Genomic DNA, 57671 nt, shown 5'->3' with positions numbered 1-57671 from the left:
GAGAAATTATCATAATAATGTGCACTCTGGTTTGTAGTCTTCGCAGATAGAGGTGCTGGTACAGATACATCGGAAATAGTTGATTTTTTATCGTTAGGGAATAAATTATTAACCCCGATAACCATTGTGATAATGAATATAAAAAAACTTGGTATCAATGCAGTCAAAAAAGACCTTACACCACCATGCCCTATATTACGGCATCTCTTTGCGATTTTCTTATAGACAAATACTGAAATGGCAATGCAAATAATAATAACAATTAAACCTAACATATAGATCCCTTTGAATTATTCATTCTTTAATTTAAAAGCCGCATTCAACATTCGTTACCAATTTTTGGTGTATAACAATTATCATCACCTGAGAATCTTATATTCTTCCAAAAATTACGACATGAACTAACATAGTAACTTTATCAACAGTAGTTATGACAAGCAGATAAAATAAGTTACATACCCATAATTATTTCGTAGTACTGTAACGTTCAGGCCAGATTTCCTTTACCGATACACCTATGTAATCGGCAATAATCTGTTCCCCTTTAGGCCATTTTCGCTCTAATGCATTGTATAGAGTTCGTTCGTGTAAACCATTTTCCCGCGATAACTGTGAAAGTGTTCCTCCCTTCTTCTTAATTGCCGCAATGATGTCAGCCCTATGCCAGTTGCTGGGGCTGGTAATTGATTCCTTTTTTTGAGATCCTAGCTGATTATGATTACTCATAATGACCACTCGTTACTTAAGTTGGGGATATGATTGATCATTATAAGGAACTTGTCAAATATGATAAGGAACACCCGTTCCTTAAAATGAACGAGATCGAGTTACATAAATGATTGAGAAAAAAGAAAGTACTAAACAATTCAGTGAAAGGCTAAAAACTCTGGTTCCATCTGGTTCTGGAAGAGATTTCGCTAAGAGGGCTGGGATTGGGTACAGTACTGTACATAACTATCTTCAAGGTATCTCAAGTCCAACGCTTGAGAATCTCGTACTGCTTGCGAGAGCTGGCAATGTGTCGGTGGAATGGTTAGCTACGGGCAAGGCTTCACTGGTTTCATATGCACAAGAACATGCTCTTGATGTTCCTTTTATTGATAACCCAACTAAGAAACTGATAGTTGATTCTGAACTTCTCAGTACTCCAGATGCAGCTTCACTTGTAGCATTGAGTGTTGTTAACGATACAATGTACCCAACGCTTAACTATGGTTCGGTACTGGTGATTGATACAAAAGATAAGGAACTCAAAGATAATAAGCTTGTAGTACTGTTTCAAAGTAGTAACTACTTAATCAAACGAGTACAAGTGAAACTTGATGGGGTGTACCTATTAAGTGATAATAATGTTTACCCATCTATATTTGTAGACAGAAATGCTTCTGTGGAAATGAATATCATTGGTACTGTACAATTAATTATTAATAAAAATTATTTAAAGTAACTTAGTGATATGTGATTGAGTGTGCTACATAGAGATTTAATCCGTTGGATATCTATAAAGCCTAAATGCTATTAATTTAATAGGTTGTTGTGTTGATTGCCTTACTTCGTAAGTCAAGAATTTTCATTCGTTCTAAATTCACTGCGTTCATTTAGCTCTCATTCAATTCAAAAGATTTTAATTAGTTGTTTTTTAATTATCTTATAGTTTAAACAACACTTATTGACGGGATTTCTTAGATACAATTCTATCCCCCGCAAGGGAGGAAGAAATTTAAGAAATACAATTATCTTGAACTTCTTAAAGTGTTTGACGCTGATACTTGTCAACATTTCATGTATAGAATTCTGGACGGATCTATTTTATATAAATCAGAACAAGCGGAAGCGGGTTGCCCGGTTTCTTCCTATCTAAGTTCTTATGCAACGGTCGTAGCTCATCACTACTCAACTTATAGAAACTACATGAACAATTTCTATAAGTGTCTAAGTATTTGAAATCATCAATTTCTGGACGGATCTATATTATACATTCTTGTACTGGCTTTTTATATTAAGTACTTTATACAGTACTTAATACCAGTAGCGGATTGTATCAATCCGTAGCCCAGATCATCTATTCAAACAATAGACTCCCTTATACCATTTGGTAAGCATTGGCTTATATGTCTATCGAGGAACCTACGGGGTATTATCCGGTTCTTTATAGTGCCGCATTGCCGTTCGTTAACTTTTTGACGGGTCTAATTTGCACTTCGTTCTGTCTGGACAACTCATCTGCCATCTACATTTTCGATAGGATCAGGTTCTATTTTATCAGTCTTTCACGAATGAAAGACCGCCAATCAGGATTGTAATTTCTATACATATAGTATAGCACATAAGTACTTTTTGTTTCAGCTTAGTTTCTGCATCAAATATATTTGAACTTAGTACACAATCTAACTTGTTTTATTTCAGAAAAAATTCATTCCTCCTATAAACACCTCCCAATATTTATAGTATTTGGAAACCACTTTAGTTATCTTTCGACTTATTGAATATTTTAAAGTTAGTGCCTGTAAGTAAAAAACTTAGACAAAAGCCAATCAATTATAATTAAAAAAACAAACAAGCATGCGAACAAAGTTGGCTGTTATTAAGTACTGAGTTAGAACTATTGCATCATAAGTAAAAGGATATCCCTTTTGTACCTAAAATTGCATGTACGGGCTGGAAGTACGTGCTGTAGGGTATGCTCCATACAGCTATATGAAGAACAGTGAGAGATGTTTTTAGATGGTTTGACCTAACTAAATGATGTTCAGCACCTAGAAGATGAATTTTGTGATCAGGTTTAACTACCTTTCTAAGTTTCACGATATCTAGTACTTGATGGATGTTGTAGGATGGAGAAATAATCAATACATGAGGCTGTACAATCATGGGACATTACCCAATCACTACGAATATTACAGAACATAATAACGAGAGTGCAAAAAAGCTATTTGAAATTTTAAGTGAAAAGATAAGGGATCGTACTTTAGTACGTATCTTGAACATTGATCTAAGTTTCATTGATTATCGTGCTACATCATCTGATTATATCGTTATACAAGGTGTAGAATATTTATATGATAATACATATTGTATTCATTACACTATAGATTACAGCATTAATAATGGTTGCAAAGATATGTATATCGAAGATGAGCATGAAACATCAATGAACTTTGATGTTTATGATGTTCATCTTGATTTTGATTTGATTGAAAACGTAAGAAATACAGTAGATGAATTCTAAGGGTAGTGTATGGATAAGGTATTGAAGGTTATTAATATTCTACTGTTGAGCATCGTAGGGATGTTATTGCTTATCGGTGTGATGATGCTTGTTCAGGGTAGTAGAATAGACCTGGGTAAGGTTGCTGATTGGTGGGCTGGGTTAAGTGCTGTAGCAACTGCTGGTACTTTTGCTATTGCGTTAATCGCTTTGAAGAAAGCCCCTAATTGGTTCAAACAAAAAAGAAATGAAACTGGTTTTAATCATACACTTTCATTAATGTCAGAATATGACGAGGTGGAACATGATATACAGCGTTTATTTTTTGATATTATTAATGCTCGGAGAGATGCCCCTCATTTTAACCCTCTTAGGGATGAGATTATAACTATTGTATATAGAATAATAGCTTTGCAATCTAAGTTACAATCTTGTAAAAGATGGAAAATAGAGGCGTCACCAGAAGTAGAAAATGCTTTTAGCCGCTTAAAAGAATTTTGTAATCTTTCGCTAAAGGTTTTTGCAGATGAAAGAGGTAGGGATATTGATGCGTTACATGAATCTCAGCAAGCTTTAACTGCCCTTAAAAGTACTATTGCTGAGGATTCTAAATCGTTTAAAACAGAGATTGAGGAAATATTCAAATTTCCAAAGTGAATGCCTGTTAGGATTAGTACTGACAGATTTGAATTATAGTTTTAAATAACCATTAAAGTACTATTGATAGGATGAACTGTGAATAAAATTAATAGCATTCTTAAAGGTTCAGTAATTGCACTGTGTGTTGTTGGTACTATGCTCTTGCTGAAAGCCGTGTTTAATGGTGCAGAATTCGGTAGTGTTAGTGATTGGGTAAGTTCGATAAGCACATTCGGTACTCTTACTATTGCTATAGCAGCATACAGAAAAGCACCAGATTGGATTAATCAGAAAAAACATGAAGATGGTTACGAGTTAGCAAAGAAGTTAATAGTTTATGAATATCCTGAAATTATGACTACTATATCAAAGTATTATAATCATCTTCATTTAATAAAAAGAAAAAGTGAAGGAGATGAGGTTATAATATCTCTTCTTAAAGGTCATATCACAGTTGATGATTGTGATTTTTTGCTTGACTGTTTCAAAAATGAAAAAATAACACCGCTCACAATTCAAGCTACAATTAAACAACTATCCCGTTTTAATTGGTTTCTAAAAAAAGATTTAATAACTTCAGCCCAAAACATTCGCTCTGATTATGAATCTATACAAATAAGAAGCTACGTTTTATGGAGTGCGATCAAACTTCCCTTGCAAAATAGTAGTGGTTATATCATTGATGACAACCTCAAAAAGGCTGTGGACAATATTAGAAATGATGTTGAGGAATTGCAAAAAACTTTAAAAAAATTCGAAGAATTTGATGTTGATTTTGAAATGTACTTTGATAAGACCAGTGCTAAAAATAAAGGGGCTTAATGCCCCCATCTCTTTAAATCATCCTGCTATTTAAAATACTACTTTTAGTCTTTATTTTGAGTGCGTTCCTAGAGGTTTTTAAATTAAATACCTCTTTTTTGTATTCACACTATTTTATTAAAAACTGAAACCAGAAACTTATGGGGCTTTCAAAGCTATAACAAGTGATAGTATCGATGCAATTGCTGCTGCAAAAGCTACAATTAAGCTTACTATAGGAATATATAACCCCGAGTATCGTTTAAACTTCTCATTTGGATTCAAGTACTGAATCCAATACATTCTTATCTTCAGCCATCTTACAACTAAATTATCGGCTAAAGTACTCTGATGCAAAACTCCCGTATAGCGGTGATAATGTATAAATGCTTTCACGCATTTTTCTATTCTTTTAGGTGTAATGGTTCTTGCATTATAGGTATAGTGAAGAATGATATGAGTATGCTTAGCCAAACTGTCTTCTGATTTAGAAGGTAGTATCATTATGTTTATAGAGCCCGTTGCATTATAAGTAATTGCAAGAACCCCCCCCTTCTGGGTATGAAGATTATTTAGTTTATCCTCAGCTTCGGCTATGCGAACATTTCCTGTAAACGAATTGCTAAATTGTAAATTCAAACCATCAAAGCCTATAACTTTCCCATCATCAGAATAATCATGAGTAAAAGTATCGATTCCATTTTTATTTAATTTTTCAGATAATATATCTAATGTTTCTTTAATTGACGGTTTTAAATAATTCCAATTTAAGCGAGAGTATGAAATCCTTAATTTATCATTTTCAAAATCCTTGCTAAATTTTTTAATCCATTTCATTCGTTTTGTCCTTTTACAGAAGGATGATTTTCATTGATGTCGAGCTGAATTTTTCTCCTAATTGTACAATGTAATACTGAATAAAAGCAAATAGCTGCGATTTTCTGAACATTTTTAAAATGGGACAAATGATTGGTTCGGGTTGCATTTGTCCTGCTCCAGAAAATCACCACTATTAAGGGATTGTATTGGATGGGGTTAAATTTGATTCATTTGTACTATCTTACATTATCAGAATCATCATTATGCTACTTAGTGGTAACTAAATAGAAAGCCCCGTTCGGGGCTTTTTTTATTATTCCCAGAAAATAGTAGATTCGCTACCGCGATTAGTGACTTCTGTTCTTTTAATCCTGGCTACTACTTTATCAGAATGTTTATCTACAACATCATATGTGATTTCTTCAATTGAATCCTGAAAACCACCTTCTTTAATATGTACGCGATTCAATTCAAAATCTTTTGTTGGATATTTTTTATAGAATTCTGATTCAGTCATGATTGTCTCCACGTGTAAAATGTTACTACTCACATTTCCAAATTGTATTTTGTACACCTGTCCCTGCGGGTAGATTCGGGTTCACTATGTGTATATGTTGCTTTAGATTTACCATACTGATTACATGCATTATTAGCTGTTTTCTGTAAACCATCTAAACCATACCAAGCGTCAGATTGAATACTCACAGTTTTTCCATCATTGTACTGACTGAACCATTGCACAACCTGTCAAAGCTAATGCAATTAACATCACCCAAAGGTTTTTCATTATTCCCCCTAAATACCAGTACTTAAATTCTACGGGTATAGATTATGGGTGACTTAAGTTTGCTTGTATACCTAACTATTAAATATTTGGTGGCACATAATAGTTTTTGAATATATCGAAATCATAATGATTTCTCTTGATATAACTTAAAAATCTCTTAAATGTTTCAGAGAAGTTCTCGATCAAGTTTTCAATTTTAGTTACAATAAAGTTATGTTCTTCAGGTTTCCCTATATACTTTAAATGAAAGAGGCGTGGTATGTTTTGGTCATACTTGAACTCAAAATTTGGTATTCTATAATGGTTGATTTTTTCTATATATTCTAAGAAGATCTCTACATATTCATTAAGTTTGGGATCATAAAAGATACCATCTGGTATAGTCTGTTGAAATGTACTTAAACATTCTAAGGAAGAGTATGCTGGAGTTTCGTTTATTCTTGCTTTCGATATATGGTAGGGTATATCAACAAACGAAGACTCTATGAAGCGAGCTAACATAAATAGAGACTTTGTATCTCGTATTTGAGGGGAATCCTCTTCATTAAGAAACATTGAAAAATATTTATTTACAATGTTTTTGTGCCTTAATGAATCATTAAAAAAATCACTGTAATAGTGAATTTGAAAATCAAAACTAAAATTGTTAGTTAGTTTTTCAAGATTATTAGCTATGTCATCTTGTAGTTTTGTGCTCTTTTTGCTGGAAGTTACAAAATGGAATACATCAAATTTAATATTTAAATTCTTTGTTTTTTCAATATCTGCTAATATATCACTTAGTTTTAATTCTTTAGCATTCCAGTTTTTACATTGTATAACATGAACCTTGCTGTTGTAACTGGGTGAATAATGTAAGCCATCAATACCATACTGATTTTGTCCTGCTGAGCCATATGTGGCGAATACAGTTGAATACTGTATGGAGAAATAATCACAAACATATGACTCAAATTCTTTTGAATCTGAAAATGGTATCTCTACAAATCGTGGCATATAGTTTCCTTATAGTATGAAAGTACTAACGCATTTAATTCTGCTTGCTATGTGAGGTTGTTCAATTGATATGTTAATATCTAACTTATCTGCTTTGAGGTGATACCCTACATTCTTAATTTTCGCGGCGATTTGTCGGTGCAGTATCAATCTTAAAACAATTACTTGCGTCTATGCCACTCCCACATTAGAACTTTCTGATTATCTATCAATGGTCTCGATTAGAAAAGCTTCAAACCTTCATCACATAAACATAAAAAACCATTATTTACAAGCACTTATTGGTGGCATTAAATAGTCAGCATTACTGTACTATAAAAATAAATATTACTTTATTTTAGCTGTACTAAGAACCATCAGCTCAATAAGTGTGAATCCTTGTTGTTTGTTCATATGCCGCTCCTGGTTGAGATAGCGGCACTTTGCGTCGTTTAAATTCTTCAGGCGAGTGCGAGTGTAAATATCAGGAAGCTCTATTCCAGGATATTTTTGTTATTTGCAAAGACGGCAATAAAAATGCGAGCGGTAACGTAACGGGAAGATATAAGCAGATGAGTTTTGCTCATCTGCCTGGCAGAAATTAGCGGAAACGCATGGAGAGATCGAGCGCGCGGACATGTTTAGTCAGTGCGCCAACAGAGATAAAGTCGACACCCGTTTCAGCAAATTCACGGATAGTTTCTTTAGTTACGTTTCCTGAAACTTCCAGACGTGCTTTACCACTGGTGATAGCGACAGCTTTACGCATGTCTTCAACGTTGAAGTTATCGAGCATGATAATGTCAGCCCCGGCATGCAGTGCCTGTTCCAGTTCATCAAGAGATTCGACTTCAACCTCAACAGGCACATCTGGATGGAACCAGAAGGCTTTTTCTATCGCCTGGCGAATGGAACCTGAGGAGATGATGTGGTTCTCTTTAATCAAAAATGCGTCGGACAGACCTAAACGGTGGTTGCTACCACCGCCACACAGTACTGCGTATTTCAACGCGGTACGAAGGCCCGGCAGAGTTTTACGGGTATCGAGCAATTGCGTGTTTGTGCCTGCAAGCAAATCAACATAGGTGCGCACTTCGCTTGCCACACCAGACAGAGTTTGCACAAAGTTAAGCGCGGTGCGCTCGCCAGTTAATAGCACGCGTGATAATCCAGTTAATTCGAAAAGTGGCTGGTCAGCGGCAACGAGATCGCCATCTTCAACATGCCAGGTCACTTTGACATCCCCGCCAAGCTGGATGAAAACCTCTTCGACCCAACGTTTACCACAGAACACGCCATCTTCACGGGTGATGATTACGGCATGTGAACGGTGATCTGCATCCAGGAGCTGCGCAGTGATATCGTTATTGGGGTTGACGTCACCACCAAGATCTTCACGCAAAGCCTGAGAAACAGCTGCTGGAATATCAAGGTTAATACGGTCGAGAAGCTCGTCACGTCGGCGGTCTGGGTTATAACGGCGAGGAGGCATGATAAAACTCCGAAATGGCTTAGTTAATGTCGAAACATGCTACATTGATGCGACCTCAAGTACCACTCTAAGGAGACCGTGGATGCAGCTAAAAGACGGCTGGCTGGTGGGTGTTAAACATGTCCCATCCCCACATTTCGATTGCCGACCAGAGGATGAAACACCTTCCTTATTGGTGGTGCACAACATCAGTTTACCGCCAGGCGAATTTGGTGGGCCATGGATTGATGCGTTGTTTACCGGAACACTTGATTCGCAAGCTCATCCGTACTTCGCGGGTATCGCACATTTACGAGTTTCAGCACATTGTCTTATTCGTCGTGATGGCGAAATCGTTCAATATGTTGCTTTTGATAAACGCGCCTGGCATGCAGGGGTTTCTTTGTATCAGGGCCGTGAACGCTGTAACGATTTTTCGATTGGTATTGAGTTGGAGGGGACAGATACGCTGCCCTATACTGATGAGCAATATCAACAGCTTGCCGCGATTACAGATCTACTGGTGAAGGTTTATCCGGCAATTGCTGACCATATGACGGGACATTGCGATATTGCACCGGAGCGTAAAACCGACCCTGGTCCTGCATTCGACTGGTCGCGTTTTCGCCACTCGGTAGAGGTAACGCCGAATAAGGAGATGGAATGACGCTGTTTACATTACTGCTGGTGATGATTTGGGAACGGTTATTTAAGCTGGGCGAACACTGGCAGCTAGATCACCGCCTTGAAGCGCTTTTCCGGCGAGTAAAAAACTTTTCGTTATTACGTACTATTCTGATGACTGCCCTATGTATGTTGGTGGTTTTCCTCTGTATTCGCGCGTTACAAGGTTTGTTCTTCAACGTGCCACTGCTCGTTTTCTGGATTGCACTCGGCGTGTTGTGTATTGGCGCAGGCCAGGTTCGACTGCATTACCATGCGTATTTGCAGGCTGTGAGCCATGGCGATAGTCACGCGCGCGATGCGATGGCGAGTGAACTGACGCTGATTCACGGTGTTCCACCTGATTGTGATGAGCGTGAGTATCTGAAAGAGCTGCAAAATGCGCTGCTGTGGATTAACTTTCGTTTTTATCTCGCACCACTTTTCTGGTTTATCGTCGGCGGTGTGTGGGGGCCGGTAACGCTTGCGGGTTATGCATTCTTGCGCGCGTGGCAGACGTGGCTTGCGCGCCATCATTCTCCGCAAGAGCGTTTGCATTCCGGTATTGATACCATTTTACATGTGCTGGACTGGGTGCCAGTGCGTCTGTTTGGTGTGGCATATGCACTACTGGGACATGGAGAAAGGGCGCTTCCTGCGTGGTTTGCATCGTTAGCCGATCGCCATACTTCGCAATATCAGGTATTGACCAGGCTGGCTCAGTATTCGCTAGCCCGAGAGCCGCATCTCGATAAAATCAAAACGCCGAAGGCGGCGGTTTCGATGGCGAAGAAAACGTCGTTGGTGATTTTGGTGGTGGTGGCGTTGCTGACTATTTACGGCACTCTGGTTTAATGCTCTCTATTGAAGGTTCTTTATTTAAAGGGATTCCCGGCAAGCGTTGCGCCACCGGGTTTCTCAATCTTAAACCTCGATAGTAAAGTGTGAATAAAAACCCACTCCTGGTTGTGCTACTGCCTGGTGTGAGGCGGCGAAAATCCCCACTTTTGCGCCAACCCATTTACCTTTTCCTGCAGCAAAACAAGGCGTGACACTTTGCCAGTCAGTGCCATTTTCGCTAAAACTGAAATGACAAATTCCGCCAGGTTTTACATCCACCTTTAGCCAAAGTGGCGTGTTTTGCAGCCAGTCGGCAATATCTCGTTGTTGCTGATGAAGTACCCCGGTATCGCTCATCCAGGCGGATATAAACGTAATTTTGCGCTTTCCTTCATACTGCTCAAGCGCCAGCGCTGCGTAGCGTTCGCCGTAAATTATCAGGCCACTGAGTTCGCCCGGTTGAACGAACGCCGCCTCTAGTCTGGTGGTTGCGCTGAACTCACGTGCAGGAAATTTTTGCAATAGCAGATTTGGTTGAGCGTACAACGCCTGCTCGCCCTGGTATTCCGGCATTATCTGGCAGGTTAGTGCCAGCGTATTTGTGGCGGATTGTAGCCATTTTTGCTGGGGATGAGCCTGCCATTGCCACTGTAAACCTGGGCGGCCTTCGGCAAAGCTATCGCTGGTTTGCGGCGTTTCATTACCCTGCGGATCTTTTGCGATTGAAGGGAGGCGATGTTCAGTTACGGGCTGTCCAATTCCTTCAGCCGTTTGGTTTTCGCCAATGATCGGCCAACCATTTTCCAGCCAGCGCATGGGTTGTAGATGCACAATACGTCCATAAAGGTCGGCATCCTGGAAATGCACAAACAAACATTCGCCGTTATCGAGTTCAACAAAACCGCCCTGATGCGGGCCGTTAATCTGAGTTTCTCCTTGTTGTAAAACCACTCTGGCTTCCCATGGGCCTTGCAGATTTTTGGCGCGCAATACTGATTGCCAGCCGGTTTCAACCCCTCCAGCAGGCGCGAAGATGTAATACCAGCCGTTGCATTTGTAGAACTTTGGCCCTTCGATCGTCGGCTGATCCAGCGCTCCGTCGTAAATAACTCGCCCTTCGTTCAGGATCGAACGGCCATCCGGCGACATCTCAAGTAACTGCAACTGATGTTTTCTGCCGCTACGACTGTGGGCAAAAGCATGAACCAGCCAGGCTCGCCCGTCTTCATCCCAAAGCGGGCAGGGGTCAATCCAGCCTTTTGCGGCTTTCACGCAGTGTGGCGCGCTCCATTCTCCATAAGGATCTTCCGTAAACGACATGAAAATGCCTTCATCTGGCGTGCTGAAAAATACCCAGAACTTTCCATCGTGATAGCGAACCGACGGTGCCCAGACACCTTTTCCCGGCTGCATGGTGTCGTAAGTATTGTTATCAAAGTGAGAGAATACGTGGTTGATGATTTTCCAGTTTACTAAGTCTTTCGAATGCAGAATGGGCAGCGCGGGAAAATGGTTAAAGCTCGATGAAACCATATAAAAATCATCGCCTTTGCGCACAATATCTGGATCTGAATAATCTGCATGGATAATTGGGTTTTTGTAATATCCAGGGCGATTTGTGATATTAACCATGATTATTAGCACCTTTGGAAATTAAAGCTGGTGTAACTGCTGGGGTGTTAATTTCTTCAACTTGTTCACGATGAGCGAGATCGCGCTGAATTTGGTTCATCATTTTGTCATCAAGAATATAGAAACGGCTTAACCAGTAGAGTACCAGATAGGAAATAGACGGGCCGATGGTTAATAAACCAATAATGCCATTGGTAGCAAGCGTTGTTTGCGTTGGATTACCCGCCTGATAACCGAACCATCCAAGTGAGAAACCGACAAATGCCCCAGCAACGGCCATGCCCATTTTTAATGCAAATAGGTTTCCGGAGAACGATAGCCCTGTAATTCGGCGACCAAATTTCCATTCGCCGTAATCTGCCGCGTTAGCCATCATATTCCATTTGAAAGGTTGATACATTTGGTGGAAGAAGCCGACGAGGAAATAAAGTGGGAATACAACAGCAAGCCAGGTTGGTGGAACAAAGAACATCACCACACCGATAACAACCAGCAATAAGTTAATATTTTTAAATAATGATACAGCACGATAGCGTTGTGCCAAATAGCCTGCGGCGATGCTGCCGATAATGGTGCCAACCACACTTGTGGAAACAAATGCGGATTTCATCGCGGTTCCAGCAGCACTTTCGATGCCGCCGAGCATCAAGTAAGTAGCGTAGTACAATGTTGCTGCACTGCGCATTACGCCTGCCATACTTGAGAAAAAGGTGATCACTGCCACGATACGCCACTGGTCATTCGCCAATAAAATTCGCAGGTCATCCATCATACTACTGTTAGTTTCGACTTTTGGGCGAACACGTTCAGAGGTGCTAAAGAAGCAGAAAAATAGCATGATGACGGCGAGTGTTCCCATAATCGCCATGGTTGCCTGAAAGCCGAATTGTTTATTTTCTTTACCCAGCCAGTCAACTAAAAATAATGTTGCGACAGAAACAACTAATCCGGCGAGTGACGAAATAGTGAAGCGATAAGATTGGGCAGATAAACGATCTTTTTCATCGGTGGTAATCACGCCACCCAGTGCGCAATACGGAATGTTAATAAATGTGTAGCAAAGCATTAATAATGTATAGGTAATATAAGCGTAAAGCAGCTTTCCTGATTCACCAAAATCCGGTGTACTGAAGGTTAATACCGCCAGCACCGCATAAGGAATTGCAAACCAAATTAACCATGGTCGGAAATGCCCCCAGCGCGTGTGTACCCGATCGGCAACCAATCCGGTAAGTGGGTCGGTAATTGCATCAAGAACGCGGGTAACCAGAAACATTATTCCCACTGCGGCAGCGGATAGTCCGTAAATATCAGTATAGAAATACGTTAAAAACATGGTGACTGAGGAATAAACTATTCCGCATGCGGCATCGCCCATACCGAAGCCAATTTTTTCCGCAACGGAGAGTTTCCTTGCTGTACTCATTTTATTTCTCCAGGCATTGAGTGTGTTATTTACTCACTCTATGGACTGATGGTTTATTACGCTATTGTGATATTTGCTCCAGGAGTTATGTTTTTTGCCGATTGAGAAAGTTGTCACATAACAAGAATAAATTGGTCTGACAGCTATCACCTTTTTAAAACCAAAAAACACCAGATTGCGCATAAAGGCCACTGAAGAGTTTTTGTAAGGTGGATAAGGATTACCACCACTCAACATTTTTTTCATTGGCTTAATTACTGATATCGCTAAGCTAATCCGACCTACAATAGAATTGTTTAAACAAAAAAATGCCCTTCAAAGTGAAGGGCATTGGGAATTCTAACGATTATCTGCAGGCGGTATGCCGAACACCGGCATACCGTTTTTATCCCATTCGAGTGTTTTCAGGCGTGTGTGGCGATTCGGGTCATACAGAGGGTCGCCCTCAATTTCCGTGTAGTTTCGCGCGTGATACACCAGCACATCTTTCCCGTCTTTAGTTTTGGTAAAACTGTTGTGGCCCGGCCCAAACTGCTTGTTCTCGTAGCTGGTGGCAAACACTGGCTGTGGCGATTTATGCCAATTAGCAGGGTTAGTTGGGTCGGCATTCAGGTCGATCCACAACAAGCCGATGCAGTAGTTTTCATCGGTGGCGCTGGCGGAATAGCTGACAAACAGCTTATCGCCATGAACCACAACCGCTGGACCTTCGTTAACCAGAAAACCTCTGCATTCCCAGTCCAGCTCCGGCTTGCTTAACATCAACGGCGTGCCTTTGATGGCCCAAGGGGTTTCCAGCTCGGCAAGATAAATATTGGAGTTACCTGCAATATCAGGATCTTTCTGCGCCCATAAATACCATTGCTTGCCCTGATGTTTAAAGGTTGTGGCATCAAGACAGAAGCTGTCGAACTGCGTTTTTACCTGGCCTTTTTCAACCCATCTCCCGGTGAGCGGGTCTGCATCCGCACATTCCAGCGCAAACATGCGGTGCTGGAACATATTTAACTGATCCAGTTCCTGCGTGTGGGTGGCGGCGAAATAGATGTACCACTTACCGTCGATATGATGCAGCTCTGGTGCCCAGATAAGTTCGCTCATTGGGCCACGATTGGGTTTGCGCCATACCACGGTAGGTTGTGCATCTGGCAGCTCGCTTATTGTGCGTACGCAGCGGATCTCCAGCCTGTCGTACTCTGGTACTGACGCAATAAAGTAGTAGTAATCTTCATGCAGCAAAATAAACGGATCGGCGCGCTGCTCAATAAATGGATTAGGCCATTGCTCCTGATTCATAGGGCTTTCCTTACAGTTTGGCTTCAACAGGTTTGCTGTCGTGATATTCATTCAGTTCGCGATAGTTGATGCGGCGCTTTTCAAGGTCTGCCTGAATGCGCTGCATTAATTCACGGTCAACTTTCAACAAGCGCACAACGCCTGCGGTAATCAGGTAGCCAACGCCTGGGATGATGGTAAACAGCATCACAATACCGTTAATTGACTCAGGGCTTTGCTGCTTGGCACCGGCATCATAGCCGTACCAGGAAAGCAGGAAGCCAACCATTGCGCCTGCAATCGCCAGCCCCAGCTTCAGGAAGAACAAGTTACCGGAGAAGCTGATGCCGGTGATGCGTTTGCCTGTTTTCCACTCGCCGTAGTCGTCTACGTCGGCCATCAGTGACCAGTGCAGTGGGGAAGGGATCTGATGAAGAATGTTCAGCAGGAAATACATCACAACAATCAGTGTCGTGGCGTGCGGGTCGAGGAAGTAGAAACCACTGGAGAAAATGGCCAGCACGATGTTGGTCCAGAAGAACACTTTGAGTTTACAGATACGGTCAGTCAGCACTTTAGCTAACATGCTGCCACCCATCATGCCGACTACGCCGAGGCTAATGAATAATGTCGCGAAGCTGGTGCTTTGGCCCATCACCCAAGTGACGTAGTACATGGTTGCCGCCATACGGATGAAACCCGGGCAGACGTTGCACAGTGTCAGCAGAAGAATGCGCACCCACTGGTCGTTTTTCCAGACATCTTTCAGGTCAGCTTTGAGATCGTCATTGCTAGGCACTGCCGGACGAACACGCTCTCTGACGGTCGTGAAGCAGAACAGGAACATACACATGCCCAGTACCGCCAGAACGCCCATCGCCATTTGATAACCTTTGGCTTTGTCGCCGCCACCAAACCAGTCAACCATCGGCAGCAGAGAAAGCGAAAGAATGAGCGTTGCAATACCAACCATAACAAAGCGATAAGCCTGGCAGGCCACGCGTTCTTTCGGATCGTTGGTAATCACACTGCCAAGTGAGCAGTAAGGAATATTAATTGCGGTATAGGTTAAAGAGAGCAGGAAATAGGTAACAAAGGCATAGATAACTTTGCTGCTATAAGCCCAATCAGGCGTGGTGAACATCAGGTAACTGAAGAAGGCAAATGGCGCTGCCATCCATAAAATCCATGGACGAAAACGTCCCCAGCGACTCTGTGTTCTGTCAGCAATGGCACCCATTATTGGGTCCGTTACTGCATCAATCACCCTGATTGAAAGCAGCATAACACCCACTAATGCCGGGGCGAGGCCAAAAATATCCGTATAAAAATAATTAACAAACAACATAATGGCACCAAAGATAATGTTACATCCGGCGTCCCCCATTCCGTAGCCAATCTTTTCTTTCACAGATAATGTGCTGCTTTCCATAGAAAATGCTCCTGACCAGAATATGGACAAGAGTATTGAGCTATTGGAGGAAATTTGCGTGTCCGTAATCCGCCACAGAGATGGACAATACTGTCATTGTTAAGAATATGTGAAGCAGATAACAAAGCGCCCCGGTGAGCCAAAGCTCGCCGGGGCGCTTATTTAAAGAAGAATGGCTTAAGCTTTAACGCTCTTCAAGTTCTTCTGTTTGATGAAGTAACCGATACCGAGAACGACTACCCATACTGGAATCAGCCATACGGAGATAGCCATGCCTGGAGTTATCGCCATAATCACCAATACTGCCGCCATAAACAGCAGGCAGACGTAGTTACCCAATGGATAGAACAGGGCTGGGAAACGCGTTTTCACGCCCTGTTGTTGTTTAGCACGGCGGAACTTCATATGCGCCAGGCTAATCATCGCCCAGTTGATGACCAGTGCAGACACCACCAGAGCCATCAGCAGGCCAAAGGCTTCCGCTGGTGCCAGGTAGTTGATCAGTACACACAGAGCGGTGAACAGAGCAGATACCAAAATGGTATTCACTGGAACGCCACGTTTATCAACTTTCTGCAGTGCTTTCGGTGCGTTGCCTTGTTGGGCCAGGCCAAACAGCATACGGCTATTGCAGTAAACACAGCTGTTATAAACAGACAGTGCGGCGGTCAGAACAACAACGTTAAGTGCGTTTGCAACAAAGGTATCGCCCAGTTCATGGAAGATAAGGACAAACGGGCTGGTGTCTGCGGTAACGCGAGTCCATGGCATCAGAGACAACAGCACTGCCAGGGAACCCACATAGAAAATCAGAATACGGTAGATAACCTGGTTGGTTGCTTTCGGAATGCTAACCTGTGGGTTATCTGCTTCCGCAGCAGTAATCCCAACCAGCTCCAGACCGCCGAACGAGAACATGATAATCGCCATCATCATCACAAGTCCGGTCCAACCGTGTGGCAGGAATCCACCTTGTTCCCATAAGTTGCGCACTGTCGCCTGTGGGCCTGCGTGGTCACTAAACAGCAACCATGCGCCAAATACGATCATAGCGACAACCGCGATGACTTTGATAATCGCGAACCAAAACTCCATCTCACCAAATACTTTTACATTAGTGAGGTTGACGGCATTGATGACGACGAAGAAGACCGCGGCAGATGCCCAGGTTGGGATCTCCGGGTACCAGAACTGAATGTATTTACCAACTGCAGTAAGTTCTGCCATGGCAACGAGTACATACAGTACCCAGTAGTTCCAGCCAGAAGCAAAACCTGCGAATCCGCCCCAGTATTTGTAAGCAAAATGGCTAAATGAGCCAGCTACCGGCTCCTCAACGACCATTTCACCTAACTGGCGCATGATCAAGAAGGCAATAAAGCCTGCAATCGCATAACCAAGAATAATCCCCGGCCCGGCGGATTGGATGACAGACGCACTGCCCAGAAACAGGCCTGTCCCAATAGCTCCACCTAGCGCGATGAGCTGGATATGGCGGTTTTTAAGGCCGCGTTTCAGCGTGTCGCCTTGTTCCATCATTTAACCTCGTGTGGTCATTTTCAGGGCGCTGGCCGCGCCTCTGTAAGTTTGTAATTCCGTAATGTGTAGTCTTTATTTTACGGTTTTGAATTCCAGTATTTTGCGCATTGGACTACCGCAGCGCAAAGAATAGTGGTAAGTGCCAGTGTTTGCACCTGCTTTCTATTACTGCCGTGAATAGTTGAATAAAAAAAAACCAGTTGTTCTCCCGCCCGAATTATTTATTCCGCCTGTTATTTCTCCACGTTAAGCGAATTTGTTGAATTAATATTCATATTTTAAAGTGATGAATCGGTTCAAATTGCAAGAAAAGGCACTTTTTGCTGTTTCGTAAACGTTAAATACGTCTGTGTGTGAGTAAATGTGACATTTGTGCAAAGTTACAGCTTTGAAACGTCATTTCTGTAATGTTGTTAAAATGTGCCTGGTTTAATGATTTCAATCAAAACCAATATGGACAGAAGGTGAATACTTTGTTACTTTAGCGTCAAGAATGTGAAATTGGTCATACCAATTGACTAGCCCCAGATGATTTGAAGTCTGAAGGGGATATACCCCAAATAATTCGAGTTGTGGGAAGGCGGCAAACGAGAGAGTCCCGGTGAGCTTACCTAAGTAAGTGATTCGGGTGAACGAGAGCAGCTAAGGCACCAACAACTTGAAGTATGACGGGTATAGGGCTAATGGCAGAGACAGGGAAAAAATGGCCTACAGCAAAATCCGCCAACCAAAACTATCCGATGTGATTGAGCAGCAGTTGGAGTTTCTCATCCTCGAGGGAACCTTGCGTCCCGGCGAAAAACTCCCACCAGAGCGCGAATTGGCAAAACAATTCGACGTATCTCGTCCTTCACTACGCGAGGCCATTCAGCGTCTCGAAGCGAAAGGACTCCTGCTTCGTCGTCAGGGCGGCGGTACTTTTGTCCAGAACAGTCTTTGGCAAAGTTTAAGCGACCCGCTGGTCGAACTGCTGTCTGACCATCCTGAATCCCAGTTTGATCTGCTTGAAACCCGCCACGCCCTTGAAGGTATCGCTGCCTATTACGCTGCATTGCGTGGTACAGACGAAGACCTCAAACGTATTGGCGACTGCCATTTAGCCATTCAAAAAGCGCAAGAGTCCGGCGATCTGGATGCAGAATCCGATGCGGTTATGCAGTATCAAATCGCCGTGACGGAAGCCGCCCACAACGTTGTGCTACTACATTTGTTGCGCTGTATGTCACCGATGCTCGAACAAAACGTTCGTCAGAATTTTGAATTGCTCTATGCGCGCCGTGAAATGCTGGCGCAAGTGAGCAGCCATCGCGCCAGCATTTTTGCGGCGATTATGGCTCGCCAGCCGGAGCAGGCGCGCGAAGCGTCGCACCGTCACCTGGCATTTATCGAAGAAATATTGCTGGATCGCAGCCGCGAACAGAGTCGTCGAGAACGTTCTCTGCGGCGCTTACAGCAACGTAAGGAATAAGAGTCTGAAATTTCAGATTCTCAAAAGCGCCAATTTTTAGAGCGCGGCAACTAAACGCAGAACCTGTCTTATTGTGTTTTTCCAAGGAAAATACAATGGGACAGGTTCCAGAAAATCAACGTATTAGACACAGATAAGGAATACCACCCATGTCAGAACGTTTCCCAAATGACGTGGATCCGATCGAAACTCGCGACTGGCAACAGGCGATCGAATCGGTCATCCGTGAAGAAGGTGTTGAGCGCGCACAGTACCTGATTGATCAGTTACTGAGCGAAGCCCGTAAAGGCGGAGTAAAAGTTGCAGAAGGTTCTGCTGCCCGTCAGTACGTAAACTCCATCGCCGTTGAAGATGAACCGGAATACCCGGGGAATCTGGAGCTGGAACGCCGTATTCGTTCTGCTATCCGTTGGAACGCCATCATGACTGTCCTACGAGCGTCTAAAAAAGACCTCGATCTGGGCGGCCATATGTCCTCTTTCCAGTCTTCTGCAACCGTGTATGACGTGTGTTTCAACCACTTCTTCCGCGCGCGCAATGCGAAAGATGGCGGCGATCTGGTGTACTTCCAGGGCCACATCTCCCCAGGCGTATATGCACGTGCTTTCCTTGAAGGCCGCCTGACTGAAGACCAGATGAACAATTTCCGTCAGGAAGTTCACGGTAATGGTCTGTCCTCTTATCCGCACCCTAAATTGATGCCTGAATTCTGGCAGTTCCCGACCGTATCTATGGGTCTGGGTCCAATTGGTGCAATCTATCAGGCTAAATTCCAGAAATACCTGGAACACCGTGGTCTGAAAGACACCTCCGCACAGCGCGTTTACGCGTTCCTGGGCGACGGTGAGATGGATGAGCCAGAATCTAAAGGTGCGATCACCATCGCTACCCGTGAAAAACTGGACAACCTGTGCTTCATCATCAACTGTAACCTCCAGCGTCTGGATGGCCCAGTAACCGGTAACGGCAAAATCATTAACGAACTGGAAGGTATCTTCGCGGGTGCTGGCTGGAACGTTATCAAAGTGATTTGGGGCTCTCGTTGGGACGAACTGCTGCGTAAAGATACCAGCGGTAAGCTGCTGCAGCTGATGGGCGAAACCGTTGACGGCGACTATCAGACCTTCAAATCCAAAAACGGCGCTTACGTACGTGAGCACTTCTTCGGTCGTTATCCAGAAACTGCTGCACTGGTTAAAGATATGTCCGACGATGAGATTTGGGCACTGAACCGTGGCGGCCACGATCCGAAGAAAATCTACGCTGCACTGCGAAATGCACAAGAAACCAAAGGCAAAGCAACTGTAATCCTTGCTCATACCGTTAAAGGTTATGGCATGGGTGAAACTGCCGAAGGTAAAAACATCGCGCACCAGGTTAAGAAAATGAACATGGATGGCGTGCGTTATGTACGTGACCGTTTCAATGTTCCAGTGACCGATGCGGAAATCGAAAAACTGCCTTACATCAAGTTCGAAGAAGGCAGCGAAGAGTACAAATATCTGCATGGCCAGCGTGAAAAACTGAACGGCTACCTGCCGACGCGCCTGCCAAAATTCACCGAGAAACTGGAACTGCCAACACTGGCTGACTTCAGCTCTCTGTTAGAAGAGCAGAACAAAGAAATCTCCACCACTATCGCTTTCGTTCGTGCCCTGAACGTGATGCTGAAGAACCCGTCTATCAAAGACCGTCTGGTTCCAATCATTGCCGATGAAGCGCGTACTTTCGGTATGGAAGGTCTGTTCCGTCAGATTGGTATTTACAGCCCGAACGGCCAGCAGTACACCCCGCAGGACCGTGAGCAGGTTGCTTACTATAAAGAAGACGAGAAAGGCCAGATCCTGCAAGAAGGTATCAACGAGCTGGGCGCAGGTTCTTCCTGGCTGGCTGCTGCGACCTCTTACAGCACCAACGATCTGCCAATGATCCCGTTCTACATCTACTACTCCATGTTCGGTTTCCAGCGTATCGGCGACCTGTGCTGGGCAGCGGGTGACCAACAGGCGCGTGGCTTCCTGGTCGGCGGGACTTCCGGTCGTACCACACTGAACGGTGAAGGTTTGCAGCACGAAGATGGCCACAGCCATATTCAGTCTCTGACTATCCCTAACTGTATCTCTTACGATCCTTCTTACGCTTACGAAGTTGCAGTCATCATGCATGACGGCCTGGTGCGTATGTACGGTGAAGCGCAAGAGAACATTTACTACTACATCACTACGCTGAACGAAAACTACCACATGCCAGCCATGCCAGAAGGCGCGGAAGAAGGCATCCGTAAAGGTATCTACAAACTGGAAACAGTTGAAGGTAGCAAAGGTAAAGTTCAGCTGATGGGTTCTGGTTCTATCCTGCGTCACGTACGTGAAGCAGCACAGATCCTGGCTAAAGACTACGGTGTTGGCTCTGATGTATTCAGCGTAACTTCCTTCACTGAACTGGCGCGTGATGGCCAGGATTGTGAGCGCTGGAACATGCTGCACCCAACTGAAGAACCACGTGTACCGTACGTTGCTCAGGTTCTGAGCGATGCACCAGCAGTGGCATCTACTGACTATATGAAACTGTTCGCTGAGCAGATCCGTAACTTCATCCCAGCAAGCGATTACCGCGTACTGGGTACTGATGGCTTCGGTCGCTCTGACAGCCGCGAAAACCTGCGTCACCACTTCGAAGTGGACGCATCTTATGTGGTTGTTGCAGCACTTGGCGAACTGGCTAAACGTGGCGAAATCGATAAGAAAGTGGTAGCTGACGCTATCATCAAATTCAACATCGATGCTGATAAAGTCAACCCGCGTCTGGCATAAGAGGTAAAGAATAAAATGGCTATCGAAATCAAAGTACCGGACATCGGTGCAGACGAAGTTGAAGTTACCGAAATCATGGTGAAAGTGGGCGACAAGGTTGAAGTTGACCAGTCCATCATCTCCGTGGAAGGTGACAAGGCTTCAATGGAAGTCCCTTCTCCGCAAGCAGGTGTGGTCAAAGAGATCAAAGTTGCGGTTGGTGACAAAGTTGAAACCGGCAAACTGGTTATGATTTTCGAATCCGCCGAAGGTGCAGCGCAAGCTGCACCAGCTCCGGCTGAAGAGAAGAAAGAAGCAGCGCCAGCAGCGGCTCCGGCAGCCGCCGCAGCAAAAGAAGTGAACGTGCCAGACATCGGCGGTGACGAAGTAGAAGTGACCGAGATTATGGTTAAAGTGGGCGACAAAGTAGAAGCAGAGCAATCTCTTATCACCGTTGAAGGTGACAAAGCTTCTATGGAAGTCCCGGCACCGTTCGCGGGCGTGGTAAAAGAAATCAAAATCAACACTGGCGACAAAGTGTCTACCGGTTCCCTGATTATGGTCTTCGAAGTAGCAGGTGCTGCACCGGCTGCTACAGAAACTAAAGCTGAAGCGGCTCCGGCTGCTGCACCTGCGGCTTCTGGCTCTAAAGAAGTCAATGTCCCAGACATCGGCGGTGACGAAGTTGAAGTGACTGAAGTGATGGTTAAAGTGGGCGACAAAGTTGCTGCTGAACAATCACTGATCACCGTAGAAGGCGACAAAGCCTCTATGGAAGTCCCGGCTCCGTTCGCGGGTGTGGTTAAAGAGATCAAAATCAATACTGGCGACAAAGTGTCTACCGGTTCTCTGATTATGGTCTTTGAAGTGGAAGGCGCATCGCCTGCTCCAGCAGCTAAGCAAGAAGCAGCAGCTCCGGCTCCTGCGGCGGCAGCTCAGAAACCAACTGCGGCACCAGCGCAGGCTTCCGGTAAAACTGAATTCGCTGAAAACGACGCATATGTTCATGCAACTCCACTGATTCGCCGTCTGGCGCGTGAGTTCGGTGTGAACCTGGCGAAAGTGAAAGGGACTGGCCGTAAAGGTCGTATCCTGCGCGAAGACGTTCAGGCTTACGTGAAAGATGCTGTTAAGCGTGCAGAAACTGCACCAGCTGCGGCAACTGGCGGCGGTCTGCCAGGCATGCTGCCATGGCCGAAAATTGATTTCAGCAAGTTCGGTGAAATCGAAGAAGTGGAACTGGGCCGTATCCAGAAAATCTCTGGTGCTAACCTGAGCCGTAACTGGGTGATGATCCCGCACGTTACGCACTTCGACAAAACTGATATCACCGATCTGGAAGCATTCCGTAAGCAGCAGAATGACGAAGCGGCCAAGCGCAAGCTGGACGTGAAGTTCACTCCTGTAGTGTTCATCATGAAAGCGGTTGCAGCTGCTCTTGAGCAAATGCCACGCTTCAACAGCTCCCTGTCCGAAGACGGTCAGAAGCTGACGCTGAAAAAATACATCAACGTCGGTGTTGCGGTTGATACGCCAAACGGTCTGGTTGTTCCCGTCTTTAAAGACGTGAACAAGAAGAGCATTAGCGAGCTGTCTCGCGAACTGATGGCTATCTCCAAGAAAGCTCGTGATGGCAAGCTGACTGCTGGCGAAATGCAGGGCGGTTGCTTCACTATCTCAAGCCTGGGCGGTATCGGGACGACTCACTTCGCACCAATCGTTAACGCGCCAGAAGTGGCAATCCTTGGTGTCTCCAAGTCTGCTATCGAGCCAGTCTGGAATGGTAAAGAGTTCACTCCGCGTCTGATGATGCCAATGTCTCTTTCCTTCGACCACCGTGTGATCGACGGTGCTGATGGTGCGCGCTTTATCACCATCATCAACAACACGCTGGCCGACATTCGCCGCCTGGTGATGTAAGCCAAAAAGCCGGCCTTGCGGTCGGCTTTTTTCTGGTAATCTCGTGATGTAGTTCGAGATTATCTGATGCAAAGGACAATTCGCTTGCCATTTTTGTTTCAAAATTGTTAACAATTTTGTAGACTGCAGGCGGAAAATAATAAAGAGGTCATGATGAGTACTGAAATCAAAACTCAGGTCGTCGTACTTGGGGCAGGCCCGGCAGGTTATTCTGCTGCATTCCGTTGCGCTGATTTAGGTCTGGAGACCATCATTGTAGAGCGTTACAGCACCCTCGGTGGTGTTTGTCTGAACGTTGGCTGTATCCCTTCTAAAGCCCTGCTGCACGTTGCTAAAGTTATCGAAGAAGCGAAAGCACTGGCTGAGCACGGCATCGTTTTCGGCGAGCCGAAAACTGACATCGACAAAATTCGTACCTGGAAAGAAAAGGTTATCAACCAGTTGACTGGTGGCCTGTCCGGTATGGCAAAAGGTCGTAAAGTTAAAGTGGTGACTGGCCTGGGTAAATTTACCGGCGCTAACACCCTGGTTGTTGAAGGTGAAAATGGTCCAACGACTATCACTTTTGATAACGCAATTATCGCGGCGGGTTCTCGTCCGATTCAGCTGCCATTCATTCCGCATGAAGATCCACGCGTATGGGATTCTACCGACGCACTGGAACTGAAAGCCGTACCAAAACGCATGCTGGTTATGGGTGGCGGTATCATCGGTCTGGAAATGGGTACTGTGTACCATGCGCTGGGTTCAGAGATTGACGTGGTTGAAATGTTCGACCAGGTTATCCCAGCAGCTGACAAAGACGTGGTTAAAGTCTTCACCAAACGTATCAGCAAGCAGTTCAACCTGATGCTGGAAACCAAAGTGACTGCAGTTGAAGCCAAAGAAGATGGCATCTACGTCACCATGGAAGGCAAAAAAGCTCCAGCTGAACCACAGCGTTACGACGCGGTTCTGGTTGCTATCGGCCGCGTACCTAACGGTAAGCTGCTGGATGCTGGTGCTGCTGGCGTTGAAGTTGATGACCGTGGCTTCATTCGCACCGACAAGCAAATGCGTACTAACGTGCCGCACATCTACGCTATCGGCGACATCGTCGGCCAGCCAATGCTTGCTCACAAAGGTGTTCATGAAGGCCACGTTGCCGCTGAAGTTATCGCCGGCATGAAGCACTACTTCGACCCGAAAGTGATTCCTTCAATCGCCTATACCGAACCAGAAGTTGCCTGGGTGGGTCTGACCGAGAAAGAAGCGAAAGAAAAAGGCATCAGCTACGAAACCGCCACCTTCCCGTGGGCTGCATCTGGCCGTGCTATCGCTTCCGATTGCGCAGACGGTATGACCAAACTGATTTTCGACAAAGAAACTCACCGTGTTATCGGTGGTGCGATTGTCGGTACTAACGGCGGCGAGCTGTTGGGCGAAATCGGTCTGGCTATCGAAATGGGTTGTGACGCAGAAGACATCGCGCTGACCATCCACGCGCACCCGACTCTGCACGAGTCTGTAGGTCTGGCTGCTGAGATCTTCGAAGGTAGCATCACCGATCTGCCAAACCCGAAAGCGAAGAAGAAGTAATCGCTTGATGGTAAAGAAAAAAGCGGCTTAGGCCGTTTTTTTATTGGGTCATTGCTGCTCTTGCTGCCAGCTTTCATCCGGGTTGAACTGTGTTATCTCTTTCACTTTTTCAGCCGTCTGCTCGCCCAAATCCTTCTGATACACCAGCCCCTGGTTATTCACCATAAAGGTGGTCACCCCCGTTTCGCCATATTCAACAGGCCAGGCGACTAACGCAAAGCCATCAGCCATTTTCCCGTCAGTTATATAGTTCTTTTCGCCGCCCGGAGCCTGAGCCCCCTGCGCGGTCAGAATGCGGAAATGATAACCGTGATAACCCATACCAGGTTGCTCAGGGCTGAAGCTTGGGCCGAGTGGGCTTGGCTCTTCACCGGGTGTCACTGGCCAGTACAAGCCATCTTTCTTACCTTCGCTGCTGACAAACTTCTGCGCGTATTGTTGGTCGAGCTGATAGTAGTCTTGCTGTGCCGCTACATAGGCATTTATCGCCTGAATTGCGGACAGTTCGTTAAGGCCGACGGTACGCGTGTGTATTTCATCTGCGGCGCGTTTCATATCGAAATGCCATCCAGCTTCAGTTTTCACGATAGGGATCGGCAACTGCCAGTTTTCCTGCCCGACATTCAAATGGGCCGTTTCCCCTTTTTCCTCGATGTTATGACTCACTTTCCAGTCGCGAATAAAACGGGCGACAGCTTCCGGGTCGGCTTTTTCATCCGGCAGATAGTGACGCCAGTTATCGCCCAGAACTTCGGTTAGCGCGGCTTCATCCTGGCTTATCACGGCATTGGCAAACGAGTTTGCCGCAAGCTCAGGAGTGGTGAATTGCTGTTGGGCCTGAACAAAAGCAGGCAGCATAAGCATTACTAATGCACTTAACTTCATACGATTTTTCATGATGCCTCCTTATTAACGGCGATGAATTTCACGGCTTCCCGAGCTACGTTCTCTGGACCCGCTCCGTTGTTCGCGGTTTGCCGATGATCGATTCAAACTTTGTTGTCCACGCTGGTTTTGCGCCTGCCAGGAAGGGGAGCGGCTATCATTACCGCTAAATGCATTTGGGCGTGTGGATGCTGTGCGATGCGTCTGGCTCAGATTGCTACTGCTACGATGTTGCTGAACTGTCTCACGTCGCTGTTGCTGCTGTTGTGACGTCTGACGGTGCTCTTGCGTTTTCACATTGTCGCGACGCTGCTGCTGTTGCGCTGTTGGGTTATGCAACTGAGTTTTAGCGGTGTCCCGACGTTGTTGAGTGGTGGATTGATTGAACTGTTGTTTCGCTGCATTGCGGCGAGAATCCGTATTTTGCGAATCATAACCGCGGTAATTGTTGCGTTGGGCTATCTGGTTCAATTGTTGCGATGAAGCCTTACGTTGTGTATCGCGGGAAGCCAACTGCGGAGCTGCCGCATCAATTCTGCCTTTGTTTTGCTGTAACTGTGTGGCTGCGGCTTGCCGCTGGGCATCACGGTTAACGGGCGCGCTTCTTTGCGTAGCACTTAAACCACCTGCGACGTTGGTCTGATGGTAGCGTTGGGCAACGTTACTGTTGTTATAAGGAACGCCATTGCGATAAGTCGGGTTATGCTGCCAGCCCACATTACGACCTTGTAGATTTTGCCCGGAAATTCGGTTGAACTTATTGACGTCAATGTTGATGTTATTGTCGCCGTTGCGCTCATACCCGCCGCCACCATGGTAGTCATGGTGATAATCGTCATCATCCCAGTCCAGGTTACTAAACAGAGCGTAAGTAGTGGCAATACCCAGGCTGAATCCCAGACCATTGACAAAACTGTTGCCGAACTGTTCTCCCGGAGGGGGCGGAAGATAGGTCGGTGGATACGCCGTGTTTGGCCAGGTACCGTATACCGTCGATGGGTTATAGCTCGGAACATAAACCACTTGCGGATCTGTCGGCTCGATTTTAATCACTGTTTCTGCTGGTGCCGCTGCCACGGTTTTGGATGAAGATGAGCTGCTACTGGCAGGCGCTGCCACCGTCGTATTTTGGTTAACCGTGACTGGCGCAGTAGTAACTGTTTGCTGTGGAGTGGTTTTCAATGAGCCGGTTTGTTGTGCCAGCAAACGTAATTTCTGCACTGAATCCATCACATCTTTAGGCTGCGCTAAAAATGCATCCCCCAGATTTTGCACCCATTCCGGGTTTTCACCCATCAGAGCCAATAGCGGCGGGAAGGCCACGAGAGATTTTACACTCGGGTCCCACGGCTGGTTGGCGACAGCCTGGATGGCTGCGTCACCTTGTTGCTTCGGATTATCACGGGACCATTGCACCGCCTGCACTACGTTTGCGGGATACGTCGACGCCATCAAGACTTGTGATAAAAGTTGGTCAGGATAGAGCGCAATTGGTGCAACCCATTGGTCGAGTTGTGCCGTAGTGTAAGTAGGTGGTGCGACTGCTGCGGTAGTTGCCACAGGCGCTGGTGTCGCGGTCGGAGCTGGAGCAGTTGGTGTTACTGGGGCTGCTGGAGCTGGTTGTGCAGTCTGAGCTGCAGGCGTCGGTTCACTCGTCGTCTGACTTTTTACATACAGAAGACCAGATGCCGCTAAAATTCCGGCGCTGCATATGAGGGCAAGAATATGAGGCTTGAAGGGCAACTTCATTTAACTTCTCCTGGTATTCAGAAGTAGAGAGTTATGCCGGTACGCGGCGGTTTCTGGCGAGTATATGGAGCTGATAGTTTAATTTTTGACTTAAACGGTGATTCTTGCCGGAAATGTTGCTCGAAAGCGTGAAATATTATTTCGAGCTGCGCTGAATGCGCATTGCGAGGGTGTTTGTAGGGGACTGTGGCGACTGTGTAAAAAAGGGCTTAGGTATTTACGCACCTACGCCCTGTGTTACTTCACGATATCTTCGGAATCATTACCACCAAACTTCTGCCTGAACCCCAGCCATAAACTCATTGTTGCTGTTGTCATTAAACTTGAACTGCGAAAGCTCGTTATCCAGGATATTAAGGTAGGTTCCGTAAAAACGAATCTCCGGACGTGAGCCTAGCAAACTTGGCCCGACCTTGAGCGCGTGGTAAAGCGTTGTTTTAAAACCTGACTCTTTCAGATTAACGCCTTGTTCAGTTTTATTTTTCTGGGCAAACCAGCTTAATTCCACACCGGTCTGATTCCAGGTATCCCAAATCCATGCAGGGCGAATAACAGCGCGAAGGCTGTTGAAATCGCTATGGGCACCGCTCTCATAGCTGTAGATATCTTCGCCATGTGCCCAGACTAACGCGTTCGCCATGATGATTTGGTCTGCCAGGTACATTTCGCCCTGTGAAATCAGACGCCAGGCGATACCGTCAGAATGGTCGCCATAGTAATAACGCCCGGCTGCCATCGAGTTGCTGGCTCCGGAGAAGTTGGCAAAGCTGCTGGCATAAGAGTTGTTGGCGACCTGAAGTGTGAACTCATTAAAGGAACCGCGAGGAAGATTCTGGCGAACAATGGCAGTCGTCATCCAGGTATCCTCCAGTTTAAAGAAGGAACCATTGTCTTCATTGGTTTTCTGGTCATCTGTTTTATTGGCAAATGCATATTTGCCCATCAGTGAGAGTGAACCATCCTGCCAGAGAGGGATATTACGGTAACGTAAGTCCACGGAATTGGTGTTCATCTGTGTCGTGTGGCTGAAATCACGCGAGTAAACATCTACGTCATTACGACTTACGGAAGCATCGAGTTGTCCTGGCCCCAGATCCCAGTTTTGGATACCTACGGCTGCGGCAACATCGGTTGTAAGTGTTTTCCAGTCGAGCATCTGAATTTCATATTCAGGTAGTTTATGTTTACCTACCCAGAAATCGGCTTCTTGTGCAAAAGGAAGGAAGCCTCTGGTCGTCAGGAAGATGTCGCTGAATTGCAGAATATTTTCATTATCGCTGTCGCCAAACCAGGCATCATTATATTGCTCACCCACATTACCATCGTAGGTGACGATAGCGTTGGCTGTCTTCCCATCCTGGTTATATACCCGCTGGTTCAGAGTTAAATCGAACCAACCGCTCATCTCGTTACCAAAACGCCCCAGTGAACCTGCAGCATAGGTTTGCGCCGATCCACGGTTAGAGGCAGCCCAGCCTGAGCGGAAGTAACCCTGGTAGCTAAAGCCGATATCATCTTTAATAAATTTACTGATATCTTTCAGTGTGACGCTTTCAACGCTGGTTTTTCCACCTTCATGACTTATCACAGCCACTTTCTGTGTTGCTTTCACTGAAGTTGGAGCTGAAATATCACCCACCGGTTTATTCTCATTGGTAATATTATCCGCTGCCGGTGATAACTCGGTTTGAGTTGCCTGAGCGATTTGTGGTGGAGTGTTTTTTTCTAAACTCGCCACTTTATTTTTATATGTAGCTAATTCCTTCTGTGTTTTATTTAATTCAGCTCTGTTTTCTAATAATTGATTCTCAAGAAGTTCGAGGCGCTGCTCAACTGTTAATTTAGCCGCCAGAGAATTTGATGAGGATAAAGCCAGAAGTATTGATAAAGATAATAAACTAACCTTCAATGGTCTTGAATACATGTGACACCTCTAAATATAATTATTATTCTCCTTCAGTCAGGGGCGACTGAAGGAGGGGGAATCAAACTATAATTATTGTGCTGCTTGTGTGGCGTTGACTTTGTTCGCGGCAATAACGAAAGGTAAGTAAATTAATGTTGAAATAGCCAGGAACAATATTCCCACAAAGAGCGCTAGCCAATTTCCTCCCGTTCCGAAAAATGCAATTAATGGGCCGGGGGTTGTCCAGGGAACGGCATAAGCAATCGGCGGAATAATCTCCATAGTAACGAAGAAGTAGCCAACTAAAGAGTTAACAAAAGGCACTGTAATAAACGGGATTATTAATATTGGGTTCAGAACCACCGGCAGGCCAAAAATAATAGGCTCGTTAATATTAAATAGTCCAGGAACGAAGGCCATTTTTGCCATGTCGCGATAATCGGCGCGGCGTGAGGCAATAAATATTGCTAACAGCAAGCCCAGTGTCATACCTGAGCCACCATAGTTGGCAAAGGCATCGTTTATGCCACCCCAGGTAATTGGGTAAGGTGCTCCCCAGGTCGTGCCGTTAGATGCGGCAAATGATAAGTTTTCAAGATTGGCTTCAGAGAAGATAGTTTCACGGATAGCTGCAACAGTATTAGGGCCGTGGATACCCAATACCCACAGGAAGTTCGCCACTACACCAAGTATTAATACTGCAAAAATATTGGTGCCCATGTTTTTCAGTGGTGCCTGAATGAGTGTGTAAATAAGCTCATTCAGGCCGTTTGGCGATATCTTCGTCAGGCAGTAGTTAACGACTGAGAAGAAAATCATGACACAGAAAATCGGGATCAGTACTTTAAAAGAACGTGCAACGGCTGGTGGAACAGCATCAGGCATCGTAATGGTGATTCTAGGGTTGCGCGAAAGCCGGCAAAAAATTTCGCTGGTCAGCATGGCGACAATAATGGCAACAAAAAGTCCCTGTGGCCCTAAATACTGGGTCGTTAAATAAGCCTGGCCTCCCACCATTTGGTAAGGCGTGTAAACGACAAAGAAAGCACCAATTGCCGTCAGCCCGCAGAGTAAATCGTCTTGCTGATAATTTATCGCTATATTACGCGCAACCAGGAAGGCAATCATGATGGACATGATGTTGACCGAACCATTCATTACCGGAGAAAATATTTTTTGTGCTTCTGCTAAATTCGGGAAAATGATACCCAAATGTAAAATAGAGGCGATAAAACCATCCGGCGAGAGAATGGCAAAGTTGATTAATACAATAAGCGAGCTTGCCATGACGATAGGAAATGACAGAATAAAGGCATCGCGAATAGCAGAGATATGTATCTGAGAATTTAATTTGATCGCGACAGGGACAAGGATTTTTTCCATGCCGCGTTCAAAGTTATCCATTAAACTCATGACGAGTCCCTTGTGGTTGTATGGGTATATTGAGAGTTAAGGTATATAAATAATGCTGAGTCGAATTTCAGGAAATCATTGCAGTCACCATTTTGACAAAAGAAAATGCCGGCAACTTACACCGGAATTAAATTATGGCTCGTGCACTAATGACCTGGGATATTAAAGGTTAATGACTGGCAAGCAGCATTAACGCATTGTCTAATACGGTTTTCCCATCCATTTGCCCGTAGTGTTTCATATCAATGACGGCGACAGGTATTTTCCCTTGAGTAATTTCTTCTATTTCACTTTTCTGAAAGCGTACCTGTGGTCCCAGTAGCACGATATCCGCTTCATTTTTCTTTATTCTGTCTTTTGCTTCAGAAATTGCCAGTGCGTTAATATTGACTTCAATATTTCCCGCTACAGCATGTTCTTTCATACGTTTTACGAGCATGCTCGTGGACATTCCAGCAGCACAAACCAATAATATATTTTTCATTTTTACCTTCTCAATATATGTTGATGTTCAGATGCAGGGTAACTTAATGAATATCTAACCAGGCATCTGCAATTTTGATCACAGTTAGTAACGGCTGAGTTGTTTAAAAAAACCAATAAAAATGAACGTATGAATGGCTCCAGCACGGAAAAGAATATAACTTACTGATTTAAAATGGATTGCGGAGGTTCAAAAGTGGTTTACAAAGATGTTGTTAACTTACTCAAAAACAAAATTAGCAGCCCTACCTACAACATTGGCGATATTCTCCCATCGGAAAAGGAGCTGGCGGAGTCGTGTAATGTCTCGCGTAACACGTTGAGAAAAGCGCTAAAAGTACTGGAAGACGAGGAATTGATTGAGCGTAGACATGGCTCGGGAACCTATTTACGCAACAAACATTTCCAGGCTTTCGTTACTCACCTGGACAGCTTCACAGAAATTGCCAGAAGCGAAGGGAAGAAACCAACCAGCCAGGTGCTGAGGTTTGAGTTACAGGCGGCATCAGAGGAAATAGCCATCCGCTTGCAACTGACTGCGGGTGAACCGATTTATTACTCAAAGCGGCTACGCCACATTGATAACGTGCCTATGCAGCTTGAGGAAACCTGGCTTTCCGTCAATCGCTTTCCTGACTTGACGGTTAATCACATGAAGAAATCAAAATTTTCATACATTGAGGACGAATGTAACGTCGTCATTCAGGGCTGCTATGAGTCCTTCCAACCGGTGCTTCCTTCCCCGGAAATAGCCAAAATGCTTCATATCAGCGTTCGTGATCCCATTATTAAAATGGAGACGCAATCTATCGATGAGAGTAACAACCCCATAGATTATTCGATTCTCTACACGAACGTGTTCGAATTTCAGGTGAAGTATTTCTTACCTCGGAAGATGACCCAATCGGAAAAATGATCCTGATACGGGGCGTTAATTCCGATCATCGATCACACTTCCCGGCAAAAAAGTTGTTCAGAAAACCCCAAATAAATGCACATGTTGTGATGTTTATTTAGCAGCAGCCTCTAACCTCTTGTGTCTTGGCTTTTTTAACAGGTTCAAAAGAGGTTTAAATGCTTATGGGCCGCAACTTGCTAATTGAACTCATGGTTCATTAAGATTGTTTTAGTCATCACGTTCGATAATAAAAAATGAATTAGAACAGTTATTTTCCCTCTGTTTTCCGAGTAATTCTGAAGGAAAGAACCGCATGAAGATTGCAGCATTTGATATCGGTGGTACGGCGCTGAAAATGGGGGTAATTACCTCTGACGGAAAAATTCTGGAGAAGGGAAAGCAGCCGATTAGCGACAGTGACGGTGAACAAATTTTGCAGGCGATTCTTACATGGATTGCGGCCCATCCAGAATGCGAAGGCATAGCTATCAGCGCTCCGGGCTATGTAAACCCGCACACCGGTTTTATCGAGATGGGCGGCGCTATTCGCAAGTTTGATAATTTCGCTATCAAAGCGTGGTTTGAAGAACAAACCCAGCTTCCTGTTGCTATTGAAAATGACGCTAACTGTGTGTTGCTGGCTGAACGCTGGCAGGGCAAGGCGGCGGAGATGGCTAATTTTCTAGTGCTGACTATCGGAACCGGAATCGGTGGCGCAATTTTTTGCAATAACCAACTGGTACATGGGGCGCGTTTTAGGGCGGGAGAGTTCGGTTATATGCTCACCGAACGTGCAGGCCCACGCGATGTTCCCCACTACACAATGAACGCAACCTGCACCATGCGAGTTCTGCGTCAGCATTACGCTGATTACGCAGGTAAGTCGCTAGAAGAGGTCACCGGAGAAGAGGTCTTCGAGCGTTATGACGCAGGTGACGTTGTGTGTCAGCGTCTGGTTACAGAGTTTTTTAACGGCATTGGTACAGGTCTCTATAACCTCGTCAATTTATTCGATCCGCAAAAGATTTTGGTGGGTGGCGGCATTGTTGAACGCCCCGGGTTTCTTGCGCTGCTTCGTGAACATCTAGCCTGGTTTTCGATAGGCGAGTATGTCGATACCGTCAGCCATGGCAATGACGCCGGACTTATCGGCGCGGTCTACCATTTCAATCAGCAATACCGGTCGCACACTCGCGATCTCTAATTGAGGGAAAGAATATGTCCGGATTTAAAGATGGATTTCTGTGGGGTGGTGCGGTTGCAGCTCATCAGTTGGAAGGCGGCTGGAAAGAAGGTGGAAAGGGAATAAGCGTTGCCGATGTCATGACCGCTGGTGCTCATGGTGTTCCACGCGAAATTACTGAAGGTGTGTTGCCGGGCAAAAATTATCCTAATCATGAAGCGATAGATTTTTACCATCGTTATAAAGAAGATATTCAACTGTTTGCCGATATGGGCTTTAAATGTTTCCGCACCTCAATTGCCTGGACGCGTATCTTTCCGCTAGGTGATGAGTTGGAGCCTAATGAAGCAGGTCTGCAATTTTATGATGATTTGTTCGATGAGTGCCTGAAGCACGGTATCGAGCCGGTTATCACTCTGTCGCATTTCGAGATGCCTTACCATTTGGTTACCGAGTACGGTGGCTGGCGTAATCGTAAGCTTATCGACTTCTTCGTGCGTTTTGCCAAAGTGGTATTCACTCGTTACCAGCACAAAGTGAAATACTGGATGACCTTTAACGAGATCAACAACCAGGCTAACTTCCACGAAGACTTTGCGCCGTTTACCAACTCAGGCCTGAAGTATGAAGCGGGTGAAGATCGTGAGCCGGTGATGTTCCAGGCTGCGCATTATGAACTGGTCGCCAGCGCTTTGGCCGTGAAAGCGGCGCGTGAGATCAACCCCGATCTGCTGGTTGGCTGCATGATCGCGATGTGCCCAATCTACCCGTTGAGCTGTGCGCCTAACGATATGATGATGGCGATGAACGCCATGCACCGCCGTTACTGGTTTACCGACGTGCACGTCCGTGGCAAGTATCCACAACATCTGTTGAATTACTTTGAACGCCGTGGCTTCGAGCTGGATATTACCCGCGAAGATCTCGCCGTTCTGGAGCAGGGCTGCGTCGATTACATCGGCTTTAGCTATTATATGTCGTTTGCCACCAAAGCCACTGACGATAACCCGCAACTTGATTACGATGAATCTAAGAGCCTGGTCTCTAACCCACATGTCCAAAAATCAGACTGGGGTTGGCAGATTGATCCGGTAGGGCTTCGCTACTCACTGAACTGGTTCTGGGATCATTATCAACTGCCGCTGTTTATCGTTGAAAACGGCTTTGGAGCGATTGATGTTCAGGGAAGCGATGGCGTGGTGGATGATCAGTACCGCATCGACTATATGTCTGCTCATATCGCCGAGATGAAAAAAGCGGTGGTTGAAGACGGCGTTGACTTGATGGGTTACACCCCATGGGGATGCATCGACCTGGTTTCTGCGGGCACCGGCGAGATGAAAAAACGTTACGGCTTTATCTATGTTGATAAAGATAACGAAGGTAATGGAACATTGGAACGCAGCCAGAAGAAATCTTTCGCCTGGTATCAGAAGGTGATTAAGTCTAACGGCGAGCAGCTTTAATACGTCCTTTATTGCCAATTTTTATTAAATGCATATCGGTGCTGATGGTTTTCTTAACATCAGCACTTTTTTGCATTTGCAGGGTAACCCCCTCCAAAAATAAGGTGAAAAAACGCCTTCCAGAACCGGCTAATCATCAATTAAAAAGAGGCCAGACGGTCATATCGAAAAGTAATGTTTTGCCCTTAACGATTCAGCAAGTATTTAATGTTGCTTTTTTGTAAACACATTCACCCCCCCTGAAAATCCTGCTATGCTGCCCGTCGCGGTACCGGGCATTTACCCTACAAACTGCTGTCTCACAGGAGCGTGAAGATAATAGCCGGAACCGAAATGACAATGAGAGCGAGGAGAACCGTCGTGCTAGAAGAATACCGTAAGCACGTAGCCGAACGTGCTGCAGATGGGATTGTTCCAAAACCTTTAGAAGCATCCCAAATGGCCGCACTGGTCGAGCTGCTGAAATCCCCGCCAGCGGGTGAAGAAGAATTCCTTTTAGATCTTATTACCAATCGTGTTCCGCCAGGCGTTGATGAAGCCGCCTACGTTAAAGCCGGTTTCCTGGCTGCCCTCACTAAAGGTGAGGCTACCTCCCCGTTAATCTCCCCAGAGAAAGCTGTAGAACTGCTTGGCACTATGCAAGGTGGCTACAACATTCACCCTCTGATTGACGCGCTGGATAACGAAAAGCTGGCAGCTATTGCCGCTAAAGCCCTGTCCCACACGCTGCTGATGTTTGATAACTTCTACGATGTGGAAGAAAAAGCAAAAGCGGGCAATACCCACGCACAAAAAGTGCTGAAATCCTGGGCTGATGCTGAGTGGTTCCTCTCTCGCCCGAAACTGGCTGAGAAAATCACCGTTACCGTATTTAAAGTTACCGGTGAAACAAACACCGATGACCTCTCTCCGGCACCAGATGCCTGGTCACGCCCGGATATCCCTCTGCACGCTTTAGCGATGCTGAAAAACGCCCGTGAAGGTATCGAGCCCGATCAACCTGGTAGTGTTGGCCCGATCAAACAGATTGAAGCGTTAAACCAAAAAGGTTTCCCGCTGGCTTACGTGGGCGACGTTGTAGGTACCGGTTCTTCGCGTAAATCTGCGACTAACTCCGTGCTGTGGTTCATGGGTGATGACATCCCGAACGTGCCGAACAAGCGCGGCGGCGGTGTGGTGCTCGGTGGCAAAATCGCGCCAATCTTCTTTAACACTATGGAAGATGCGGGTGCGCTGCCAATCGAAGTTGACGTAAACGACCTGAACATGGGCGATGTTATTGACATCTATCCATACAAAGGCGAAGTGCGTAACCACGAAACCAACGCTGTTATTGCTAATTTTGAGCTGAAAACTGACGTGCTGCTCGACGAAGTCCGTGCTGGCGGTCGTATTCCGTTGATCATTGGCCGCGGTCTGACGACTAAAGCGCGTGAAGCGCTGGATCTGCCACGCAGCGAAGTGTTTGTTCAGGCTAAAGATGTAGTAGCCAGTACTCGCGGCTTCTCTCTGGCGCAGAAAATGGTTGGCCGTGCCTGCGGCGTGGACGGTATTCGCCCAAATCAGTACTGCGAACCAAAAATGACTTCTGTGGGTTCTCAGGACACCACCGGTCCAATGACCCGTGATGAGCTTAAAGACCTCGCATGCCTGGGCTTCTCTGCTGACCTGGTAATGCAGTCCTTCTGCCACACTGCGGCTTATCCAAAGCCGGTGGATGTGAATACTCACCACACACTGCCTGACTTCATCATGAACCGTGGCGGCGTCTCGCTGCGTCCGGGCGACGGTGTTATCCACTCCTGGTTGAACCGTATGCTGCTGCCTGATACCGTCGGTACGGGTGGTGACTCCCACACTCGCTTCCCTATCGGGATTTCCTTCCCGGCGGGTTCTGGCCTGGTGGCGTTTGCTGCGGCTACGGGTGTGATGCCACTGGATATGCCTGAGTCGGTGCTGGTGCGCTTTAAAGGTAAAATGCAGCCGGGTATCACTCTGCGCGACCTGGTTCACGCCATCCCGCTGTATGCGATTAAACAGGGCCTGCTGACCGTTGAGAAGAAGGGTAAGAAAAACATCTTCTCTGGCCGCATCCTGGAAATCGAAGGCCTGCCAACTCTGAAAGTAGAGCAAGCGTTTGAGCTGACCGATGCTTCCGCTGAGCGTTCAGCTGCTGGTTGTACCATCAAGTTGGATCGCGAGCCGATCGAAGAATATCTGAGCTCTAACATTGTGTTGCTGAAGTGGATGATCGCAGAAGGTTACGGCGATCGTCGTACGCTTGAGCGCCGTATCCAGGGCATGGAAAAATGGCTGGCTGATCCTCAGTTGCTGGAAGCCGATGCCGATGCGGAATACGCAGAGATCATCGAAATCGATCTGAACGATATCAAAGAGCCAATCCTTTGTGCACCAAACGACCCTGACGACGCGCGTCTGCTGTCTGATGTAGCTGGCGAGAAAATCGATGAAGTATTTATCGGTTCTTGCATGACCAACATCGGCCACTTCCGTGCGGCAGGTAAACTGCTCGATAGCCATAAAGGCCAGTTGCCGACTCGTCTATGGGTTGCACCACCAACGCGTATGGATGCCGCTCAGTTGACTGAAGAAGGCTACTACAGTGTATTTGGTAAGAGCGGTGCGCGTATCGAAATCCCGGGCTGTTCACTGTGCATGGGTAACCAGGCGCGTGTAGCAGACGGTTCAACCGTGGTTTCAACGTCTACCCGTAACTTCCCTAACCGTTTAGGGACCGGTGCGAACGTATTCCTGGCTTCTGCAGAACTGGCCGCAGTGGCTTCACTGCTGGGCAAACTGCCAACGCCTGACGAGTACCAGACCTTTATGGCGCAAGTCGATAAGACTGCGGTAGATACTTACCGTTACCTGAACTTCGACAAACTTTCTCAGTACACCGAGAAGGCAGACGGCGTGATTTTCCAGACTGCGGTATAACATTTACCCAATCTGCGACAAGGGAGGCTTAGGCCTCCCTTTTTATTTGCCACGCGCGGACCTGAACGCTGTTTTTCGCCGACTTTGCTGCGATAATTACCTTATACGCTAAGGGGTACTGCATTTCCCCAGGCAGGGTAGAGGAAAACACCATGGAATATGAATTTTTGCGTGATGTCACCGGTTTGGTGAAAGTGCGTATGTCGATGGGTCATGAAGTGGTGGGCCATTGGTTTAACGAAGAAGTGAAAGATAATCTCGGCCTGCTTGATGAAGTAGAAGAAGCGGCAAATTCAGTGAAAGGTAGCGAGCGCCAGTGGCAACGTGTCGGGCATGAATACACAGTGTTGCTCGATGGTGAAGAAGTGATGATTCGCGCCAATCAGCTGGAAATTTCAGGTGATGAAATGGAAGAAGGGATGAACTACTACGATGAAGAGAGTTTGTCATTCTGCGGCGTTGAGGATTTTCTGCAGGTTGTAAACGCATACCGAGAGTTTATCGCACAGAACCGATGACTTGTTATTAAAGCAGTGTCCCAAAAGCCTGGGTGAAGACTTTTGGGACGGCATAACTTTCCGCAAAGGGTTGTGGAAGTTCGGGCTATTTCACGTAGGCGAGCAAGCTGAGCGAGTCCCGGGCAAGGGATTTGCATTTCTTGGCAGTTGGAATGGCAATACCGCTTAAATCACGATAGCTATCTTCGCCAAGCGCCTTCATGTTGAAGGTGTCGTAGTTGCTCAAATCCCACTGGTTTTGCTGGGCAAAAAAGACCAATGCGCGGCGAATTTGTCCGTTAGGCAGGTTTTGGTAGCCACAATCATTTTTCAGGAACACAAATACCGCAGTAAGATCGGCCATATCTTCTGCTTCAGACTCGCTAAGTGCCTGACTGCTGGTGGAAAAAGCCAGCAACAAACCCAGCATTAACGCCCTAACTCCCATCTTCATCACATCTACCACTTTTTATCAGATACGAAACGTTAACACAGTTAAATGAGACACGACGAGAATTATTATCTGCTCTAAACTTGACCTTCCTGTAAGGGCAGGGTTTATGCTTAATGGCACGCCTGCAACCTAAAGGAATTGAATATGCATCGCCGTGATTTTCTAAAATATTCTGCTGCCATTGGTGCGTTTAGCGCCTTACCGCTCTGGAGTAAAGCGGCACTGGCCGCTGATAGACCCGCACTACCGATCCCCGAAATTCTCGCCCCTGATGCAAAGAATAGCATTCGTTTAGCTGTGCAAGCGGGCAAAAGCACATTCAATGGAAAAACTGCCACTACCTGGGGCTATAACGGCAACTTGCTAGGTCCTGCTTTGCAACTGACTCAGGGCGAAGAGGTCACCGTTGAGATTAATAATAACCTCACAGAAGAAACCACGGTTCACTGGCATGGTTTAGAAGTTCCCGGTGACGTTGACGGTGGGCCACAAGGCGTGATTGCCGCAGGTGGTAAACGCTCCGTGAAATTTACTCCGCAACAACGCGCTGCAACGTGTTGGTTCCACCCACATCAGCATGGCAAAACAGGCCATCAGGTTGCGATGGGACTCGCAGGGTTGGTATTAATCGATGATAAAGAAAGTCGTGCGCTACGCTTACCAAAACAGTGGGGCATCGACGATGTCCCGCTGATTATTCAGGACAAACGCTTTGCGGCCGATGGGCAAATTGATTATCAGCTAGACGTGATGAGTGCCGCAGTAGGTTGGTTTGGTGACACTCTGCTGTGCAATGGCGCGGTTTATCCTCAACATGCCAACCCACGTGGTTGGTTGCGTTTGCGTTTACTCAATGGTTGTAACGCGCGTTCGCTCAATATAGCGGCTAGCGATAACCGCCCGCTGTACGTGATAGCCAGTGATGGTGGCTTACTCACGGAACCAGTGAAAGTCACTGAACTCCCTATGTTGATGGGCGAGCGTTTCGAAGTGCTGGTGGATACGAGTGACGGTAAGGCGTTTGATATCGTCACGCTGCCAGTCAAACAAATGGGTATGACGGTTGAGCCTTTCGACAAACCCCAGCCCGTTGTGCACATTCAGCCACTGATTATTGCGGCGTCCGGCGAAATGCCAGACAAACTGGTTACCGTACCGACTCTGCCAAATATTGAAGGGATCACCGAGCGCTGGCTGCAACTGATGATGGACCCGATGCTAGATATGATGGGGATGCAGGCGCTGATGGGCAAATATGGTCAGCAGGCAATGGCGGGCATGAACATGGCCGGACATGGCAACATGGGTAATATGGGCCAGATGGATCATGGGAAGATGAACCATGGCGGAATGAACCACGGCAAGCCAGGCTTCGATTTCCACAATGCCAACAAGATTAACGGCAAAGCATTTGATATGAACACGCCAGCGTTTGCTGCCGAAAAAGGCAAATACGAGAAATGGACGATTTCCGGTGAGGGCGACATGATGCTTCACCCATTCCATATTCACGGCACACAGTTCCGCATCCTGAGTGAAAATGGCCAACCGGTAGCGGCCCATCGTCAAGGCTGGAAAGATACGGTTCGAGTAGAAGGTGGGCGCAGTGAAGTGCTGGTGAAGTTCGAGCATGCGGCTTCTAAAGAGCAAGCGTATATGGCGCACTGCCATCTGCTGGAGCATGAAGATACCGGTATGATGCTTGGCTTTACGGTGGCATAAAAAAGGCGGATGAACAGACGTCTGTTCATCCGCCAGTTTCGTAGGTCGGATAAGTGCTGCGCTATCCGACAGTTTTTTACTTAGCGTCGTCCGGTAACGCGTAAGCGACGATATAGTCACCCATCTTGGTTCCGAAGGAGCCGTGGCCACCCGCAGAAATCACGACGTACTGTTTACCATTCGCTTCATAGGTCATTGGCGTTGCCTGGCCACCGGCTGGCAGGCGTGCTTCCCACAATTTCTCACCATTGCTCATGTTATAAGCACGCAGGTAGTTATCTGCGGTTGCGCCAATAAACAGAACATTACCTGCGGTAGATATTGGGCCACCCAGCATTGGCATCCCCATTTTAAACGGCAACGGAAGCGGTGAGCTGTCGCGCACAGTACCGATACGTTTTTTCCATACCACTTCGTTGGTTTTCAAATCTACCGCAGAGATGTAGCCCCATGCAGGCTGCTTACACGGTAAACCAAACGGAGAGAGGAACGGGTTCAGCGTCACGCCATACGGCACACCATATTGAGGTTGAATACCTGTTTCAGTCCCTGAACCTTTAGCGTCTTTCGGCGGCTCCATCGGGTTGCCTGGGCCACGTGGCATCAATTTAGATACAAACGGCAGTGCCATTGGGTTGGCAATTGCTACCTGACGGTTAGGATCAACGGAAATTCCACCCCATTCGAACATCCCAAGGTTACCTGGGAACACAAGCGTGCCTTGCTCAGACGGTGGTGTGAAAATGCCTTCATAACGCAATTTATGGAAGATGATGCGACAAACCATTTGGTCATAAAGGGTCGCTCCCCACATATCCGCGCCGCTCAGGTCTTTCTTCGGACGGAAACTTAAGTCCGAGAACGGCTGAGTTGGCGTCACGTAGTCGCCTTTTGCAGCACCTTGTGGAACAGGTTTTTCTGGAGCCGGAACCACCAGTTTGCCGTCACGACGGTCGAGCACAAAGATATTGCCGGTTTTCGCAGGCGCGTAGATAACCGGAACGGTTTCGCCTTTAACGGTAATATCCGCAAGCGTTGGCTGCGATGGCATATCCATATCCCACAGGTCATGGTGAACCGTTTGATATGACCAGGCCAGTTTCCCGGTAGTTGCGTTTAGTGCCACGATGCTGCTGGCATAACGCTCTTGCTCCGGTGTGCGGTTGCCGCCCCAAATATCGGGTGTGGTAACACCCATCGGCAGGTACACCAAATCTAACTTCGCGTCATAGGCCGCTGGTGCCCAGGAGTTTGGTGAGTTAATGGTGTAATGATGCTCATCACCAGGAATGGTGTTGGGATCTTTAGCACCCGGATCGAATGCCCACAGCAATTTACCGCTGTTCACATCAAAGCCACGGATAACACCAGACGGCTCACGAGTGGAGTAGTTATCGGTTACCGCACCGGCAATCACGATAACTTTATCGGTGATAATCGGAGGTGAAGTCGGTTCGTACATGCCAGGCGTGGTGACCGGCATGCTGGTTTGCAGATTCAGGATGCCTTTGTTAGCAAAGCTTTCGCAAAGCTTGCCGTTATCGGCATTAATGGCAAACAGACGTCCGTCATTCACAGGAAGAATGATACGACGTGGGCAATCTGAAACCACATCCGGAGTTGCGTTATCCGCGGTGGCTTCGTGGTAAGAAACACCACGGCAAGTCACGTGCTGGAACGAAGGATTCGTATCCAGACGCGGATCAAATTTCCACTTCTGTTTACCGGTGGTCGCATCCAGCGCAAACAACTGCTGGTGCGCGGTACACAGGTAAAGCGTGTCGCGGATTTTAATCGGAGTGACTTCGTTGGTGATTTCACCCGGGTCGGTCGGGCGCTTCAGATCGCCGGTCTGGAAACGCCAGGCTTCTTTAAGCTGACCGACGTTTTTATCGTTGATCTGTTTTAAAGGAGAGTAGCGTTGCCCTTCCTGATTACGACCATATGCAGGCCAGTCGGCATCAGGAATGGTTGATGATGCGGAAACGGGGGTTGTCGCATCGGCACTCAGCGTGCCGTTGATTTCCTGAGGATCGTTAAATACCGCCCAAGCCAGCGCCACAACGGTAATCGCCAGCACCGCACCAAGGGCCGGAGCCGCACCTGCAGTGGGTAAAATCAGATGACGATAAACAAATGGCAGTAGCAGCCATACGCCGAAGAAGAACAGAACGTCTAAACGCGGTGTTAATGCCCAGAAATCAAAACCAACTTCCCAGACAGACCATGCCACGGTGCAAAGCAGTAATGCAGCATAGAGCCACAGGGCCAGAGCTTTGCGTTGCCAAAGTAACCATGCGGTGATTAACATCACCACCCCTGCAATTGGGTAGTACCAGGACCCACCAATTGCCACTAACCATATCCCGCCAATTAATAAATACAGTCCAGTCAGTACCGCAAACAGGACTGTTAAGGTTGCGATGACCCGCGAACCAGAGTTATTTGTTTTCACAATTATCACGCTCTTAAAAGTTTGATAGCAATTCATTATAGTTATTAACAAGTGTGATATTCATCACATAAATGGCTTTTTTACCAATTGGGCACGGGAATGGGTTTTGCTGTTATACTGCTGGCCTGAATATTTTGTGTTGGCTAAAATCTAACCAACATCGAATGATTTATTTTTAAATCATATGGTTATAACTATGAAACATACTGTTGAAGTGATGATCCCCGAAGCGGAGATCAAAGCCCGTATCGCTGAATTGGGTCGTGAGATCACTGAACATTATCGTGATAGCGGTAGTGATATGGTGCTGGTTGGCTTGCTGCGTGGCTCATTTATGTTCATGGCGGACCTGTGCCGTGAAGTGCAAGTGCCCCACGAAGTCGATTTTATGACCGCATCCAGTTATGGCAGCGGCATGTCCACCACCCGCGATGTGAAAATCCTGAAAGATCTCGATGAGGATATCCGCGGCAAAGACGTGTTGATCGTCGAAGATATTATCGACTCCGGTAATACGCTGAGCAAAGTACGTGAGATTCTTAGCCTGCGTGAACCAAAATCACTGGCCATTTGTACGCTGCTGGATAAACCAGAGCGCCGCGAAGTGGAAGTGAATGTTGAGTGGGTTGGTTTCGCTATTCCTGATGAGTTCGTAGTGGGTTACGGCATTGATTACGCTCAGCGTTATCGCCATCTGCCATACGTTGGCAAAGTGGTTCTGCTGGACGAGTAAGTCTTTTGCTACATCCATTAAAAAAGGGCCTTTAAGGCCCTTTTTGCTATCAGCATTACTGCGAAGGTGTTCTATTCTTGTGGCTGCGATGGGAATTCTGAAGGTTCGAAATCCCGCTGCGGTAACCTTGCTCCAGTGATTCGCGACTGGTTGCGGTGACTTCCAGGTCACGTAAGCGTCCATCGTGAATACCGTAAGCCCAACCGTGGACAGTGACTTTCTGCCCGCGTTTCCATGCGGATTGCATAATGGTTGAATGGCCAAGGTTATAAACCTGCTCCATCACATTGAGCTCGCAAAGTGTATCCAGACGCTGTTCCGGTGGGAGTTCTCCCAGTAGCGAACTATGCTTGAACCAGATATCGCGGATATGCAGCAGCCAGTTGTTAATTAGCCCTAAATCCGGGTTTTCAACCGCCGCTTGTACACCACCGCACCCGTAGTGACCGCAAATGATTATGTGTTCAACTTCCAGAACATCTACCGCGTACTGCACTACAGAAAGGCAATTTAGATCCGTATGAATTACCAGGTTTGCCACGTTACGGTGAACAAATAACTCTCCAGGCTCAAGGCCAGTAAGACGTTCAGCTGGTACGCGACTATCAGAACAGCCAATCCACAAGAAGCGAGGTTTTTGGGCCTGAGACAAACGTTCGAAAAAGCCCGGGTCTTCGTCCTCCATCAGTTTTGACCAGACCTGGTTATTGCTGATGAGGGTATCAATGTCTTTCATGGAGGTTAACAACCTGTAACGGATGAAGTGCGTTGAGGTAATATAGGGCAACTGATTGTGCAACTGAAATAATTTTTAAACAGCTTAACTTTTTTGTACCGAACAAGGTAACCGCAAATAATGACCATTGCATTAGAACTGGAACAGTTAACGAAAACCTATCCCGGCGGTGTTCAGGCACTGCGTGGCATAGATCTTCGTGTTGAGGCAGGGGACTTTTACGCTCTGCTGGGGCCGAATGGCGCAGGGAAATCCACTACCATCGGTATTATCAGCTCGCTGGTAAATAAAACCTCTGGCCGGGTACGCGTGTTTGGTTATGACCTGCAAAAAGACATTGTTAACGCTAAACGCCAGCTTGGTTTGGTGCCGCAGGAGTTTAACTTCAACCCGTTTGAGACCGTACAGCAAATCGTTGTGCACCAGGCGGGATACTATGGCGTTGAAAAAAACGAAGCCATTGCGCGTAGCGAAAAGTACCTGAAACAGCTCGATCTGTGGGAAAAACGCAACGAACGTGCACGTATGTTATCGGGTGGTATGAAACGCCGTCTGATGATTGCTCGTGCCTTAATGCATGAGCCAAAGTTGTTGATTCTTGATGAGCCAACTGCGGGTGTCGACATTGAACTACGTCGCTCTATGTGGGGATTCCTGAAGGATCTGAACGATAAAGGCACCACTATTATTCTGACCACTCACTACCTTGAAGAAGCAGAAATGCTGTGCCGCAATATCGGTATTATTCAAAACGGTGAGCTAGTCGAAAACACCTCGATGAAATCACTACTTTCAAAACTGAAGTCAGAAACTTTTATTCTCGATTTAGCACCGAAAAGCCCATTACCGAAGCTCGATGGCTACCAATATCGGCTGGTGGATACTTCCACTCTGGAAGTGGAAGTGCTGCGTGAGCAAGGAATAAATAGTGTCTTCAGTCAGTTAAGCTCGCAAGGGGTTCAGGTATTAAGTATGCGTAACAAAGCTAACCGTCTTGAGGAGTTGTTCGTCACGCTGGTAAATGGCTCGAAAGGAGAGCAGGCATGATGCATCTCTATTGGGTGGCGCTAAAAAGTATCTGGACTAAAGAAATTCACCGTTTCACGCGTATCTGGATCCAGACGCTGGTACCGCCGGTCATCACCATGACCCTGTATTTTATTATTTTCGGTAATTTGATTGGCTCGCAGATTGGCTCAATGCATGGTTTTACCTACATGCAGTTCATCGTGCCGGGCCTGATCATGATGGCGGTGATTACTAACTCTTACGCTAACGTGGCCTCTTCGTTCTTCAGCGCGAAGTTCCAGCGCAACATTGAAGAGCTGCTGGTGGCACCTGTGCCGACGCACATTATCATTGCCGGTTATGTTGGCGGTGGTGTGGCGCGTGGTCTGTGTGTCGGGATTCTGGTGACGGCAGTATCGCTGTTCTTCGTGCCTTTCCAGGTTCACTCGTGGCTGTTTGTCGCCCTGACGCTGCTGTTGACTGCCATCCTGTTCTCGTTAGCTGGTTTGCTCAATGCCGTGTTTGCCAAGACCTTTGACGACATCAGCCTGATCCCAACTTTCGTGCTGACTCCGCTGACCTATTTAGGCGGTGTATTCTACTCCCTGACGCTGTTGCCACCGTTCTGGCAGGCTTTATCCCACCTGAACCCGGTGGTGTATATGATCAGTGGCTTCCGTTACGGTTTCCTCGGTATCAACGACGTACCATTGCTATTTACTGTCACCGTGCTGGTGGGCTTTATCGCCGCCTTCTATATCCTGTGTTGGTATCTGATTCAACGTGGCCGCGGTTTGCGCAGCTAATTCTGCTAACCTCCCCGAAAGGGGAGGTTACTGAGCGTTTTCTTACTCCGTTTTGATTAGCATCACGTGGCAGATTTCCCGCTCTGGCACACTTGCGCTCTGCGAAAAGGAGAACGCGATGTTAGGTTGGGTTATTGCCGGTCATGACTATTACGCTCAAGATATGCTGGATGCAATCGAGCGACGTTTTGGACCGCAACCGCAATGTTACGCGGTGAATTATTGGAATGGGCTTAGCACCAATATGCTAAGTCGTATGATGTGTGATGCATTGTACAATTGCGATTCTGGGGATGGAGTGGTCTTTCTGACCGATCAAACCGGGGCTGCACCTTATCGTACGGCTGCACTCATGAGCCACCAACATTCCCATTGTGAAGTGATCTCTGGTGTCACGCTGCCTGTGCTATTCGCGATGCGCATGCACCGAGAAACGCTGACCAGCGAAGAGTTCCGTGACCGCATTGTTGAGCAGGGTGGCGATGACATCACCAGCCTCTGGCATCAACAGCAAAAAAATCCGCCATTCGTATTACTCCACCAATATTGATTTGAAAGGTTGGTATCGGGTGGGCTTTTGTTAGAATGACACCCACTTTCCGCCGTTGGGACACTCAGTGCTATCAAATTCGTTATGCTAACTCGCCTTATTTTTGCTTTGCTGATGCTGATTTGTGGCAGTAGCGCTAATGCCAGCCTGCTCAGCAGCAATCACACTCCCGCGCAATATATGCAAACCACTGAAGATGCTGATATCTGGGCGCAGGTGGGGGATAAAGTCATCTCTGTTGGCACTGTTCAGGAAGGGCAGATTCTGGCGGTCGTGCCAATGGCGGCAGACTATTACGAATTTAACTTTGGCTTTGGCACCGGCTTTATTGATAAAGAGCATCTTGAACCGGTTGTAGGTAAGCAACGGATTGAAGACCGACTGGGTGATCTGAATAAACCGCTGAGCAACCAGAATCTGGTCACTTTCCGTGATGTTGCTGTGTATAACGAACCGGATACCCGGAGCGCCACGTTCGGTACATTGGCCGATAATTTACGTTACCCAATTATTGCCAGTCTGAAAGACCGTTTAAACCAAACCTGGTATCAAATTCGTATTGGCAATCGCCTTGGGTATGTCAGCAGTCTCGATGCGCAGCAGGACAATGGTATTCCGGTACTCACCTACCACCATATTCTGCGTGATGAAGAGAACACTCGCTTTCGCCATACATCAACAACTACCTCGGTGGTAGCATTCAGCAACCAAATGACCTGGTTGCGCGACACGGGCTACACCACCCTTACGATGTATCAGCTCGAAGGCTACGTGCGTAACCGTATGAATCTGCCCGCGCGGGCGGTAGTGATTACCTTTGACGACGGCCTGAAATCGGTTTATCGCTACGCTTATCCGATTCTTAAAGAGTACGGCTTCAAAGCGACGTCCTTTATTATTTCTTCGCGCATCAAGGCTCATCCGCAAACCTGGAACCCGAAAACGCTGCAGTTTATGAGTATCTCGGAATTACAGGCCAGCCAGGATGTGTTTGATATCCAGTCGCATACCCATTTCTTGCATCGCGTTGACGCTAATCGTCAGCCGACACTTTTACGCCGCACCTATCGTAATATCCTGCTTGATTTTGAACACTCGCGCCGCGCGCTTGCGCAGTTTAATCCGCATGTTTTATATCTTTCGTATCCGTTCGGCGGCTACAACGATAAGGCGGTGACAGCAGCCAACGATGCGGGGTTCCATATGGCTGTGACGACAGTGCGTGGGAAAGTGAAGCCGGGGGATAATCCGTTTTTGCTAAAACGACTTTATATATTGAGAACTGACTCGTTAGAGACCATGTCGCGGCTTATCAGCAACCAGACAAAATCTTAAGATAAAAAAGACCTGCTTAACAAAGCAGGTCTTTTTCATTCGTTCGGAGGTTGTTATGCAACCTGAACCGGTACGGCTTTAGCGAGACGTTTCATTTCGTTATCGCCATCGAAATAGGCGACTTTCGGCTGCCAGGTGCGGGCTTGCTCATCTGGCATAGTCACGTAAGTGGCAATGATCATGATGTCGCCAACATCCGCGCAATGCGCTGCGGCACCATTCACCGAAATGATTTTTGAACCGCGCTCACCCGCGATAGCGTAAGTTGAAAAACGCTTACCGTTGGTGACGTTATAAATATCAATGGCTTCATATTCCAGAATGCCTGCCGCCTCAAGGAAGTCCTGATCGATGGCGCAGGAGCCTTCATAATGCAAATCCGCCTGCGTCACTTTGACACGGTGAAGTTTGCCTTGCAGCATGGTGCGTATCATAAAATTAAACCTTTATTACGGGGTCCGAATAGAGCTGATTTTATCAGCTCTATGAATATAAGCGGGCAGTATTGCCCGATTTATGAATGCTGTCTACTGCGCCAGATCAACCTGAATATTATCAATCAAACGCGCCTGGCCAAGCCATGCGGCCATTAATACCACCGCACGTTTACTCTCAACGTTCAGCTCTAACAAGGTATCGGCATCGCGAATTTGCAGGTCGTCAGAACGAAAGCCTTTTTCATTCAGTTCGGTGGCGGCGATAGCCAACATTTCTTCCGTGTCTCGCTCACCAGACCGCAGTTTATCTGCCAGAGACTGCATCACTTTATGCAAACCTGGCGCAATTTTGCGCTGTTCTGCGGTTAGATAACCATTGCGTGAACTCAGTGCCAGGCCGTCTTTCGCACGAACCGTTGGCACGCCGATAATTTCGATGTCATAACCCATATCCGCCACCATCTTGCGGATCACGGCGACTTGCTGGAAGTCCTTCTCACCGAAGCAGGCGATATCAGGCTGCACCATGTTAAAGAGCTTGCTGACAATGGTAGAGACGCCACGGAAATGCCCTGGACGACTTGCGCCTTCGAGCATGGTAGAAAGCCCTGGAACTTCAACAAAGGTCTGTGAGTCCAGTCCTTGTGGATAAATATCGGCTGGGGCAGGGGCAAACACCAAATCGACTTTGCGACGGTTTAGTTTCTCGCAATCTTCCTGCAAGGTGCGGGGATAGCGAGTTAAATCATCCGGTCGGTCAAACTGCATCGGGTTCACAAATATGGTGGTAACCACCACATCGGCGCGGCTTTTCGCATCATCGACCAGTTTCATATGGCCGTCGTGCAGGTTGCCCATGGTCGGCACCAGTGCGATGCGTTTACCTTCCTGGCGCCAGCGGCGGATTTGCTGACGTAACAGCGGTATCGTTTCGATAATCAACACAACCCTTCTCCTGTCAGTGGAAACTATGTTCTTCACCTGGGTAGGTGCCTGATTCAACTTCAGTTATGTACTGGCGTACCGCGGCGCGCATGTCGCCGTTTCCTGTAAGGAAGTTTTTGGCAAATTTTGGAATATGACCACCGGTGATACCAAAGGCATCGTGCATAACCAGAATCTGTCCATCTGTGACATTACCCGCGCCAATACCGATGACCGGAATGCTCAGCGCTTCAGTGATGCGTTTTGCCAGAGCGACCGGAACACATTCCAACACCAACAATTGTGCACCTGCCGCTTCGAGTGCCACGGCATCATCGAATAGTGTCTGTGCGGCGGCTTCATCACGCCCCTGGACTTTATAGCCACCGAAGATGTTCACGGATTGCGGCGTAAGGCCCAAATGCCCGCATACCGGAACGGCACGTTCGGTCAGCATCTTGACTGTTTCAACCAACCAGCTCCCGCCTTCGATTTTGACCATATTTGCACCAGCGCGCATAACGATGGCTGAATTGGCAAACGCCTGTTCAGGTGTGGCATATGCCATAAAAGGAAGGTCAGCAAGCAGCAGGCAGTTTGGCGCACCACGGCGCACGGCGCGGGTGTGGTAGGCAATATCTTCCACGGTAACGGGTAAAGTGGAGTCGTGCCCCTGAACAGTCATCCCTAATGAATCGCCAACTAGCATCACACCAATGCCTTCATCGGCAAACAGTTTTGCAAAGCTGAAGTCATAAGAGGTGATGGTTGCGAATTTGCGTTGGGCCTGTTTCCACTGGCGCAACTGAGACATGGTGATTGGTTTCATGGCAATCCCAGAGAAATAAGAATGAGAGGTGAAATCGCTACATTAGCAAACAGAACACGTCCGTGGTTACCAAAACGTAATCCCATCCTGGGAGAGAGTATCTAAAATATCAGCGGCGCGCTTGCCGTCCGGGAAGGTGCAGTCAGGTGCAATTTCCAGCAGCGGAACCAACATAAACGCGCGATTTTTCATATCATAATGCGGCACGATAAGCGTTGGTGTTGCAACAGTCAGATTACCGAACAGCATGATGTCGAGATCAAGCGTGCGCGGCCCCCAGCGTTCAGCTTTACGCACGCGACCATGCTCCAACTCAATACGTTGAGTATGGGCTAGTAATGCTTCGGGAGACAGTTCGGTTTCTAGTGCCACAGCAGCATTGAGGTAATCGGGTTGGTCTTGCGGGCCGAGCGGCGGGGTGCGGTAGTACGAGGAAGTTGCAACCACCCGGCTTTGCGGGATGGTTGCAATGGCGTTCAGCGCTTGAGTCACTTGCTCAAGCGGTGACGCCTGGTTGCTGCCGAGTGCGATGTACGCAAGCGTCATGCACTTCCACCGCTGCGTGGTGCACGCTTGCGTGGACGGCGGTGACGGCGGCGATCGGCAGGTTCATCACCTAACACATCGAGCATATCTTTCTGTGCCGGCGGAGCTGCAACCTGGAACTCACCCCACCATTTGGTCAGGCGCAGTAATTCCTGGTTATTTTCCACTTCAGCACGCAGTGCCAGCAAATCGTAAGCTGCACGGAATTTAGGATGCTCCATCAGCTTCCATGCGCGTTTGCCCTGGCGGCGTGACAGGCGAAGCTGCAGGCCCCAGATATCACGAACCAGCGTGGTGATACGTTTTGGAATCGCCAGCGCACGGCAAGCTTCATCTAGCACTTCGTTCATCGCCAGTGCAAAAGCGTCCATGTAGGCAAGGCCACTTTCCTGAGTCAGCTTTTGGGCCATCTCAAGTTGCGGATACCAGAATATGGCAGAGAACAAGAAGGCCGGATTAACACGCATATCATTCTGAATGCGGTTATCGGTATTCTTCAGCACCTGAACGATCATGCGTTCCATCGGGCTGTCACCCTGCTCGGTAAAGTAGCGGGTGATGGTCGGGAATAACGGCTGGAACAGCTGATATTCGCGCAGTAATTCGTAAGTTGGATAACCGTGGCCAGCTTGCAGAAGTTTCAATGACTCTTCAAACAAACGAGCAGGCGGCACATCGTTAATCAAGGTCGCTAAGCGCGGAATAGGTTCGCCAGTTTCCGGGCTAATCGTCATGTTCAGCTTGGCGGCAAAGCGCACTGCACGAAGCATACGTACAGGGTCTTCACGGTAGCGCGTTTCAGGGTCACCAATCAGACGGATAACGCCATTGCGTAAATCACGCAGGCCGCCGACATAATCGCGAACGGAGAAATCAGCCACGCTGTAATAGAGGCTGTTGATTGTGAAATCGCGGCGCTGTGCATCTTCTTCGATAGAACCGAAGATGTTGTCACGAAGCAACATACCGTTTTGACCGGTCTGAGAAGTCTGTTTGTCAGACTTTTGCTCTTCATGGTGACCACGGAAAGTAGCAACTTCGATGATTTCCGGCCCAAACATTACATGCGCCAGACGGAAGCGGCGACCCACCAGACGACAGTTGCGGAACAGTTTACGCACTTGATCTGGCGTAGCACTGGTCGTGACATCAAAGTCTTTCGGCTGTTTGCCGAGCAAAAGGTCACGGACACCGCCACCCACGAGGTAAGCCTCGTAGCCAGCTTTGTTCAGACGATAGAGCACCTTGAGGGCATTTTCACTGATATCTTTGCGGGACAGAGCGTGCTGGTCACGCGGAATTACCGTGATTTGCGGGAGATCTTCAATCTCCTCGACCACGACGTCATCGCGGTTAAGCACCTTGCGGCAAAAATTAGCGACTCGGGTAAAAATAGTACACCTCGGCAGTGTCAATCATAGGGACAAAAAAAACAGCGGCTAATCATAGCTCAGTGCGTGGCATTTGAGAATGGCGTATTCACGCCGAGCCTGGTTCAATAGCCTCAAGCGACCAAGTTTGTACCGCCTGACTGAGTAATTCGTTGAGCGTCAAATCTTGCCAATGGGCAATTTCTGGTTGATTCAAAAATGCCAGCGCGGCATGAATAACCGGACGTGGATCGCCTTGCGGTAGGGCTGGCGCGTGATTCTGCTTAGAAAGCTTTGCCCCATTCTCATTAAGCACTAAGGGCAAATGTACGTAATCAGGCACCGTCCAACCAAATTGTTGATACAGCGAAATTTGTCTTACCGTTGGCTCAATTAAATCTGCGCCACGTACAATTTCGCTCACATCTTGATAATTATCATCCACTACCACAGCAAGATTATAGGCAAATAACCCATCCCGGCGGTGAATGATGAAATCTTCGCGGGCCAGTTGTTCGTCGGCTATTAACGTCCCATGAAGTTTATCTTCAAAACTTAATACCGGGTGATGTTGTATAAAACGCAACGCGGCATTATTAGGACCTTGGTTTAACGCGCGGCAATGGCCATCGTAAAAACCGCCAATTTGCTGAATCCGGCTGCGCGTGCAGGTGCAGTAATAACTCAGCCCTTGCTGATGTAACCATGAGAGTGCTTCGCGGTAGGCTTCGTGTCGTTGGGATTGCCATAAAACTTCACCATCCCACTCCAGACCGTAATGCTCAAGTTGGCGCAATATAGTAGCAGCAGCGCCCGGTACTTCACGTGGTGGGTCGATATCTTCGATACGCACCAGCCATTGGCCTTGTTTTGAGCGTGCTTGCAGGTAGCTGCCGAGTGCGGCAATTAGCGAGCCGAAATGGAGTTCACCCGAAGGCGAGGGGGCAAAGCGTCCAATGTAGTGGGGTGTGTTCATGATTTGCTGCGGTAGGCTAGAAATAAATAAGGCGGGAGAGTATCCCGCCATTATGAGTAATCTGAAATTGCGAGCCGTTAACCGGCCATTTGTTTTTCGCGAATTTCTGCCAACGTTTTACAGTCAATGCACAAATCAGCTGTCGGACGAGCTTCGAGACGGCGAATGCCGATTTCAACGCCACAAGATTCGCAGTAACCGAAATCTTCGTCTTCCACTTTCTTGAGCGTTTTCTCGATCTTCTTGATCAGTTTACGTTCGCGATCGCGGTTACGCAGTTCCAGGCTGAACTCTTCTTCCTGAGTGGCACGGTCTGCCGGATCAGGGAAGTTAGCCGCTTCTTCTTGCATGTGCGTGACGGTACGATCAACTTCATCCATAAGTTGATTACGCCATGCTTCAAGAATACGCCTGAAGTGCGTCAGCTGGGCTTCGTTCATGTATTCTTCGCCCGTTTTCTCCTGGTATGGCTCCACCCCAGCGATGGCGAGGATACTCAGGGACGATGTTTTACGCTTTTGCCCTTCTTGCATGTTGTTTCTCCTTAACACGCATTATCGGTCCCCTGTTCGGGGGAAAATCAGGCCGCTATAAATAGCAGATGCTTTTCAGGATGGCAATTATATAAATTCCTCTCTTGACAAGCCTGTGAAGAAAAGCGTATTTACGCGAACCGCCAGCACACAAAACAGACAAACGTTAATACCCTTTATACTTCAAGCTGCATCTTTTTGTTGGCGGCGATTACTCACCCGAATCACTTACTGCAGTAAGCTCATCGGGGCTTATTCACTTGCCGCCGCGATGCAACTCGAATTATTGCGGGCACTCTTCAATCAAACAAACAGGTAACGGCGAGATTAGACTCAAGCCTTTATCCGAAAGTTCAGCCTTATACGCAATAACTTCAACTCCACACTGTTGCGCCTCGCATAATAATTGTGCGTATTTGGCGTCGATGTGGCGTGCCGGGGAAACCTGGGTGATAGCAGAATGCAATACTGCAAATAGCAGCACCGCACGTTCGCCCTGCATAACCACGTTCATCAATTCTCGCAAATGCTTCTGCCCACGCAGACTTACAGCATCCGGGAAATAGCCATTTCCTTGTTCTGATAACGTGACTGATTTTACTTCAATATAGCAGTTAACCTTGCAATCTGCCTGCAACATAAAGTCAATGCGGCTACGTTCAGCACCATACTTCACTTCACTTTTAATGGTTGTATAACCAATTAATTCTGAAATGCTTTCCGAACTTAATGCTTCCTTCACAACCGCATTAGCGCGCAGCGTATTAACGCAAATAAATTCGCCGTTTTGCGTTTGGGTTATTTCCCAGGTGTGGGGATATTTTCGAGTTGGGCTATCTGATGTGGAATACCACACAGTATCGCCTGGTGTTGCACATCCGGTCATCGCGCCGGTGTTTGGGCAATGGAGCGTTAACTCTTCACCAGACGGAGTTACCACATCAGCCAGAAAGCGTTTATAGCGTTTGATGAGTGTGGCTTGTTGTAGCGGGGGACTAAACTCCATTTACTCTTCCTTATTGCTTAATGACCAGCGCTGTAGCTCCAGGTAACGCGTTCGCCCTTGCTTGAAAACTGACTCATACAATACGAAGTCTTCAACTTTGTATTGCCAGCGAAAATTGGGTGGCGGGATGGTGACCGCACGCGGTGTGTTCCGATAAAGCGTGATATGCGGGTGAAACGGCTGCGGGCTTTGGTAGCACCCGCTACGAGCCGCTTGTGCACGTAACATATTTGCCAGTTGAATCAGCCCCAGAGGGGCATGCCGGGGGCCAATCCATACCACGTTTGACCGCAACCATTGCCCTGCATCATCAATTGTCAGGGTAAAACCGCTCTGGCGGATTCTCCCGGCGAGCAGGCTGAGTGCTTTTTGCTTTTCAACACTGATGTCGCCTAAAAAGGCGAGAGTCAGATGCAAATTTGCAGCAGCGACCGGACGCCCGGAATCTTCAGGGAACTGTGTGGCGCGCCACTGGATAATCTGTTGTTGTACCTCGGCTGGCAATTCGAGGGCAAAAAACAGACGGCGAGTTTCGGCCATAGTGGTCTCTCGTTATGAATTGGCTTGATGCTACAATAGCGAACTTCGCATCATACCCGTTTGGAGCCGTTTGTGCCGTCATTACCGGTTGCCGCAGTGCTACCCGATATTCTTAACGCCTTGCAAAATGCGTCGCAGGTTTTACTGAGCGCCCCAACGGGGGCAGGTAAATCGACCTGGTTGCCGTTGCAGATTTTACGGCAGGCAAACTTGGGCGGTCGCATTCTACTGCTGGAACCACGTCGCCTGGCTGCGCGTAATGTTGCACAGCGTCTGGCTGAATTATTGGGTGAAAAGCCCGGTGAAACAGTTGGCTACCGGATGCGTGCCGAAACCTGTGTTGGGCCTAACACCCAGCTTGAAGTGGTAACCGAAGGTATTTTGACGCGTATGATTCAGCACGATCCTGAGCTTTCAGGTGTTGCGCTGGTGATCCTCGATGAATTCCATGAACGTAGCCTGCAAGCCGATCTGGCGCTGGCGCTGTTACTCGACGTGCAGCAAGGGTTACGTGACGATCTTAAATTGCTGATTATGTCGGCAACGCTTGATAATGCGCGCCTTCAGCAATGTTTACCGGAAGCTCCGGTAATCAGCTCTGAAGGGCGAGCATTTCCGGTTGAACGTCGCTACAGTCCGCTTTCTACCCATCAACGCTTTGATGAAGCGGTTGCTAGCGCTGTGGCGAATTTGCTGCGCGAAGAGTCGGGTTCTCTGTTGCTGTTTTTGCCTGGTGTCGGTGAAATTCAGCGTGTTATGCAACAGCTGCAAGAGCGCGTCACAAGTGATGTTCAGCTTTGTCCGTTATACGGTGCACTGCCTTTAAGCGAACAGCGCAAAGCAATTCTCCCTGCGGAAAACGGCACTCGCAAAGTGGTGCTGGCGACCAATATTGCCGAAACCAGCCTGACTATTGAAGGTATCCGCCTGGTGGTGGATTGCGCGCAGGAGCGCGTCGCGCGTTTTGACGTTCGCACTGGGCTCACAAGGCTTATCACCCAACGCATTAGCCAAGCGTCGATGATTCAACGTGCCGGGCGAGCGGGGCGTCTGGAGTCGGGTATCTGTCTGCACTTAACCAGTGCCGAGCAGGCAGAACGCGCGAGCTTGCAAAGTGAACCAGAAATCCTGCAAAGCGACCTTTCTGGCCTGCTACTCGATTTACTGCAATGGGGTTGCCAGGATCCGGGCCAACTGACCTGGCTTGATACCCCGCCTGCCACCAATTTAGCGGCTGCGCAAACCTTGTTGCGCCAGCTCAATGCTCTGGATGGACAAAACAAACTCACACCCGTAGGCCAGAAAATGGCGAACCTGGGTAATGAACCGCGCCTGGCAGCGATGTTGGTTAACGCTAAAGATGCCGATCAACAGGCAACCGCAGCGCGGCTTGTCGCGATTCTTGAAGAGCCACCGCGCGGTCAGGACAGCGATTTGCGTAATGCTTTTAGTCGACGTCAGGATAACTGGCAGCAGCGTAGCACCCAGTTGCTTAAAAGGCTTAACAGCCGCGGTGGCGAAGCGGATTTCTCCCTTGCGGCTCCGTTACTGGCGCAGGCGTTTCCCGACAGGATTGCTCGCCGCCGTGGTCTGGACGGTCGCTACCAATTAGCCAATGGTATGGGGGCGATGCTCAATCAGGATGACCCATTAACACGCTACGAATGGCTGCTGGCACCACTTTTATTACAGGGAAGCCATACGCCTGATGCACGCATCTTGCAGGCCATTCCATTGGATATTGATGCGCTAACGGCGCAGTGCCCTGAGTTACTGACACAAAGCGATTCTGTGGAGTGGGATGAAACACAAGGCACCTTAAAAGCGTTTCGCCGTTCACAAATTGGCAAGTTAATTCTGAAAGTTCAGCCACTGGCGAAACCTTCCGAAGACGAACTGCATCAAGCGATGCTTAATGGTATTCGTGAGAAAGGCCTGTCAGTGCTTAACTGGTCGGCGCATGCGCAACAGTTAAGAACACGCCTGGTCTGTGCTGCAAAATGGCTGC

49 protein-coding genes and 1 pseudogene (2 of these 50 cut by a window edge) are annotated in these 57671 nt (G+C 47.3%); 22 read left to right on the top strand and 28 right to left on the bottom strand.

What is annotated here, in order from left to right:
* Positions 1-275, bottom strand: the 5' portion of a protein-coding gene (locus tag EDF88_RS21150; protein ID WP_134187073.1) for a hypothetical protein. The gene continues 313 nt to the left of window position 1, outside the view; 275 of the gene's 588 nt are visible here — the first part of the coding sequence; the start codon lies at positions 273-275; the stop codon falls past the left edge of the window.
* A gap of 190 nt (positions 276-465) precedes the next feature.
* Positions 466-726, bottom strand: a complete 261-nt coding sequence (locus EDF88_RS21145; protein ID WP_134187071.1) for a helix-turn-helix domain-containing protein — start codon at positions 724-726, stop codon at positions 466-468.
* A 109-nt stretch (positions 727-835) separates the two neighbouring features.
* Between EDF88_RS21145 and EDF88_RS21140 the strand changes: the two genes are divergently transcribed.
* The 4 genes from EDF88_RS21140 (at position 836) to EDF88_RS21125 (ending at position 4669) form a co-directional block, all read left to right on the top strand.
* Positions 836-1447 carry an XRE family transcriptional regulator gene (locus EDF88_RS21140; RefSeq protein WP_134187069.1) on the top strand — a complete coding sequence of 204 codons (612 nt, stop codon included), beginning with the start codon at positions 836-838 and terminating at the stop codon, positions 1445-1447.
* A 1422-nt stretch (positions 1448-2869) separates the two neighbouring features.
* Positions 2870-3229 carry a hypothetical protein gene (locus EDF88_RS21135; protein ID WP_134187067.1) on the top strand — a complete coding sequence of 120 codons (360 nt, stop codon included), beginning with the start codon at positions 2870-2872 and terminating at the stop codon, positions 3227-3229.
* Positions 3230-3238: 9 nt separating this feature from the next.
* Entirely contained in the window at positions 3239-3865 is a 627-nt protein-coding gene (locus EDF88_RS21130; RefSeq protein ID WP_134187065.1) for a hypothetical protein, read from the top strand.
* 78 nt (positions 3866-3943) lie between these two features.
* Positions 3944-4669, top strand: coding sequence for a hypothetical protein (locus EDF88_RS21125; protein ID WP_134187063.1), 726 nt, complete (start codon positions 3944-3946; stop codon positions 4667-4669).
* 138 nt (positions 4670-4807) lie between these two features.
* Here EDF88_RS21125 and EDF88_RS24995 read toward each other — a convergent pair whose 3' ends face one another.
* The 4 genes from EDF88_RS24995 to nadC all read right to left on the bottom strand — a co-directional run bounded on the left by EDF88_RS24995 (position 4808) and on the right by nadC (position 8721).
* Entirely contained in the window at positions 4808-5485 is a 678-nt protein-coding gene (locus tag EDF88_RS24995) for a hypothetical protein (protein ID WP_243839649.1), read from the bottom strand.
* Between the two features lie 295 nt (positions 5486-5780).
* Complete coding sequence (locus EDF88_RS21115) at positions 5781-5984, bottom strand: hypothetical protein (protein ID WP_134187061.1); 204 nt, start codon at positions 5982-5984, stop codon at positions 5781-5783.
* Positions 5985-6332: 348 nt separating this feature from the next.
* Positions 6333-7250: a hypothetical protein gene (locus EDF88_RS21110; RefSeq protein ID WP_134187059.1), complete on the bottom strand. Its 918-nt coding sequence runs from the start codon at positions 7248-7250 to the stop codon at positions 6333-6335.
* 580 nt (positions 7251-7830) lie between these two features.
* The gene (gene nadC / locus EDF88_RS21100; protein ID WP_064516222.1) at positions 7831-8721 is read right to left on the bottom strand and encodes a carboxylating nicotinate-nucleotide diphosphorylase; all 891 of its coding nucleotides are present in this window, start codon (positions 8719-8721) and stop codon (positions 7831-7833) included.
* Between the two features lie 82 nt (positions 8722-8803).
* Between nadC and ampD the strand changes: the two genes are divergently transcribed.
* Both ampD and ampE read left to right on the top strand, forming a co-directional pair.
* Positions 8804-9367: a 1,6-anhydro-N-acetylmuramyl-L-alanine amidase AmpD gene (ampD, locus tag EDF88_RS21095; protein WP_064516224.1), complete on the top strand. Its 564-nt coding sequence runs from the start codon at positions 8804-8806 to the stop codon at positions 9365-9367.
* Positions 9364-10218: a beta-lactamase regulator AmpE gene (gene ampE / locus EDF88_RS21090; protein WP_134187057.1), complete on the top strand. Its 855-nt coding sequence runs from the start codon at positions 9364-9366 to the stop codon at positions 10216-10218. Before ampD ends, ampE begins: the two co-directional genes overlap by 4 nt.
* Positions 10219-10287: 69 nt before the next feature.
* On the opposite strand, the gene EDF88_RS21085 is transcribed toward ampE, so the two are convergent.
* The 5 genes from EDF88_RS21085 to aroP form a co-directional block, all read right to left on the bottom strand.
* Positions 10288-11835 (bottom strand): glycoside hydrolase 43 family protein, encoded by a 1548-nt coding sequence (locus EDF88_RS21085; protein WP_134187055.1) that lies wholly within the window; start codon positions 11833-11835, stop codon positions 10288-10290.
* Positions 11828-13261 carry a glycoside-pentoside-hexuronide (GPH):cation symporter gene (locus EDF88_RS21080; protein ID WP_134187053.1) on the bottom strand — a complete coding sequence of 478 codons (1434 nt, stop codon included), beginning with the start codon at positions 13259-13261 and terminating at the stop codon, positions 11828-11830. Before EDF88_RS21080 ends, EDF88_RS21085 begins: the two co-directional genes overlap by 8 nt.
* 339 nt (positions 13262-13600) lie before the next feature.
* The gene (locus EDF88_RS21075) at positions 13601-14557 is read right to left on the bottom strand and encodes a family 43 glycosylhydrolase (RefSeq protein ID WP_134187051.1); all 957 of its coding nucleotides are present in this window, start codon (positions 14555-14557) and stop codon (positions 13601-13603) included.
* Positions 14558-14567: 10 nt separating this feature from the next.
* Positions 14568-15968 carry an MFS transporter gene (locus tag EDF88_RS21070; RefSeq protein ID WP_134187049.1) on the bottom strand — a complete coding sequence of 467 codons (1401 nt, stop codon included), beginning with the start codon at positions 15966-15968 and terminating at the stop codon, positions 14568-14570.
* A 177-nt stretch (positions 15969-16145) separates the two neighbouring features.
* Positions 16146-17507 carry an aromatic amino acid transporter AroP gene (aroP, locus tag EDF88_RS21065; RefSeq protein WP_134187047.1) on the bottom strand — a complete coding sequence of 454 codons (1362 nt, stop codon included), beginning with the start codon at positions 17505-17507 and terminating at the stop codon, positions 16146-16148.
* Positions 17508-18210: 703 nt separating this feature from the next.
* Between aroP and pdhR the strand changes: the two genes are divergently transcribed.
* The 4 genes from pdhR to lpdA all read left to right on the top strand — a co-directional run bounded on the left by pdhR (position 18211) and on the right by lpdA (position 25265).
* Positions 18211-18975 carry a pyruvate dehydrogenase complex transcriptional repressor PdhR gene (pdhR, locus tag EDF88_RS21060; protein WP_064516235.1) on the top strand — a complete coding sequence of 255 codons (765 nt, stop codon included), beginning with the start codon at positions 18211-18213 and terminating at the stop codon, positions 18973-18975.
* A gap of 149 nt (positions 18976-19124) precedes the next feature.
* The gene (gene aceE / locus EDF88_RS21055; RefSeq protein ID WP_134187045.1) at positions 19125-21788 is read left to right on the top strand and encodes a pyruvate dehydrogenase (acetyl-transferring), homodimeric type; all 2664 of its coding nucleotides are present in this window, start codon (positions 19125-19127) and stop codon (positions 21786-21788) included.
* Positions 21789-21803: 15 nt separating this feature from the next.
* The gene (aceF, locus tag EDF88_RS21050) at positions 21804-23687 is read left to right on the top strand and encodes a pyruvate dehydrogenase complex dihydrolipoyllysine-residue acetyltransferase (protein WP_134187043.1); all 1884 of its coding nucleotides are present in this window, start codon (positions 21804-21806) and stop codon (positions 23685-23687) included.
* Between the two features lie 153 nt (positions 23688-23840).
* Positions 23841-25265 (top strand): dihydrolipoyl dehydrogenase, encoded by a 1425-nt coding sequence (lpdA, locus tag EDF88_RS21045; RefSeq protein WP_034460910.1) that lies wholly within the window; start codon positions 23841-23843, stop codon positions 25263-25265.
* 48 nt (positions 25266-25313) lie between these two features.
* On the opposite strand, the gene EDF88_RS21040 is transcribed toward lpdA, so the two are convergent.
* The 5 genes from EDF88_RS21040 to EDF88_RS21020 all read right to left on the bottom strand — a co-directional run bounded on the left by EDF88_RS21040 (position 25314) and on the right by EDF88_RS21020 (position 31702).
* Positions 25314-26162: a DUF2950 domain-containing protein gene (locus EDF88_RS21040; RefSeq protein WP_134187041.1), complete on the bottom strand. Its 849-nt coding sequence runs from the start codon at positions 26160-26162 to the stop codon at positions 25314-25316.
* 12 nt (positions 26163-26174) lie between these two features.
* A complete protein-coding gene (locus EDF88_RS21035; protein WP_134187038.1) occupies positions 26175-27899 on the bottom strand; it encodes a DUF3300 domain-containing protein in 1725 nt (574 codons plus the stop codon).
* Positions 27900-28161: 262 nt separating this feature from the next.
* Positions 28162-29823 carry a carbohydrate porin gene (locus EDF88_RS21030; RefSeq protein ID WP_134187036.1) on the bottom strand — a complete coding sequence of 554 codons (1662 nt, stop codon included), beginning with the start codon at positions 29821-29823 and terminating at the stop codon, positions 28162-28164.
* 72 nt (positions 29824-29895) lie between these two features.
* A complete protein-coding gene (locus tag EDF88_RS21025) occupies positions 29896-31218 on the bottom strand; it encodes a PTS sugar transporter subunit IIC (RefSeq protein ID WP_134187034.1) in 1323 nt (440 codons plus the stop codon).
* Positions 31219-31387: 169 nt separating this feature from the next.
* A complete protein-coding gene (locus tag EDF88_RS21020) occupies positions 31388-31702 on the bottom strand; it encodes a PTS sugar transporter subunit IIB (RefSeq protein WP_064516248.1) in 315 nt (104 codons plus the stop codon).
* 195 nt (positions 31703-31897) lie between these two features.
* On the opposite strand from EDF88_RS21020, the gene EDF88_RS21015 reads away from it, so the two are divergent.
* The 5 genes from EDF88_RS21015 (at position 31898) to yacL (ending at position 38724) form a co-directional block, all read left to right on the top strand.
* Positions 31898-32617, top strand: a complete 720-nt coding sequence (locus EDF88_RS21015; RefSeq protein ID WP_134187032.1) for a GntR family transcriptional regulator — start codon at positions 31898-31900, stop codon at positions 32615-32617.
* A 295-nt stretch (positions 32618-32912) separates the two neighbouring features.
* Positions 32913-33803, top strand: a complete 891-nt coding sequence (gene bglK, locus EDF88_RS21010) for a beta-glucoside kinase BglK (RefSeq protein WP_134187030.1) — start codon at positions 32913-32915, stop codon at positions 33801-33803.
* A 14-nt stretch (positions 33804-33817) separates the two neighbouring features.
* Positions 33818-35248 carry a 6-phospho-beta-glucosidase gene (locus EDF88_RS21005; RefSeq protein ID WP_134187028.1) on the top strand — a complete coding sequence of 477 codons (1431 nt, stop codon included), beginning with the start codon at positions 33818-33820 and terminating at the stop codon, positions 35246-35248.
* A 360-nt stretch (positions 35249-35608) separates the two neighbouring features.
* On the top strand, positions 35609-38206 hold the full coding sequence (acnB, locus tag EDF88_RS21000; RefSeq protein ID WP_134187026.1) for a bifunctional aconitate hydratase 2/2-methylisocitrate dehydratase: 2598 nt from the start codon (positions 35609-35611) through the stop codon (positions 38204-38206).
* A gap of 152 nt (positions 38207-38358) precedes the next feature.
* Positions 38359-38724: a protein YacL gene (gene yacL / locus EDF88_RS20995; RefSeq protein ID WP_064516256.1), complete on the top strand. Its 366-nt coding sequence runs from the start codon at positions 38359-38361 to the stop codon at positions 38722-38724.
* 85 nt (positions 38725-38809) lie between these two features.
* On the opposite strand, the gene EDF88_RS20990 is transcribed toward yacL, so the two are convergent.
* Positions 38810-39157 (bottom strand): YacC family pilotin-like protein, encoded by a 348-nt coding sequence (locus tag EDF88_RS20990; RefSeq protein WP_134187024.1) that lies wholly within the window; start codon positions 39155-39157, stop codon positions 38810-38812.
* A gap of 144 nt (positions 39158-39301) precedes the next feature.
* On the opposite strand from EDF88_RS20990, the gene cueO reads away from it, so the two are divergent.
* Complete coding sequence (gene cueO / locus EDF88_RS20985; RefSeq protein WP_134187022.1) at positions 39302-40879, top strand: multicopper oxidase CueO; 1578 nt, start codon at positions 39302-39304, stop codon at positions 40877-40879.
* Positions 40880-40955: 76 nt separating this feature from the next.
* On the opposite strand, the gene EDF88_RS20980 is transcribed toward cueO, so the two are convergent.
* Positions 40956-43337, bottom strand: a complete 2382-nt coding sequence (locus EDF88_RS20980) for a glucose/quinate/shikimate family membrane-bound PQQ-dependent dehydrogenase (protein WP_134187238.1) — start codon at positions 43335-43337, stop codon at positions 40956-40958.
* A 193-nt stretch (positions 43338-43530) separates the two neighbouring features.
* Here EDF88_RS20980 and hpt point away from each other — a divergent pair, with 193 nt between their 5' ends.
* Positions 43531-44067, top strand: coding sequence for a hypoxanthine phosphoribosyltransferase (gene hpt, locus EDF88_RS20975; protein WP_064516264.1), 537 nt, complete (start codon positions 43531-43533; stop codon positions 44065-44067).
* A gap of 55 nt (positions 44068-44122) precedes the next feature.
* On the opposite strand, the gene can is transcribed toward hpt, so the two are convergent.
* Positions 44123-44803 carry a carbonate dehydratase gene (gene can / locus EDF88_RS20970; protein WP_064516266.1) on the bottom strand — a complete coding sequence of 227 codons (681 nt, stop codon included), beginning with the start codon at positions 44801-44803 and terminating at the stop codon, positions 44123-44125.
* Positions 44804-44923: 120 nt separating this feature from the next.
* Between can and EDF88_RS20965 the strand changes: the two genes are divergently transcribed.
* The 4 genes from EDF88_RS20965 (at position 44924) to EDF88_RS20950 (ending at position 48502) form a co-directional block, all read left to right on the top strand.
* The gene (locus EDF88_RS20965; protein ID WP_064516268.1) at positions 44924-45850 is read left to right on the top strand and encodes an ABC transporter ATP-binding protein; all 927 of its coding nucleotides are present in this window, start codon (positions 44924-44926) and stop codon (positions 45848-45850) included.
* Positions 45847-46617: an ABC transporter permease gene (locus EDF88_RS20960; protein ID WP_034460895.1), complete on the top strand. Its 771-nt coding sequence runs from the start codon at positions 45847-45849 to the stop codon at positions 46615-46617. Before EDF88_RS20965 ends, EDF88_RS20960 begins: the two co-directional genes overlap by 4 nt.
* Positions 46618-46735: 118 nt before the next feature.
* Complete coding sequence (locus tag EDF88_RS20955) at positions 46736-47167, top strand: PTS sugar transporter subunit IIA (protein ID WP_064516270.1); 432 nt, start codon at positions 46736-46738, stop codon at positions 47165-47167.
* Positions 47168-47251: 84 nt separating this feature from the next.
* A complete protein-coding gene (locus EDF88_RS20950) occupies positions 47252-48502 on the top strand; it encodes a polysaccharide deacetylase family protein (protein WP_134187020.1) in 1251 nt (416 codons plus the stop codon).
* A gap of 53 nt (positions 48503-48555) precedes the next feature.
* Here EDF88_RS20950 and panD read toward each other — a convergent pair whose 3' ends face one another.
* The 9 genes and pseudogenes from panD to thpR all read right to left on the bottom strand — a co-directional run bounded on the left by panD (position 48556) and on the right by thpR (position 55663).
* Complete coding sequence (gene panD, locus EDF88_RS20945; protein ID WP_034460890.1) at positions 48556-48936, bottom strand: aspartate 1-decarboxylase; 381 nt, start codon at positions 48934-48936, stop codon at positions 48556-48558.
* Between the two features lie 93 nt (positions 48937-49029).
* Entirely contained in the window at positions 49030-49884 is an 855-nt protein-coding gene (gene panC / locus EDF88_RS20940) for a pantoate--beta-alanine ligase (protein ID WP_034460889.1), read from the bottom strand.
* A 13-nt stretch (positions 49885-49897) separates the two neighbouring features.
* A complete protein-coding gene (panB, locus tag EDF88_RS20935; RefSeq protein WP_134187018.1) occupies positions 49898-50692 on the bottom strand; it encodes a 3-methyl-2-oxobutanoate hydroxymethyltransferase in 795 nt (264 codons plus the stop codon).
* Between the two features lie 66 nt (positions 50693-50758).
* Positions 50759-51238, bottom strand: a complete 480-nt coding sequence (gene folK / locus EDF88_RS20930) for a 2-amino-4-hydroxy-6-hydroxymethyldihydropteridine diphosphokinase (RefSeq protein ID WP_064516276.1) — start codon at positions 51236-51238, stop codon at positions 50759-50761.
* A complete protein-coding gene (pcnB, locus tag EDF88_RS20925) occupies positions 51235-52632 on the bottom strand; it encodes a polynucleotide adenylyltransferase PcnB (RefSeq protein WP_208326165.1) in 1398 nt (465 codons plus the stop codon). Before pcnB ends, folK begins: the two co-directional genes overlap by 4 nt.
* 56 nt (positions 52633-52688) lie before the next feature.
* Positions 52689-53584: pseudogene (gluQRS, locus tag EDF88_RS20920) on the bottom strand (tRNA glutamyl-Q(34) synthetase GluQRS).
* Between the two features lie 77 nt (positions 53585-53661).
* Positions 53662-54117, bottom strand: coding sequence for an RNA polymerase-binding protein DksA (gene dksA / locus EDF88_RS20915; protein WP_064516282.1), 456 nt, complete (start codon positions 54115-54117; stop codon positions 53662-53664).
* Positions 54118-54400: 283 nt separating this feature from the next.
* Positions 54401-55123 (bottom strand): DNA/RNA nuclease SfsA, encoded by a 723-nt coding sequence (gene sfsA / locus EDF88_RS20905; protein WP_134187014.1) that lies wholly within the window; start codon positions 55121-55123, stop codon positions 54401-54403.
* Positions 55124-55663, bottom strand: a complete 540-nt coding sequence (gene thpR, locus EDF88_RS20900; protein WP_064516285.1) for an RNA 2',3'-cyclic phosphodiesterase — start codon at positions 55661-55663, stop codon at positions 55124-55126.
* A 72-nt stretch (positions 55664-55735) separates the two neighbouring features.
* Here thpR and hrpB point away from each other — a divergent pair, with 72 nt between their 5' ends.
* Positions 55736-57671, top strand: the 5' portion of a protein-coding gene (hrpB, locus tag EDF88_RS20895; RefSeq protein WP_134187012.1) for an ATP-dependent helicase HrpB. It continues 497 nt past the right edge of the window; the window shows 1936 of its 2433 coding nt (coding positions 1-1936); the start codon lies at positions 55736-55738; the stop codon falls past the right edge of the window.

Source organism: Buttiauxella sp. BIGb0552, from assembly GCF_004366275.1.
Lineage (GTDB): Bacteria > Pseudomonadota > Gammaproteobacteria > Enterobacterales > Enterobacteriaceae > Buttiauxella > Buttiauxella gaviniae.
The sequence above is the reverse complement of the archived record's forward strand: the minus strand, read 5'-3'. Positions and strand labels throughout refer to the sequence as shown.

Bases quoted from the DNA above. Each gene is read 5' to 3' on its own strand.
- EDF88_RS21145 (WP_134187071.1), bottom strand. From the start codon at position 726: ATGAGTAATCATAATCAGCTAGGATCTCAAAAAAAGGAATCAATTACC.
- EDF88_RS21140 (WP_134187069.1), top strand. From the start codon at position 836: ATGATTGAGAAAAAAGAAAGTACTAAACAATTCAGTGAAAGGCTAAAA.
- EDF88_RS21135 (WP_134187067.1), top strand. From the start codon at position 2,870: ATGGGACATTACCCAATCACTACGAATATTACAGAACATAATAACGAG.
- EDF88_RS21130 (WP_134187065.1), top strand. From the start codon at position 3,239: ATGGATAAGGTATTGAAGGTTATTAATATTCTACTGTTGAGCATCGTA.
- EDF88_RS24995 (WP_243839649.1), bottom strand. From the start codon at position 5,485: ATGAAATGGATTAAAAAATTTAGCAAGGATTTTGAAAATGATAAATTA.
- EDF88_RS21115 (WP_134187061.1), bottom strand. From the start codon at position 5,984: ATGACTGAATCAGAATTCTATAAAAAATATCCAACAAAAGATTTTGAA.
- EDF88_RS21110 (WP_134187059.1), bottom strand. From the start codon at position 7,250: ATGCCACGATTTGTAGAGATACCATTTTCAGATTCAAAAGAATTTGAG.
- nadC (WP_064516222.1), bottom strand. From the start codon at position 8,721: ATGCCTCCTCGCCGTTATAACCCAGACCGCCGACGTGACGAGCTTCTC.
- ampD (WP_064516224.1), top strand. From the start codon at position 8,804: ATGCAGCTAAAAGACGGCTGGCTGGTGGGTGTTAAACATGTCCCATCC.
- ampE (WP_134187057.1), top strand. From the start codon at position 9,364: ATGACGCTGTTTACATTACTGCTGGTGATGATTTGGGAACGGTTATTT.
- EDF88_RS21085 (WP_134187055.1), bottom strand. From the start codon at position 11,835: ATGGTTAATATCACAAATCGCCCTGGATATTACAAAAACCCAATTATC.
- EDF88_RS21080 (WP_134187053.1), bottom strand. From the start codon at position 13,261: ATGAGTACAGCAAGGAAACTCTCCGTTGCGGAAAAAATTGGCTTCGGT.
- EDF88_RS21075 (WP_134187051.1), bottom strand. From the start codon at position 14,557: ATGAATCAGGAGCAATGGCCTAATCCATTTATTGAGCAGCGCGCCGAT.
- EDF88_RS21070 (WP_134187049.1), bottom strand. From the start codon at position 15,968: ATGGAAAGCAGCACATTATCTGTGAAAGAAAAGATTGGCTACGGAATG.
- aroP (WP_134187047.1), bottom strand. From the start codon at position 17,507: ATGATGGAACAAGGCGACACGCTGAAACGCGGCCTTAAAAACCGCCAT.
- pdhR (WP_064516235.1), top strand. From the start codon at position 18,211: ATGGCCTACAGCAAAATCCGCCAACCAAAACTATCCGATGTGATTGAG.
- aceE (WP_134187045.1), top strand. From the start codon at position 19,125: ATGTCAGAACGTTTCCCAAATGACGTGGATCCGATCGAAACTCGCGAC.
- aceF (WP_134187043.1), top strand. From the start codon at position 21,804: ATGGCTATCGAAATCAAAGTACCGGACATCGGTGCAGACGAAGTTGAA.
- lpdA (WP_034460910.1), top strand. From the start codon at position 23,841: ATGAGTACTGAAATCAAAACTCAGGTCGTCGTACTTGGGGCAGGCCCG.
- EDF88_RS21040 (WP_134187041.1), bottom strand. From the start codon at position 26,162: ATGAAAAATCGTATGAAGTTAAGTGCATTAGTAATGCTTATGCTGCCT.
- EDF88_RS21035 (WP_134187038.1), bottom strand. From the start codon at position 27,899: ATGAAGTTGCCCTTCAAGCCTCATATTCTTGCCCTCATATGCAGCGCC.
- EDF88_RS21030 (WP_134187036.1), bottom strand. From the start codon at position 29,823: ATGTATTCAAGACCATTGAAGGTTAGTTTATTATCTTTATCAATACTT.
- EDF88_RS21025 (WP_134187034.1), bottom strand. From the start codon at position 31,218: ATGAGTTTAATGGATAACTTTGAACGCGGCATGGAAAAAATCCTTGTC.
- EDF88_RS21020 (WP_064516248.1), bottom strand. From the start codon at position 31,702: ATGAAAAATATATTATTGGTTTGTGCTGCTGGAATGTCCACGAGCATG.
- bglK (WP_134187030.1), top strand. From the start codon at position 32,913: ATGAAGATTGCAGCATTTGATATCGGTGGTACGGCGCTGAAAATGGGG.
- EDF88_RS21005 (WP_134187028.1), top strand. From the start codon at position 33,818: ATGTCCGGATTTAAAGATGGATTTCTGTGGGGTGGTGCGGTTGCAGCT.
- yacL (WP_064516256.1), top strand. From the start codon at position 38,359: ATGGAATATGAATTTTTGCGTGATGTCACCGGTTTGGTGAAAGTGCGT.
- EDF88_RS20990 (WP_134187024.1), bottom strand. From the start codon at position 39,157: ATGAAGATGGGAGTTAGGGCGTTAATGCTGGGTTTGTTGCTGGCTTTT.
- cueO (WP_134187022.1), top strand. From the start codon at position 39,302: ATGCATCGCCGTGATTTTCTAAAATATTCTGCTGCCATTGGTGCGTTT.
- hpt (WP_064516264.1), top strand. From the start codon at position 43,531: ATGAAACATACTGTTGAAGTGATGATCCCCGAAGCGGAGATCAAAGCC.
- can (WP_064516266.1), bottom strand. From the start codon at position 44,803: ATGAAAGACATTGATACCCTCATCAGCAATAACCAGGTCTGGTCAAAA.
- EDF88_RS20965 (WP_064516268.1), top strand. From the start codon at position 44,924: ATGACCATTGCATTAGAACTGGAACAGTTAACGAAAACCTATCCCGGC.
- EDF88_RS20960 (WP_034460895.1), top strand. From the start codon at position 45,847: ATGATGCATCTCTATTGGGTGGCGCTAAAAAGTATCTGGACTAAAGAA.
- EDF88_RS20955 (WP_064516270.1), top strand. From the start codon at position 46,736: ATGTTAGGTTGGGTTATTGCCGGTCATGACTATTACGCTCAAGATATG.
- EDF88_RS20950 (WP_134187020.1), top strand. From the start codon at position 47,252: ATGCTAACTCGCCTTATTTTTGCTTTGCTGATGCTGATTTGTGGCAGT.
- panD (WP_034460890.1), bottom strand. From the start codon at position 48,936: ATGATACGCACCATGCTGCAAGGCAAACTTCACCGTGTCAAAGTGACG.
- panB (WP_134187018.1), bottom strand. From the start codon at position 50,692: ATGAAACCAATCACCATGTCTCAGTTGCGCCAGTGGAAACAGGCCCAA.
- folK (WP_064516276.1), bottom strand. From the start codon at position 51,238: ATGACGCTTGCGTACATCGCACTCGGCAGCAACCAGGCGTCACCGCTT.
- dksA (WP_064516282.1), bottom strand. From the start codon at position 54,117: ATGCAAGAAGGGCAAAAGCGTAAAACATCGTCCCTGAGTATCCTCGCC.
- sfsA (WP_134187014.1), bottom strand. From the start codon at position 55,123: ATGGAGTTTAGTCCCCCGCTACAACAAGCCACACTCATCAAACGCTAT.
- thpR (WP_064516285.1), bottom strand. From the start codon at position 55,663: ATGGCCGAAACTCGCCGTCTGTTTTTTGCCCTCGAATTGCCAGCCGAG.